We start from the raw sequence: 53,733 nt of genomic DNA, 5'->3' as shown, positions 1-53,733 counted from the left end.
GTCGCGAGTTCGAATCTCGTCTCCCGCTCCATGTATGGCCCCCACCCTACAGGTGGGGGCTTTTTCTTGCATTTTAAGAGGAAGCCGCTATCGAACTAATGGGCAGCGGCTTTCCTCTTGCAGTGCACCCTTACTTGATCTCCACTTCCAAGGGATCAAACGATACGTGCGGATACTGTGGGTTCATCCCTTTCAAAGTGTTCAGGAGGATGCGCGTGATGAGCAGGTTGCGGTACCATTTTCGGTCTGCTGGGATCACGTACCAGGGCGCGGCCGCTGTGCTGGTCGTCAGGGCTGACTCGTACGCTTCGGTGTAGGCGTCCCACTTGGCGCGGGCATCCAGATCGCCGGGATTGAATTTCCAGTGCTTGGTTGGATCCGTCAGGCGGTCCTGGAGGCGCTGTCGTTGCTCATCGGGGCTGACATGCAGGTAGAACTTCAGAATCTGCGTGCCACTGTCCGAGAGGAGGGCCTCGAAGTTCTGGATGTGCTGCAGGCGGGCCTTTGCGGTCTTGTTGTCGATGAGGCCGTCAACGCGCGTAACGAGGACGTCCTCGTAGTGGCTGCGGTTGAACACGCCGACCATGCCTGCGCGGGGGGCCTGCGCGTGAACGCGCCACAGGAAATCATGGGCGCGTTCCTCGTCCGTGGGGACCTTGAAGTTCGAGATGCGCACGCCGTTCGGGTTCAGGGCGCCCAGCACGTGTTTCACCGTGCCGTCCTTGCCGCCGGCGTCGCGGGCCTGCAGGACGATCAGGAGCGACTGCTTGCTCTCGGCGAACAGTCGCTCCTGCCATTCGGCGAGGCCCTCCAGCAGCTCGTCGGTGAGTTCCTTGCCCTCGTCCTTGTTGAGGCCGCCGTCGTCGTCGGCGTGCCAGTCCTTCAGGTGGACGCTCTTGCCGGGCTTGACGCGGTACTGGTCAGGGTTCATGCCCCGGAGCGTACCACCGGCCCCCCCGCGCTCAGCTTGAGGGCTCGTTCAGCAATCTCCTCCCACTCCACGGCCGTCTGGCGGCCCGCGTCGAACTCGGCAGTCAGGGATTCGTGCAGCGCACGCAGACCCGCGTGCTCCTTGCCCAGCTCTGTCCCGGTGTGCTGGCGGATCAGGAAGATCAGGCCTGCCACGCCGCTGTCCTTCGTCAGAGACAGGTCGAGCGGGCGGCCCAGCAGGGCGGGCACGTTGAACGGCGCGTACATCGGCCAGAACTTGTTCAGTCCGTCCGCGTGAATGCCAGCGCGGGTGCGGTGCGCGTCCCGGCCGAACAGCGGGTACTTGGCCGGGACGCCCTGCCCCAGGTCCTCATAGAGGTCGTTCAGGTCGTTTAGCACCGTGAAGTCCGCAGCTCCGGTCAGGCCCAGGCCGCTGAGATGCAGGAGCACGCCTTCCAGCGGGGCGTTGCCGGTCCGTTCCCCCTTGCCCAGCAGCGTGCCGTTGATCGCGGCGCATCCGGCCAGGACCGCCGCGAGGCTGTTCGCCACGACCAGATGCGTGTCGTTGTGCGGGTGGAACTCCAGCGCTTCGGCGCTCAGCCCGGCGGCGCGCAGTTCGCGGATCATGCGCGGTACACTGCGGGGCCATGCCGTTCCCTCCAGCGGGAGGCCGACGCCCATCGTGTCGCACACGCGGAACTTCGGCGTCTGCGAGTCGGGGAACGGCGCGGCGAGGGTCTGCACGGCCTCCACGAACGGCAGGATAAACTCGCGGGGCGCTCGGGTGGCGTCCTCCAGGTGGAGTCTGGGTCGGAGGCCCACGTCCAGCACCGCCTGCACGGCGTCCAGGTACGTGCGTGCTGCCTGGGCGCGGCCGCCGGGCGTGAACTTGTGGAAGGTGTGGTAATCGCTGGCACTGGCGAGCATGCCCGTCTCGCGAACGCCCAGCCCGGCGACCAGGTCGGCGTCCTTGCGGGTGGCGCGGATCCAGGTGGTTGGCTCGACCGGGTGCCCGCCGCGCCAGCGTTCCAGGGCGCCCTCCAGCATGGCGCGGTCGGCGGGACGGTACACGAAGAACTCCGCCTGCCGCAGGGCGCCGCTGCTCCCCGTGAAGCGGCCCATCAGGTCGTAGATGCGCAGGCCAGCTTCCGTGGTCAGGGGCAGGCCGCCCTGCTGGCCATCGCGGTGGGTGGTCTCGGTCGTCCACGCCTGCGCGGGCAGTGACGCGGGCCGTTCGTCGCCGTTCCAGATCACCCTGGGGAAAACGTCTGTGGGGAACGCATCGGGAAAGAGGTCAGGCGTCGGCACATCGCGCACGGCTGGGGTGTCGTGGGTCATGGCTGCACGCTAAACCCGTGTTGTCAATGTGGTCAATCTTGATTCTAGAATCAATGTTAGGCTGGAATGGATGACTGGTCCCCTCACCACCGCGCAGGCCTGTGAGCAATTGGGCGTGAAACCCGCCACGCTGTACGCCTACGTTTCACGCGGGCTGATCCGCAGCGTGCCGGGCCCCGCAGGCACCCGGGAGCGCCGGTACGACGCGGGCGACGTGCAGGCCTTTGCGGGACGGCAGGCCACCCGCCGCGACCCGCAGGCCAGCGTGCAGGCGGCCGTGCAGGGCAGCCTTGACGGGCTGCGCGGCGCTCAGTACGGCGGCGTGACACCCATCCTCGACAGCGCCCTGACCCGCATCGAGAACGGCACCCTGGCCTACCGGGGCGTGGACGCCCGGCACCTCGCTGAGACGGCCAGCGCGGAGGATGTCGCGGCCCTCCTGTGGACGGGTGACCTCAGCGCGCGGCCCACGCTGCCGCTGCGCGCCCGGCTGAACCTCAGCCGCCACCCCCGCGCCGACACGCCCCTGGAAGCCCTGGGCTACGCGCTGACCTACGCGGGCGCGCACGACCCGGACGCGCTTGACACCCGCCCTGAACGCGGCCCCGGGCAGACCGCGCGCATCCTGAGCCTGCTGCACGCCACCGCCGAGCGGCACGCCGGACTACCGCCCGCGCCTGACCTGCCCCTGCACGCCCGGCTGGCCCGCACCTGGGGCCGCCCGGACGGCGCGGACGTGCTGCGCCGCGCCCTGATCCTCCTGGCCGACCATGAACTGAACGTCAGCGCCTTCGCCGCCCGTGTCACCGCCAGCGGCGGCGCCAGCCTCGCCCACTGCACCCTGGCCGCGCTGGGTGCCCTCCAGGGCCCCCGGCACGGCCTGAGCGCGCTGCACGCCCACGAACTCCTGAGCGCCGCCCAGGCGGGTGATGCCCGGGCCGCGCTGCGGGACGCCACCCGCCGCGCCGGGCACACCCCGGGCTTCGGACACGCCCTCTACCCGCACGGCGACCCGCGTGCCCGCGCCCTGCTGGACGCCCTGGAAGCACAGTTCCCGGCACATCCCGTCACGCACGCCACGCACGCGGTCATCCGCGCGCACGGCGGGGACACCGCCGAGGCGCCCAACGTGGATCTGGCGCTGGCCTCGCTGACTCTCACGCTGGGCCGCCCCGCCGCGGACGCCGTGACGCTGTTCGCCCTGGCCCGCGCGGCGGGCTGGCTGGCCCACGCGCTGGAAACCCGCGCCGGGGGGCAGTTCATCCGCCCCCGCGCCCGTTACGTCGGCCCGGCCTAACGCCTGATCTGCGCCATCAGCCGGCGGGCCAGCAGCGGCCGGATGGACGGGGGAAAGCCGCTCAGGCCCGGCACATCGTTCGTTTCCAGCAGGAAGAACTGACCCGCGCGGTCCTCCAGAAAATCTAGGCCCAGGAGGTCCGCGCCCAGGTGGGCCATGGCGGCGCGGGTGTACGCGACCAGCTCGGCCGGGAGGTCCGTGAGGGTGTACTCCTGCGTGTCCCGGTTGGCCTTCCAGGACCCGCTGCGCCGCGCCATGCCCCACACGTCATCCCCCACGGCGAGGCAGCGCAGGTCACGCACGTAATCCACGAAGGGCTCCAGGGTCACGTAGTCGTCCGCGGTCCAGGCAAGATCACGTAGGTCGGGCCAGTCCTCGCGGCGGGCGACCAGCGCCTTGCCGTACCCGGCGTGGTGGTTCCCGACCTTCAGGACGGCCGGGGAGGCGGGTTCGGTGTGGTCCAGCAGGGCGCCGCCCAGCACGATCTCCTGCGGCAGCAGGGGCAGACCAATGGCCTGCATCTCGGCCCGCATGGACAGCCGGTCAAAGCCGCGTTGCAGGGCCGCAGCGGGATTGACGCAGGGCGTGCCCGTCAGGCGGATCAGATCCAGCACCACCCGGTGCCGGGGCTCCGGGCGGATCGCCCCGACGCGCCACAGCACGCCGTCCACGCGGGTGCGGCCCTGCTCGTCCAGCAGGTACAGCGCGTTCCCGCTGACCTGCCACTGCGCGGTCTGAAGTCGGCAGCGGCGAACCTCGGCCTCCGGGAAGTGGTCGGCCCAGTCGCGCTCTCCATTCACGATCACCACAGTCGGACGTGCAGTCATGCCTGAAGCCTAGAGTCTGCCGGGCGCGGTCTGGACCGCAGGTGGGTTACCGGCGGATCAGCGCAAACGCCCGCCCACCGAGCAACGTGATCAGCGCGGCGCTGCCCAGGGCGATCCCCAGCGCCCAGGTGAGGCCGACGTGGTCGGCGACGAAGCCGATGACGGGCGGCCCGAGCAGGAACCCGCCGTACCCGATGGCGGCGACAGCGGCGATGCCGCGCCCGGCCAGGGCGTGCCCGGCGGTGCCGTACATGACCGGAACGACGTTGCTGAGGCCCAGGCCGGACAGCGCGAAACCCAGCGTGGCGGGGACCGGGTCGCGCCAAAGCAGCGCCAGGGCGAGGCCCAGCGCGGTAACAAGCGAGCCGACACGCACGATCTGCTCGTCGCCGAGGCGGGCGCGGCCCAGGTCACCGAACCAGCGGCCCAGGGTCATCGTGGCGACGAATGCGGCGTAGCCCAGACCGGCGGCGCCGCCGGGAACGGTCAGGACGTCGCGGAAGTACAGGGCGGCCCAGTCGTAGTTGGCGCCCTCGGCCAGCATGCCGAGGAAGCACAGCAGGCCCAGCAGCAGCACCGGCAGGCTGAGCAGCGAGCCGGGGGCGGTGGTGGCGGGCTGCCCGTTGTCCTGCGGGTCGGTGTCGGCCGGGTCGGGGATCAGCAGGCGCAGCGTCACGGCGGCCAGGATCAGCGTGGCGGCGACCACCAGGCCCGCGTGCAGGGGGATGGAGACGCGGCCAATCAGGAGGCTGCCCAGGCCCGCGCCGATCAGGCCGCCCAGGCTGAAGTAGGCGTGCAGGCGGCTCATGATGGGGCGGCCCAGGGTGCGTTCGACCGTGACGCCCTGGGCGTTCATGGCGACGTCCATGACGCCGTTCGCGGCGCCCAGCAGGGCCAGCGCCACGATCAGGGTCAGGAGGCTGGGCGCGAAGACGGGCAGCAGCAGGCTGAGGAGGAACAGCACGGTGGAGACGCGGGTGACGGCCGCGCTGCCCCAGCGGGCGATCCAGCGGCCCACGAGGCTCATGCTGGTCACGCCGCCCAGGCCGCTGGCGAGCAGCGCCACGCCGATCTGCGCGGGCGTGAGGTCCAGGCCGTCGCGCACGCCGGGGATGTTCACGGCCCAGGTGGCGAACACGGCGCCGTTCACCATGAAGATGGTGTTCAGGGCGCGGCGGGCGGCTTCCGCGCGGGGCTGGGTGGGTGTGGTGTGGGCGGCGGTGGTGGTCATGGGCGGAACCTCGGGGGAGGGGGGTGGCGTTGAACTCGGAAACTGAAACGATTCAGTTCGGCTGGGTATACGCTACCATTCAGGCATGCCCCCCGCCAAGCCAGCCCCCACCGGGCCGCGCGCCGCCAGCCGCCCCACCCTGCGGGACGTGGCGCGCACGCTGGGCGTCAGCGTCGCCACCGTCAGCAACGCCTACAACCGCCCGGACCAGCTCAGCGAGGACCTGCGGGGGCGCATCCTGGCCGCCGCCCGCGACCTGGGCTACCAGGGCCCCGACCCGCTGGCCCGCAGCCTGCGCCGGGGCCGCACCGGCGTGCTGGGCGTCGTGTACGACGCGCCCCTGGAGTACGCCTTCGCCGACCCGGCCGCCGCGCTGTTCCTGGGCAGCGTCACCCGCGCTGTTCAGGACCGTGACCTGAACGTCCTGCTGCTGGCCGCGCCGCACGACCCGCAGGCCGACGCGACCCTGGCCGTACGCAACGCCAGTGTGGACGGCTTCATCGTGTACTGCGCCGCCGAGGACAGCCCCCTGCTGCGCGCCGTGCTGAGCCGCGCGCTGCCCACCGTGCTGGTCGATCAGGACCCCCAGCCCGGCAGCGCGCACGTGGGCATCGATGACGCCGGGGGCGCGCAGGAGGCCGCCGCGCACCTGCTCGACCTGGGCCACCGGCAGCTGGGCGCCCTGTGCCTGGAACTCGCCGGGGACCGCCACCCCGGCCCGGTGAGCGCCGCGCGCGAAGCGCAGATTGCGTACCGCACCACCGCGCAGCGCATCCGGGGCTACCGCGCCGCTGCCGCCGCCCACCCGGACGCCGCGCTGCACCTCATGGAGGCCGGGCAGAACACCCCCGCCGACGGCGAGGCCCTGACCCTGGACCTGCTGCGCGCCCACCCGGAGGTCACGGGCGTGGTGTGCATGAGTGACGTCCTCGCGCAGGGGGCGCTGCGGGCCGCCGCCACGCTGGGCCTGCGCGTGCCCGGCGACCTCAGCGTGATCGGTTACGACGACCTGCCCAGCTCCGGCGCGCTGAACCTCACCACCGTGTGGCAGCCCACCCCGGACAAGGGCGCGGCGGTCGGGGCGGCCCTCCTGGCCCTGCTGGACGGGCAGGAGGCGGCGCCCGTCACGCTGCCTACCCGGCTGGTCGTGCGCGGCACCACCGCCCCGCCCAGAGGACCGCGCGTGCCCGCCACCTGAAGCGCGCTACCCTGACCCCCATGAAGATTCTGGTCGTGGGCGGCGCGGGGTACATCGGGTCTCACACGGTGCGGCAGCTGCGCCGCGCCGGGCATGAGGTGGTCGTGTTCGACAACCTGTCGAGCGGACACCCCGAGGCCCTCCCCGCCGACGTGCCCCTGGTGCGCGGCGACCTTCTGGACGCGGACGCCGTACGCGCCGCGCTGAACGCCCACCAGCCCGACGCCGTCATCCACTTCGCGGCGCTGATCGAGGTGGGCGAGAGTATGCGCGCCCCGGCCCGCTACTACCGCAACAACGTGGTGGGCAGTCTGAACCTCCTCCAGGCCATCGTGGAGACCCGCAAGATTCCGCTGGTGTTCTCCTCCACGGCCGCCGTGTACGGCACCACCGACCTCGTGCCCATCCCCGAGAACGCCGCCATGCAGCCCGAGAGCGTGTACGGCGAGACGAAACTCATGACCGAGCACATGATCCATGCCTTCCACACCGCGCACGGCCTGCCCTACACCATCCTGCGGTACTTCAACGTGTGCGGCGCCGCGCCCGAGGGTGACATCGGCGAGGCGCACGCCGGCAAGAGCCACCTGATCGAGCTGGCCGCCCTGACCGCCCTGGGCCAGCGCGAGAAGATGCTGATCTTCGGGGACGACTACCCCACCCCGGACGGCACCTGCATCCGCGACTACGTGCACGTGCAGGACCTCGCCGACGCGCACGTCCTGGCCGTCGAAGCCCTGCTGAGCGGGAAGCGCAGCGACGGCACCTTCAACGTCGGCCTGGGCCACGGCTTCAGCGTCAAGGAAGTGCTCGACACCGTGGACGAGGTCGTCGGCACGCCCCTGAACCGCGAACTCGCCCCGCGCCGCGCCGGGGACCCGCCCCGCCTCGTGGCGGACGCCACCCGCATCCGCGAGGAACTCGGCTTCAAGCCGCAGTTCACGGACCTGAAGGACATCGTGCAGACCGCCTGGAACTGGCACAAGGGGCACCCGCACGACTTCAAACAATGAACTGATATGGACTCCGGTTGAAAGGTTTGCAAAACCTTCTAAGCCGAGCAGAGCGAGCAGGAGCGAAACGGGTTCCGGTCACGGAGTTGGCAACCCGGTGTGGTTCCGGGTTGTTGACGAAACAAACGGAATCCGTATGAAGGGTCAGGGGGAGGCGTGCGGCCTCTCCCTGTTTTATGCCTCCGGTTCGGTGCTCAGGCCGGTGATCAGGGCGGTCAGGGCGTCGGGGAGAGCGGTGTCCAGGCTGAGGTGCAGCGCGCCCAGCGGGGAGTCGCGCAGGGCCTCGCGCACGGCGGGGGAGGGGTCACTCATGGGTTGCAGGCCCGCGATGAGCGCCTGGGTGTAGGTGAGCAGGCGGGCGGGGGCGTCGCCGCGCAGGGTGGGCAGCGCGCGCTGGAGCCGGGGCGTGGTGACGGTCAGGTGGGCGGCCACGCGGGTCTTGTGGGCGTGGGCGCGTTCGGCGCTGATGTTGTGTTCCAGGATGCCCGCCAGGAGTGGGATCAGTCGCGCGAGGTCCGGGTGCGCCAGGGTGAGGCTGCTCAGGGTGTGGGCCAGCGTGGCGGGAGTATGGGTGCCGCCCAGGTCGAGGTGACGGTTCAGGTCGCGGAAGAAGTCGTCCAGCAGGTCCTCGTACAGGCTGAGGAAGAGGTCCTCCTTGCTGGGGAAGTACGCGAACAGCGCGGCCTTGGTGAGGTGGACCTGTTCGGCAATGGCGTTCAGGGTGAGGTCGGGGTAGCGGTGGGTGTGCCACAGGGTGCGGGCCGCGGTGAGGATCTGCGCGCGGCGCTCCTGTTTCGCGGCGTCACTGCGGGCGCGCACTTGGGTAACCATGGGTTAATTATAACTGAATGGCTGACGGAGGTGCTTGTGTGGGGTGACGGCTGATGACTCTTGACAGACTGACCACGGGTAACTAATCTCTAGTTACCGGCGGTTGCTTAAGTATTCCGCCAGAGGAGCCCCCATGACCCAGCCCACCTCCACGAACCGGCCTGCCCCCAGTACCGCCCTGATCACCGGCGCCAGCAGCGGCATCGGCGAACAGATCGCGCACGAACTCGCCGCGCGCGGCAGCCACCTCATCCTCGTCGCCCGCAGCGAAGGGCCCTTGAACGCCCTGGCCGACACCCTCCGCGCCCGGCACGGCGTGCAGGTCCACGTCCTCCCGCAGGACCTCACCCGGCCCCACGCCGCCCGCGACCTCCTAACGCGCACCCAGAGGCTGAACCTGAACGTGGATATCCTCGTGAACAACGCGGGCTTCGCCGACTACGGCGAATTCACTGAACTGGACGTCCAGAAGCAGCTCGACATGATCCAGGTGAACATCACCGCCCTGACCGAACTCACGCACGCGTACCTGCCCGGCATGCGCGCCCGTGGCCGGGGCCGCGTGCTGAACATCGCCAGCACCGCCGCGTTCCTCCCGGGGCCCCTGATGGCCGTGTACTACGCCACCAAGGCCTATGTCCTGAGCTTCAGCGAGGCCCTGCACGAGGAACTGCGCGGCACTGGCGTCAGCGTCACCGCCGCCTGCCCCGGCCCGGTCGAGACCGGCTTCCAGGCCGCCGCGAACATGGGCGGCAGCCGCCTGCTGCGCGATCAGCTGACCCGCGCCGCGATCCTCCCCGCCCGCGAGGTCGCCGCGCAGGCCGTGACCGCCATGCTGCGCGGCGAGGCCGTCCACGTGATCGGCACGGTCAACCGCCTCCAGACCCTGCTGCCCCGCCTGCTGCCGCGCCGCGCGCTGCCCCCCCTGATCCGCCGGGTGCAGGGCCAGCACTGACCCGCGTACAGTGAGGCCATGCCCACCCGCATCCTGCTGTTCGACGCGGCAGGTCAGGACTGCGCCGTCGAACCTGGCGACCTGCCCGGCACCCTGACCCGGCTCGGACCCCACCAGCTGCTGTGGGTGGACGTGCAGGCCGACACCGCACAGGACCGCCGCGAGCAGCTGGCCGCCCTGAACCTCGACGCGCCCACCCACGCGTGGCTGGACGCGACCGGGCCGCACCCGGCCCTGCACCGCCACGAGCAGGCCGTGCACCTGCGCGTGAACAGCCTCGAAAAGGGCGCGCACCACTACCACGCGTCCCCCGTCGTGTTCGTGGCCGGGCGGAACGTCGTGTACACCGCGCACGACGGCCCGGCCAGCTTCCTGGAGAGCTTCCGGAACCGCTTGGACGCCGACACGAAACTGGGTCAGCTGGACGCCGCCGCGTTCCTGGCCGTGGTGCTCGCGCATCACGTCGAGGGCTTCCACCAGCCCCTCTCACCCATCGAGGACAACATCGACCGGCTGGACGAACTGATCCTGCAAGAACCCCGCCGGGAACGGCGCCACCTGGAGACCCTGGTGGGCCTGCGGCGGCGCGTGAGCGAACTGCGCCGCCTGCTCACCGCGCACCGCCCGGTGTACGTGGCCCTCGCCAGTCCGGACTTCACGGTGTTCGACCACGACGAGCCCGAGGTGCGGCTGGAAAAACTCCTGCGCGCCTTCGAGCACACCCAGGAGGCCGTCAGTCACACCCGCGAGGCGGTCCTGGGCACCTTCGACCTCCTGATGAGTTCCACCGGGCAGCGCACCAACGAGGTGATGCGCGTCCTGACGGTCGTGACCGTCACGCTGGGCATCGTCGCGGCGGTGGCCGGGCTGATGGGCATGAACTTCCAGGCGGACGTCTTCAAGGCGGGCAATACGGGATTCCGGGACGTGCTGCTCGGCAGCGGCCTGCTGATCGTGCTGGTGGTTGCGCTGGGCCGCTGGCGCGGCTGGCTGTAACGAGGGTGCCGTGCGCCGCCAGCGATCACCCCGCCCCCGGACGGTGATCGGGGGCGGGGCGTGGCCCGGTCAGAGACCCTTCAGTACGTGGTGGCTTCCAGCTTGCCCAGCGTCACGCCGGCGCTGTTCGCGGTGAGGGTCACGGTCTTTGTGCCCGCGCCCACCCCGGCGAAGTCCACGGGGACCGTCTGCCCCACGCCGATGGACAGCGGGACGCTGGTGCCGTTGAAGGTCACTGTGAACGCGCTGGAACTGGCGCTGCTGGCGTTCGTGATCAGTAGGCGCACGTTCTGGGTGGCACTCAGGCTCAGGTCGTACGAACGGCTGCTGGCGATGGCGCCCACGCTGGTGGTGACCACGCCCGGCACGGCGGTCGCGCCGGACGCCGTGGTGACGCTCAGGTCGGCTGTGAACGCACCCGCGTTCCTGGCCCCGTCCCGGGCGCGCACCTTGAAGGTGTACGCCGTGCCCGCATTCAGGCCGCTGATGGTCGCGCCCGTGCCGGTCACGGTGGTCTTCAGGGCGCCGTTCTGGTACACCTCGTAGCTGCTCACGCCGCAGTTGTCGCTGGCCGCGCCCCAGGCCAGGTTCACGCTGGAGGCCGTGTTCGAGGGGCTGCTGAGCGCCCCGGGCGTGCCGGGCGCCGTCGTGTCCGCGCCGCACGGGTCGCTGGGCGCGCTGAGGTTCGTGCCGCTGATTGCCCCCAGGGTCACGCTGTCGCTCTTGGCAGTGACCGTGATGGTCTTCGCGCCGGTGCCCACGTTCGGGAAGTCCGCGATCACGGCCTTGCCGGCGTCGACCGCCAGATCGTAGTTCGTGCCGTTGAACGCCACGTTGATCAGGCGGCTGTTCAGGCTGCTGGTGCTGGTCACGGACAGGCGGTACGTGCCAGCCGAGGTGACGTTCACGGGGAACGATTTGCTGCTGCCATTCGCAATGGCGCCGCCGCTGGTCGTCACGGTGCCCGGCAGGGTTGCGGCGGTGCTGGCCGCCTGGGTCGTGACACTCAGGTCCGGCGTGAAGCTGCCCACGTTCCCGGCGGCGTCCCGGGCGCGCACCTTGAAGGTGTACGCCGTGCTGGCGTTCAGGCCGCTGATGGTGGCGCCGGTGCCACTCACGGTGGTCTTCAGGGCGCCGTTCTGGTACACCTCGTAGCTGTTCACGCCGCAGTTGTCGCTGGCCGCACCCCAGGACAGCGTGACGCTGCTGCTCGTGACGCCGCTGCTACTCAGCGTGCCGGGCACGCCGGGCGCGGTCGTGTCCGCACTGCACGTGGGCGGGGTGGTCACGCCCCCCTGCGAGGACACCACCTGCCCGGACGGGACGCCCAGGGTCTTCCCGTCCGAGAACGTGACCGTGATGGCGGCCGCCGTGGGGTTGAAGGCCACGTACGTGCGGGCGCTGCCCTTCCTGAACACCGCGTAGTTCGGCACGTTCGCCGTGACGCCCGTGTCCACCTGACCCATGGCGTTGAGGCTGTGCAGGTACTGGTATGTGTGCGCCTTCGTCTCGCCGTCCTCGGGGGTGTACGCGCCGCTGCCGAACTTCGCCAGGGCGCCCGCCGCGTCGTAGAACGCGTACGCGCTCCAGAAGATGTCCTTCCAGGAGTTCGGCTCGCGGCCCAGGAAGTCGTAGTTCGTCTTCAGGTACGCCGGGTTGCGGCCCAGGTACGCGCTGGCCGCCGTGATGGGCAGCAGGTTGATGCCCTGAATGGCTTCCTTCTCCCCGCTGAACCACGTTGAGTACGCGCCGCCTTCGCCCCAGACCATGCCCACGGCTGGTTTGCCGAAGGCCGCGGGGAACACCTGGCCGCTCTGGTTGAACCAGTACTGCTCGATGGCGGTCGTCTCCGTGGCGTACAGGTAGATGCCCAGGTCCCGCACGGCGCTGTTGCCCGTCACCGAGCCCCAGTTCACCAGCGCCGCGGCGAAGTTCATGTCCTCGCTGCTGGACTCCTGGTTGTTCCCGGCGGCGAAGCCGGCGTGCCCGGCCGCCCAGGAGTGCCCGGCGTAGGGGTCGAAGTTCCGGATGCGGGGGAACTGAGAGGTGGTGGCCGTCCAGTTCGCGGCGTCCATGACCAGGTCGTTGATGCTGGCCCCCCAGGTGCGGCCCTGCGGGGTGGTGCCGCCGACCCAGCCGGGCCGGTACTGCGCCAGGGTCGCGGCGGCCTTGATGAAGTACCCCCAGTGGAAGTGGTGGTCGTTCAGTTCCTCCTCGCTGCCGTAGCCCTGCGGGTAGCCGATCAGGGTGCCCCACGCGGCGTTGTACGCGAAGTAGTTGCTGCCCTGACCGTCCAGCCAGTCCTGCAAAGTGCGCTGAATGGCGTCCAGGAACGCCGTCTGCGCCGCGCTGTTGCCCACCTGCCCGGCCAGCGGCACGAGTTCGGCCAGTTTCCCCAGGCCCTTGCCGACCCAGTAGGAGTCCCCGGTGGGGTTCAGGGTGACGCTGGTGTTCGCCTCGTTCACGTACGCGGCCAGCTGCGCCCTGCTCAGGGTGTTTGCCGCGCCGTTGTCCGGGAAGTAGGGCAGCACGCCCTGGAACTTCTGGGTGGTCGTGAAGCTGCTGACACCTTTGGCGACCTTCATCTGGCCGCGCGGCGACACGTATGTGTAGCTGGTGTTCACGCTGCCTGAGTTCATCCACTGGTGCGGGTACAGGGCCATGACCGACCCGCTGCCCGCGCCCTCCCTGGCGGTGGTGGTCAGGGCGTACGTGCTGGTCAGGGTGGCGCTGGCGGCGTTGTACGCCCAGCTGACCTGGCTGCCGGTCACGAAGTTGTACGCGTACGTCCTGAAGTCGTTCAGGGTGGCGACCGTGTTGTCGGGCAGGGCCGCAACCGAGTAGTAGTCCTTCCCGGCCAGGCTGCTGGTCGCGACCGTGCCGCTGACCGTCCAGGTGGCGCCCGTCGGCGCGAACAGGCCGTAGTGGTGGCCGTTCACGGTGACGCCCAGCACGCTCCCCTGGTTGGACCAGACGGTGGGCGTGGCGATGAACGTCACCTGCGCGTTCCCGCCCGCCCTGGTGGCGTACACGAAGGGCAGGCCGTGCCCGAAGGTGGCTTTCAGGCTGCGGGTGCCGTCACTCCAGGCGGCGGTGGTCGTCCAGTCGCCCCAGTCGTCGGTCTTCGTGTCGGGCGAGTTCAGGCCGCTCACGCCCAGCGTGAAGTCCGGCGCGAAGGGGTACTGGTATTTCTCCAGGCCCGGCGCGCCCACGATCTGCATGGCGGTGGGGTAGCCGATCTCCAGCCCGCCTGCCGCGGCGTGCAGCGCGAGGGGGTGGGCGAACATGTTCTCGCTGTACGCGTTCCCGGCGTTACGTTTGAAGATGATGGATGACCAGAATTCGTTCGTGGGGGGCTTGCCCTTCGCGGCGGCGTTCGCGGTCCAGGCGGGGGTCAGCAGGGCGCCGCTGGTGTTCGTGGGGCCGCCCTTGCTGCCCGGAGGGGCGCTGGTGCCGTAATCCAGCGTGCCCAGGGTGGGCGGTGCAGCGGCGGCGCGGGCCGGGTCGGGTGCGCGGCCGCAGGCGCTCAGGAGGGCGGTCAGGCACAGCAGGGCGGGCAGGGGAGAACGGACGTGTGACATCGTGAACCTCCAGACGGGCGCGCGGGGCAGGCCGTCAGTAAGAAAACGTTTGCAGATCGAGTGGAGACGGATGGACACGGCGGCGCCACGCAGGCCCGTCCGGATGCGGTCAGGGGGAGCGGGCGAACCGCACGGATTCCCGCACACTCAGCGTGATGGGCAGCTGCGGCAGCGCCACCGGGGCGTCCGGGTCATTCAGGCGCGACAGCAGGTGCCCGGCCGCCCGCGCCCCCATCTCCCGCGCGGGGTGATGCACGGTCGTCAGGGGCGGCAGCGTGAACTGCGACGCAGGCAGGTCATCGAAGCCCACCAGTGACACGTCGTCCGGTACGCGCATGCCGCGCCGGTACAGGCCCAGCTGCACCCCGTACGCCATCTGATCGTTCGCCGCGAACACCGCCGAGAAGTGCGCCGCGCGGCCCAGCCAGTGCTCGACGGCCAGGATGCCGCTCGCCTCGTTGAAGTCCCCCTCGAACACCAGCGCCGGGTCGAACGGCACGCCCGCCTCGGCCAGCGCCAGCCGGTAGCCTTCCAGGCGGTCCACCGCGTCCCGCTGCGACGGAATGCCCGCCACATGAGCAATCCGCCGGTGCCCCAGCTGAAGCAGGTGCGTGGTGGCCAGGAACGCGCCCTGCACGTTGTCCACGCTCAGGCAGGCATCCTCCAGGCCCGGCACCTGCCGCCCCACCACGACCAGCGGCACCCGGGCGTGCAGGTCCCGCAGCTGCCGAGCGTCCAGGCGGCCCCCCAGCACGATCACGGCGTCCACCTGCCGTCGCGTCAGCGCGGTGATCGCGGCCGCCTCGTCCTGGATCTCCCAGTGGCCGTTCACGAAGATCGGCTGGTACCCGCTGCCCGCCAGCCCCACGTCAATCCCGCGGGAGACCTCGCTGTAGAACGGACTGGCGATGTCCTGCGTCAGGACGCCCACGGTCATGGTGCGGCCGCGCACGAGGCCCTGCGCGGCGGCGTTCGGTTCGTAGCCCAGGCGATGCGTGGCGTCCAGCACGCGCTGGCGCTTGTCCGGCGCGACGGGCACCTGTCCGTTCAGGGCGCGGGAGACCGTGCTGATCGACACGCCGGCCTCGCGCGCAATGTCTCTGATGGTGACGTTCCGGGTCATGACGTGAGGACTCCTCCGGGCAGGATACGGTGCGGGCCGCCTGAACCGCTCGGGTGCGGGGCGAACCGGCTGAACTGTGGGCTGTGCCCAGAGCGTACCTGCTTCTGAAAACGTTGTCAAATCCGGTGCCCTCCACCCCCGCCAGATGGCGCAGGCACGCCGCCCCGGATTCCCGTAGGCTGCCCCTGTGACCACACAACCCGACCTCCGCGCCCACATCGAACGCGGCCTTAGCGACCTCGCCGACCTCGTCGCCATTCCCAGCGTCTCCGCGCAGGGCCGCCACCTCCCCGACGCCGCCCACGCCGTCCAGACCCTGCTGGAGGCCGAGGGCTTCACCGTCCGCCAGTACCCCGGACAGGTCGCCCCCATCCTGCTCGCCGAGGCCGGAGAAGGCCCCTTCACGCTGCTGATCTACAACCACTACGACGTGCAGCCCGAGGACCCCGCAGACCTGTGGGACACCCCACCCTTCACCCTCACCGAACGGGACGGCCGCCTCTACGGCCGCGGCGCCAGCGACGACAAGGGCGAACTCGTCTCCCGCCTCGCCGGCCTGCGCGCCCTCAAGGAGCAGCGCGGCGGCACGCTGCCCCTGAAGGTCAAGTGGCTCATCGAGGGAGAAGAGGAGGTCGGCAGCCCCAGCCTCGAAGCCTTCATTGAGGCACACGCCGCCGAACTGAAAGCCGACGGCGTCTGGTGGGAATTCGGCAGCGTCACCCCCGAGGGCCGCCCCGTGCTGTACGCGGGCCTGAAAGGCATCGTCTGCGTGGAACTGCGCTGCCGCGTCGCCGCCAGCGACCTGCACAGCAGCAACGGCGCCGTCGTGGACAACCCCCTCTGGCGCCTGGCCGCCGCCGTCGCCTCCTTACGCGGCCCCGACGGCACCGTCCTGATCCCCGGCTTCCACGACGACGTCCGCCCCCCCAGCCAGGCCGATCTGGACGCCATCGCCGCCCTCCCCGGCACTGGCGAGGCGCTGCGGGGCACCTACGACGTGACCCGCACCCTGGGGGACAGCAGCGAGTACCACACCCGCCTGAACCTCAAACCCGTCGTGAACGTCAACGGTTTCCACGGCGGGTACGAGGGCCAGGGCAGCAAGACCGTCCTCCCCGCTTCAGGCATGGTGAAACTCGACTTCCGCCTCGTGCCCGACCAGCGCCCGGAGCGCATCGTGGAACTCCTGCGCGCCCACCTCGACACGCAGGGCTTCAGCGACATCGAGATCATCGAGCTGGAGAGCCACCAGCACCCCGCCCGCAGTGATCTGAACCACCCCTTCGTGAAAACCGCCGTACAGGTCGCCCGCGACGTCCACGGCCAGGAACCCATCCTCAACCCCAGCAGCGGCGGCAGCGGCCCCATGCACCCCTTCATGCAGCACGTCGGCGCGCCCGTCGTTGCACTGGGCATCGGCAACGTCGGCGGCCGCGTCCACGCCCCCAACGAGAACATCCTGCGGCGCGACTTCGAGAACGGCGTCCGCTACGCCGCCGCGCTCATGGCCGCCCTGGCCGACGCCTAACGGCAGGGGCGGGGCGGGCGTACAGTGCGCCATGACTCCCTCCCCGCCCGAGATCCGCACGGCCCGCCTGCACCTGAGGCCCTTCACGGACGCGGACGCCCCCGCCCTCACCACCCTGCTGAGCCACCCCCAGATCGCGGCGGGCATGCGGTCCATTCCCAGCCCCTACCCGCCGGGGCTGGCCCTCACCTGGATCCACTCCCGACCAGACGCCGCCCGGCAGGGCCGCAGCTTCTCCTGGGCCGTCACGGACCGCCAAGGCGGCCAGCTGCTGGGCAGCGTCACCCTCAGCCCCGACCCGGACCAGCCGCGCGCCGAACTCGGCTACTGGATCGGCGTGCCCCACCACGGCCGCGGGTACGCCACGGAAGCCGCGCGGCTCACGCTGGACTTCGGCTTCGGACCGCTGCACCTGCGCCGCCTCCACGCGACCGTCTTTCCCTGGAACGCCGCCTCCGCCCGCGTGCTCGACAAGCTGGGCTTCCAGTGCGAAGGCACCCTGCGCCACGCCGCCTTCAGGGACGCCCAGCCCACCGACCTCATCCTGTACAGCCGCCTGAACACCGACCCCGCCTAAAGGTTCAGGTGTCGGGGTAGACCTTGATCTCGGTGATGTGGGCGCGGTCGGGTCGGGTGAGGGCGTGGGCGACGCTCTTGGCGAGGCCGCGCGGGTCGATCATGCTGTCCCAGCTGAGGCCCGCGTCGCGGTTGCTGGGCGTGTCGATGGCGCCCATGGGGTACAGGACCATGCCGCGCACGCCCTTGTGTTTCAGTTCGTCGTGCAGGCTCAGCACGTAGGACGCCACGGCGGATTTGCTGGCGGTGTACAGCGCGGCCTTGGGGCCGCTGAGACTCGCGGCCTGCCCGGCGCTGACGCCCATGATCAGGCCGTCTTTCTGCTTGAGCATGTGCGGCAGGACGCCCTGCACGGCGTGGAAGAGGGTGCGCATGTTCGCGTCGAACATCGCGTCGTAGTCGGTTTCGGTGGCCTTGTGCGCGTCCTGCGTGTCGTACGCGCCGACCGTGTGGATCAGGGTGTCCACCTTGACCCGGCGCAGCGCCTCAATGCTGGAGGGGTCACGCAGGTCAAGGTCCAGAACCTCGGTGGCGGGGAAGCGGTCAGCGGCGCGCGCCAGGCTCTCGCCGCGTCCGACGAGGACCATCTGCGCGCCCGCATCGTCGAGTTCCTGCGCGATGGCGGTGGCCAGTGCGCCGCCCGCGCCCGTAAGCATGATCGTGGAGGAGCCGAGGTTCGCCATGCCCTCAGGGTAGCGGTTCGGACGCGGGGGGCACCGGCAAGCCTGAGCGAAGCTTTAAGGCCGCCTCATGCGCCCGCGCGCGGCGCGGCGCCAAACCGGGCCGCCCCGGTCGCGGCGTTCAGGCCAGCCGGGGGGCCCTGGCCGCGTGGCGGGCCGTGGTCGCCAGCACCTCGCCAACGACCCGCTCGGCGCTCTCCACACCGCCTTCCATGTACCCCTGGTAGTCGAGGCTGGTGTGCTCCCCGCAGAAGTGCAGGCGCCCGGACGCCTCGGCCTCCGCGCCCGCGATGGTCGTCCACTGCCCCACCCGGTAGCATGCGTACGACGCCAGCACGAACGGGTTGCCCGGCCAGTAGGCCCGCACCGGCGCCTCGGCGGACCGGGCGGCCAGCAGTCCCGGCCACAGCCCCTCCATGCTGCCCAGCCAGCAGTCCGTCTGGGCCTCCGGGGTGCCCTGGCCCACCTGAAGGCCCGCCGCGCCCCCAGGTAGTTCGTGAGGCAGCCGCCCGGGGCGCTCGCCGCGCGGCTGCTCTCCCAGGTGTTCTGCCAGCCGCGGTCGGTGTACACCTCGCCGCACGAGCCGTACGTGTCGCGCCACAGGCGGCGCGTAAACCCGGCGATCAGCTTGGCGTTCGTGCCGTACCCGAGGTCCTGAATCGCGCGGCGCTTCACGGCCGGGAGGGGGACGCCGCTGAGGTTCACGTTCCGCAGCGTCGTGAACGGCAGCGCGAACACCACGCGCGGGGCGGTCACGCGGCGCAGCGTGCCGCCCTCGTTCAGGGTCAGGGCGTAGCGCCCATCCGACCGTAGCGTCACGGCGTCCAGGCGCGAGCCGTACTGCACACGGTCCCTGAGGCGCTGCGCGAGCAGCCTGGGCACCTGATCGTTGCCACCCTCGATGCTGTAGCGCTCGTCGCTGTACCCGAACAGCTCGAACTGCCCCGGACGGTTCCCGACCAGGTACAGGAAGTTCAGGCTGCTCTGCTCGGTGGCGTCCAGTCCGTACTCGATGGTGTACGCCACGTCCAGCAGGCTCAGCAGCCAGCCGCCCGCGCCGATGCTCTCCAGGTACGCGCGCACGGACAGGGCGTCCAGGCGGCGCCCGGTGTCCGGGTTCCTGTACGTGATCGTCTCTGCCCCCAGGCTGGCAAGGTCCCGGTCGATCTGACGGGCGAGCGGCCGGAAGGCGTCCACCGCCTGCGCCTCGCTGTAGCGCTGCCCGCCGAAATCAAACCACTGCGCCGTGAGGCCCACGTCCGTCTGCGTCAGGTCCAGCAGATTCAGGCGCAGCTCGGCCGCCAGTCGCCTGAGTCGCTTGTGGCCGCTGTCGATCAGCTCGCCGCCCAGTTCCACGGGACGCGCGAACTGCCCCCGCAGCGTGTGCATGCGGCCCCCGGCGCGGCCTGACGCCTCGAACACGCGGCAGGGTACGCCCGCCTGCGTGAGGCGGTACGCGGCCACCAGCCCCGCGATGCCCCCGCCGATCACGGCGACCTCCTCCGCGCCGCCCAGCGCGCCCAGGTGAGCCGCCGGGCCGGGAGACAGGGGCCGGGCGCAGGCCGTGAGGGTCAGGCCGGCCGCTGCGGCCGAGGCGCGCAGCACCGCGCGGCGGGTCACGGCCCGCTCACGCTCCTCCAGCACGTCCCCGGTGCCGAGGCCCTGACGTTCCGCGTGACGGGCGAGGCTCAGGGCGCCCAGCAGGGAATGCAGCAGGGGCGTGCGGGTCACGCCGCGCCGCCCGGCGGGAGGTGGGGGCAGGGCAGGACGGAGGGCATCGGGATCATCAGGAGCCACCTCTTCAAGTGAGGACCGGTGAGACTGCGCGAACTGAACGGGAGGGACCCTCCGACCTTACCGCATCCGCCTATGGGACCGCGCAAGGGCGGCCGCGTCATCGGCGCGGCCGCCCTTGTCTTCAGTCTCTCCGCCCCGGCGGGCCTGCTCAGCTCTGACCGTACGCGCGGGCCCGCACCTGCGCCCAGTCCTCTGCCCCGCCCAGGATGAACGGCGCGGCCTGCGTGTCCGGCGTGACGCGCGGGCCGGTCTGCGGGTCGAGGTACACGTCGATCTCGCTGCGAATCCCGAAGCCCTGCGCAGCGGGGTACGTGCCGGGTTCGATGGTCACGGCCAAGCCGGGCGTGAGGGTGCGGGTGTCGCGCGTCTCGTAATCGTCGAGGTTCGCGCCCGCCCCGTGAATGCTCACGCCCAAGTCGTGCCCGGTGCGGTGCAGGAAATACGGCTCCCACTCGGAGCCCATGGCGTCGCGCGCGGCGCGGTCGGCCATCCAGCCCTGCACCTCGCCCCACCCGGCCTGGGCGTACCCGTCCACAATGGTGCGCAGCGCCGCGTCCCGGGCCGCCACGACGGCTGCCCAGGCGCTCTGGTACGCGGGCGTGGGCTGACCCGCGTACCCGACCCAGGTGACGTCCGCAAACGGTCGGCCCGGCTCCTGCGCCCACAGGTCAATCAGGACGCACTCGCCGGGCTTCAGCGTGGCGTGGCGTTCCGGACTAGGTTCGTAGTGGCTGTCGGCGGCGTTCACGCCGAAACTCACGTTCACGGCGTGCCCGGCCTGCATGCCCGCCGCCTCGATCTGCCGCATGATCACCGCCTGCGCGTCCAGTTCCGTCACCGGCTGAGCGGCCTGCAGGCGCTCGTGAATCAGGCGGAACGCATCATCCTTCGCCTGCATCAGAACCGCCACGGCCCGCTCATGCGCGGCCAGATCGTCGGCGCTCCAGGCCAGGAACGACTGGAGCAGATCGGCGCTGGTCTCAATCGCGGCGGCCCCGGCAGCCCGGACCCGCTCGACCGTCCCGGCATCCACGCGGCTCACGTACGGCACCGCGCCACTGGGGCTGTACTCCATGGCCAGGGTGCGCCCGGCGACCACGCCGCGCAGCGCGGCGTCCAGTTCCGCGTGAGACCCGAACGCACGCCGCTCGGCGTCCCAGGTGCGGGTGATCTCGCCCCACGTGCCGCCCTCGATGTGGTTGTGCAGCACCACCGCCTGACCGCTGCGCGGCACCCACACGAAAAACCGCCGCGTCAGGAACGCCTCTTTCGGGAGGTTCAGGACGGTGCGGGCGTGCGGGTTGAGGCCCTGAAAGTCGTACACCAGCCAGCCGTCCAGGCTGGTCGCGGCGAGGGCCTGCTGCATACGCGTGATCGGCGAGGTCATGCCGCCCAGGGTAACGCGGCGCACGCCCGGAGCAGTCGGCCAGCGCGGACACGCCACAGTCGGCACAGTCGCGCGCCGCCCCTCCGGGAACAGGAGGCGCGGCGCTGAAAGGACTGAAGAGGTCTGAAGGTGTGGCTACGGTGGGGCATCACCCACCTGCCACCTGATACGCACTGTGCGCGGGAAAGGTTTCCGGCGTGTCAGCTGTGACGCTCAGCGGTAGCGGGCGAAGGCGTCGCGGCTGGCGTAGTTCTGGCGGCCGCTGCCGTCCGTGAACTGCGTCAGCGCCTGCACGTCCAGGCGGCCCCGGGCGAAATTCATGACCAGCGTGGTCGTGGCGAAGCCCTTGGCGAACACGGCGGTCGCCGTGAAGTGGTTGCTGTCACTGACGGTCGCGCCGTACGTGATCATCTGCGCGCTGCCCCAGTCGCAGTCGCTGGGGTGGCAGCGTCCGAAGACCTGCACGGTCATCTGCCCGCCCGCTGCGCGGGTCACGTTCACGCGGGTGACGCCGCTGGTCGTGACGTTGCTGTTCAGGTGCCGGTCATGTCGGCCGGAGCGGCGTACGCGCGCTGCGGGGCGATCAGGGCGCTCAGGCTGAGGGTGGCGAGCGCCAGGGCGCTCAGAGAACGCCGGGTGGTCTGCGGGCGGGGGGCGGGCAGGGTGCGGGTGGTCATGATCAGGTCTCCTGTGGGGCGTGGGTGGGCGTGGGCCGAGGAGCTACGGACGGTGCGAATGGCCAGTCGGTCTCACCTCCTGCGGGTGGGGCTTCTGGCGTCTGGGACGCCTTCCCGTCTGGTGCCCCCACCGTACGCGCCCCCCCATGAGCGGCCCATGATCGCTGGCGGTCAGCCGGGCGTCAGGCATGATCGGCAAGAGCAACGCCCGCCTGGACGGTGCATCCAGGCGGGCGGGGTGGAGGAGGGGGTCAGGCGGGCTGCGTCTCGGGCTGCATGTCCTGCATGGCACGCAGCACCCGCGTCATGTGCTCGTCCAGATCCACGCCCAGTTCACGCGCGCCCTGCTCGACCTCGTCGCGGTTCACGCCCGCCGCGAACGCGCGGTTCTTGAAGCGCTTTTTCAGGCTGCTCAGCTCCACCTGCCGCACGTCCTTGTCCGGGCGGACGAGTGCAGCGGCCTGCACCAGCCCAGTCAGTTCATCCACCGCGAACAGGGTCTTCGACAGCTGCGACTCGCGGGGCGTGCCGGTGTACGCCGCGTGTCCCATGATCGCGTCCAGCACGGTTTCGGGGGTGTCGGTGTGCTCGCGCAGGAACGCCACGCCCCAGTTAGGGTGCTCGTCCGGGTGCGCCTCGTAATCGAAGTCATGCAGCAGGCCCGTCACCGCGTACAGGTCCTCGTCCTCGCCCCAGTGGCGGGCGTAGGCGCGCATCGCGGCCTCCACGTTCAGCATGTGCCGCTGCAACGACACGCTGGGCGTGTGCTGCACCATCAACTCGTACGCCTGATCCCGGTTCATGCCGCAGTGTACCCGCGAGTCGAAGTTCACGGACGCAGGGGGCGCTTCGCCGAGACGCTGGCCTTGCCTGCCGCAGTCAGCCGCGCGCTCTGGAGCCCGCGGATATTCTCGGTGGTGGCGTTCGATTCGTTACGCAGCGTCCAGTCCACGCCGCCCAATGCGCGCTGCAGTACGATCCCCGGACCGTCGGGGCTGGGTACCCGGCGGCCCTGCACCGCCTTCCCCGCGGATTTCCACCGGTAGGTGCCGTCGGCGGCGACGCGCAGAGCCTCTGACGCGCTCCCATATGAAAACTCGGTGGTCGCCACGTTGCCCACGACTGACGTGTTGACCGCCATGGTCTCACCCAGTCGCTAGTCGCCCAGGAAGAACGCGGTCCAGTAAGGAGCGCGGCTGAGGTGGGCGACCAGTCCCCAGTCGTACCAGTCCGGCGTCCAGTCCGGATGGGCGTCCTGCGCGATCCGGTACTGCCGCTCTGTCGGGGCGGCGCCGCGACTCGACCGCGGTCCCGCTGCGCCCACGGCGGTGATCGTCCCAGCTCGCCAGCCGGTCGCGGTCCAGAACTGCACCGCGTCCCACGGTCGGAACGCGCCGAAGCCAGGCCAAGTCGTGCCAACCGGCGCCGGGCGGGATGCGGTCGGGAGCGTGGCGGGGCGGGCGGCAGGCGCGGTTGGGGCTGGCGTGGCCTGACCGGACGCCCCTTGAAGCAGCGCGATCAGCCGGGCGTTCCCGGTGGTGCGCGCGAAGTCCAGGGCCGTCTGGCCATGCCAGTCCCGGAGATCCGGATTGGCCCCATGAGCGAGCAGGAACGCCACCACGTCCGTGCGGCCATTCTGAGCGGCCGTCATCAGGGCCGTGCTGCGCGTCTGTGGCAACTGGAAGTTCACGGGCGCGCCGCCCTGCAGATCCGCCTGCACGGCCTGCACGTTGCCGTCACTGGCGTCCCGGTAGAGTCGTCCCGCCAGTTCCTCCGGGGAAACCGACTGGGCCGAGGTGGCACTCAGCAGCAGAGTGGCGAGCATCAACGCGCGTCGAATCATCATGAACCTCCAGGCCGCGCCAGCCTCGTTGACCGCCGCTGCACCGGTGAGTGTAAGGGCCCGACACTCACAGCTGACTCACGCGCCTCCAGAGATTCCGCCCGGCTCTCTGGGCCCGCTTCAGCCGCCCAGGTAGCGGGTCCACTGAGGTTGCCAGTGGGCGAACTGTCCGTGGGCGTACACGCCGAAGGTGGGTGCGCGGGGGCGGGTGCGCAGGGGCATGGCGGCCTCCTCGGGCGTGCGGTTGCCCTTGCGCTGGTTGCAGGTGCGGCACGCGGTCACGACGTTCTCCCAGGTGTGCCGGCCGCCGCGCGAGCGGGGCAGCACGTGGTCCATGGTGAGTTCCTCCGGTGAGCCGCAGTACTGGCAGGTGAAGGTGTCGCGGCGCAGCACGTTGCGGCGGTTGAACGGGACCGGGTGCACGCGGGGGCGGCGCACGTAGCGGCGCAGGCGGATGACGCTGGGGACCGGCATAACTGTGCTGGGCGAGCGGACCACGTCCTCGCTGTCTTCGAGAATTTCCGCCACGCCGTACTGCACGAGCGTGATGGCCCGCTTGGCGCTGGTGACGTGCAGCGGTTCGTAGGACGCGTTCAGCACCAGCACCCGCGGCGCGTTCAGGTCAGCAGCGACCCGGGCTATTCGGTTGGTGTCCGGCACGTCCTTTCTGGAAGTCATGACCGGATTCTAAATCGTGGGGGTCAGAGCATTGTTGCGCTGACACGCTTAGTTTTCCCTGGGGGTTCGCTGCGGTGAATGGCGTAGGGCGCGCGCCGCGCTAGCTGAGTCCGGCGGCGCGCAGCAGCGCCGAGCCGGTCTTCAGGCCGCCGCGCAGGAGTTCGAGCGTGCCGTCCGCGACGTACTGCACCGCCAGGGCGCCCAGCAGCACGCCCAGCACGCGCGTGACCACGTGCACGCCGGTCAGGCCGATCACGCGCGCAATCTGACCGGACAGGCGCAGGGCGAGGTAACACAGCAGCAGCACCGCGCCCGTCACGAGGAAGACTGCCGTGAGCAGCAGCGGCGAGCCGTGCGCGTCCCCCGCGAGAATCATGATGCTGGCCAGCGTCCCGGGCCCCGCGATGAGCGGAATGGCCAGCGGGAAGACGCTGATGTCCTGCCGTTCCTGCGCCTCCTGCTCCTCCTCGGCGGTTTCCTTGCTGCCGCTGGGGCGGGCGAACACCATGTCCAGCGCGATCAGGAACAGCAGGATGCCCCCCGCGATGCGGAACGAGCTGAGGCTGATGCCCAGGTGGTCCAGCAGGCCCCGCCCGAACAGCCCGAACAGCAGGATGATCACGCCCGCGACCAGGCTGGCGCGCACGGCCATACGCCGCCGCTCGAAGCTGGGGCGGTTCCCGGCCAGCCCGATGAAGATCGGCGCTAGGCCGATGGGGTCCATCACCACGAGCATGGTCAGGAACGTCTGTAAAGCAATGCTGGAGAGTTCCGCCACGTTCACCGTCCGAGCGTACCACCCGGTTTCCACAGGTCGCAGAGGCCCCCGCTGGACGGGCGGCGCCCTGGCCGCGCGCTCAGGGCTGGCGGGGGCGGACGTTCAGTTCCAGCACGCCGCTCGCCTCGATCTGCTGTCCATCCTGGGTGATCACGGCGTTCACGCCCGCCGTGTACGAGTTCACGGGGGTGTTCGGCAGCACCCGCACCGTGACCGGGAAGTCCTCACCGGCGTGCACCTGCGTGCGGGCGGGCGTGACGACCACGCCGGGCGTGCTGGCCGCGCCGCGCACGGTGAACAGCCCCGGGTGCGTCTGGCGGGTGTAGCCGCCCACGCGGGCCGTCAGGGTGCGCTCGGTGCCTGCCGGGAGGGCCAGTGAGCTGATGCTCTCGCCCCGCTGGCCGTTCACCACCTCGGAGATCACCACGTACCCGCCCGCGCAGCCGGTGCGGCGCAGCCCGCCGATGTCCTGCGCGCCCACGAACAGCGCGGGCATGAGGGACGCCACGACCAGGCCCAGGCCCAGCGCCGCCCGGGCGGGCTGCCGCCAGTGCCGGGCGGTGAATGCCAGCCCGCCCGGGCCGAGCAGCAGCGGCACCAGCAGCGCCAGGATGGTGTGGCCCTCGCAGGGGTTCGTCAGCAGCGCGCCGCCCAGGGCACGCACCGCGAAGGTCAGTGCCGCGCCCAGCCCCCAGCCCAGCAGGAACGTGGGCAGGAACGAGCGGGCGGTGTACACCGGGAATTCCGGAGCGTCAGGCTGCGCGGGGGACGGGGTGGGCGGCACGGTCACCCGCGCAGCGTACTGCCCCCGCCCCAGGCAAGGCGTCCCGCACCCCACGGCATGGCCCCCTCGACCTGCACGCGGCAGGCGAGGGGACCTGAACGACTTGCTTCAGTGCTGCGTCTGGCAGGTGGGGCACACGCCCATGAATTCCAGGCGCACGTCGGTGACCTGAAACCCGGCGGGCAGGGCCGAGGCGGGCACGGCGGGCACGTCTCCGGCGTCCACGTCGAAGATCGCGCCGCAACTGCGGCATACGGCGTGGTGGTGGGCGTCGCCCTCGTGCTTGTAGTCGTAGCGGGTGGCCTGCCCGGCGCGTTCCAGCGTGACCACCACGCCGTCGCGGACCAGGGCGTCCAGGGTGCGGTACACGGTGCCCAGGCTGACGCTGGGCAGCTGCTCGCGGACCTGCGCGTGAATCCAGGCGGCGTCCGGGTGGGACCGGGCCGCGCGCAGCACCTCGATCACCGCTGCCCGCTGCTTGGTCTGGCGCACCATCGTCATGCGCGCAGTCTATCAAAGGCCGCCTGACGCGCCGATGACGCGGTGCACACAGTTGCGTGTGCCGTGCGTCCGGGTATGCGGGCCGCGCCTTTGCACCCGGTTCATTGCTTTCGTTCAGTCCGGCGCGTACAACACTGAACGACCATGCCCGAGCGCCTCCTGCCTCTCCTGAGCGCCCAGCCCCAGACCGGGGACGCGCTGGGCGCGCGGCTCGGCGTGAACCGCGTCACCGTGAACACGCTGGCCCGCCGCCTTCAGGAGGACGGGGTGCCCGTGCAGGTCAGCCGCGCCGGGTACGCCCTGCCCCCAGACGCGCCCGCCCCGGCGCTCGTGACCCCCACGGGCGACCTGGGCGCCGCGCACCGCTACCACGGCACCGTGACCAGCACCCAGGACGCCCTGCGCGCCTGGGCGGACGACGCGGCCAACCCCGCCCCGCACGGCGCGGTGCTGACCGCCGAACGGCAGACCGCCGGGCGCGGCCGGCGCGGCCGCACCTGGGACACCACGCACGGCACCCTGGTCTTCAGCGTGCTGCTGCGGCACGGCCCTGGTGGCGGCCCCCTGAGTCTCCCGCACCTGGCGCTGCTGCCCCTGGCGGGGGGCGTCGCGCTGGCCCGCGCGGCGGGCGTGGGCGGCCTGAAATGGCCGAACGACCTGCTCGCCCCGGACCGCCGCAAACTGGCGGGCATTCTGCTCGAAGCCGACCTGCGCGGCGAGGAAGCGCGCCGGGCGGTGCTGGGCATCGGCGTGAACGTCAGCGCCGCGCCGGAGGGGGCCGCGCACCTGCGTGAGTTCCGCCCGGACTTGACCCGCGCGCAGCTCCTGACGGACGTGCTGCGGGAACTGCACACGTGGCTGGCCGCCCCACCGGACGAGGTCCTGCACGCGTGGCGCGCGGCCAGCGTCACGCTGGGCCAGCCCGTGCGCGTGCAGACCCCGCAGGGCCCCGTGGATGGCACCGCCCTCGACCTCGACCCCAGCGGCAGCCTGATCGTGCAGACGCCCGCCGGACCCCTCACCGTCGGCGCGGGCGACGTGCAGCTCATCGGCACCCTCACCTGACGCCCCCACCCCCACACCGGAGGACACCACCATGACCCTGACCCACCCCACCCTCGCCCGTCAGCTCGCCCCCACCCCCAGCCTCCTGCGCGACGTGCTGCTCGTCGTGGGCGGCGCCGCCTTCGTCGCCCTGCTCGCCCAGGCAGAGGTGCCGCTGAAGCCCGTCCCGATGACCCTCCAGACGCTCGGCGTGCTGCTCGTGGGCGCCGCGCTCGGCTGGAAACGCGCCCTGGCCGCCCTGGCCGTGTACGTCGCGGCCGGAGCGGCCGGACTGCACGTCCTCTCCGGCGGCTCCGCTGGCCTGATGAACGCCGCCGGCACGGGAATGCGCGCCAGCGTCGGCTACCTGTTCAGCTACCCGCTGGCCGCCGCCCTCGTCGGCTTCCTCGTGGAACGCTACGCGCTGGACCGCAAGTTCCTGGGCACCTGCCTCGCCATGCTCGCGGGCAGCGCCCTCATCTACGCCGTGGGCCTCCCCGTGCTGGGCGCCCTGACCGGCCTGAAGGGCGGCGCGCTCCTAACCGCCGGCCTGACCCCCTTCATCATCGGGGACACCATCAAGCTGCTTCTGGCTGCGCTGCTGCTGCCCACCGCCTGGAAGATCATCCGCAAATAACCGGCAATCCGGACACGGCCCCCACCTTCACCCGGGTGGGGGCCGTCACCATGCCGCGCGGTGGCGCGTGGCGTGTCTCCCGTGCGGAGACCCGTGAGGCTGGCGTGCCCTCACTCTGCCGGGTGCGCGGCTGGGTGGGCATCCGCCGAAAGTGGCATCCCCGCGTAGGCCGGGCGACGTACGCTGGGGCCGTGCGAAGGACAACGGTGGCGGTGGGGGCGGCCCTCCTGGGCGGCGTGGTGGGGGCGCAGGCGGACACGCCGGTGCTGCGCGGCACGCTGCCCGGCTGGGAGGGCGGTGCGGGTTCCGTGGGGGTGCTGCTGCCTTTCCCCGGCGGGGACGACCGCCGCATCCAGGCGGCGCGTGGGACGCTCGGCGCGGCGGGTGACCTGACGTTGCCGCTGCCCACCCCGGAGCGGCTGGCGGGCGCCCTGATGCCGCTGACGGAGTGGCTGAACCTGGACCCGCTGGGCTGCGCGACCCGCAGCGGGAAGATCACGCTGGGCGACCCGGCGGCGCAGGTGTTCCCGCTGGACGAACTGCGCGTGGCCGCGGCCGGGCGCACGTTCCCCAGCGTGGGCAGCATCGTGGGTGAGGACCTGTGGCAGCCCGCGACGGTCCTGAACACCGAGGCGAACCTGCTGGAGGGGCAGCCGGACATGGACGGCCGCGTGCGTTTCCAGCGGCTGGTATTCAGCGCGGCGGACGTGACTGTCAGTGGCGAGGCCCGCTGCGTGCCGGAGCAGGCCATGCCCGAGCGGCTGAACGTGAACTTGCCCCTGCGCGCCGGGTGGAACGTCGTGCAGGAGGACGTGGACTACACCGGGGAGGAGGCCACGCGCACCCTGACCCTCGCCCCGCTGGACACCGTGACCGTCTGGCAGGCCCGCTGACGACGGAAGAGGGGAGATCCGCAGGCCTCCCCCTCCATCATCTATCAACCTTGAACCATCACCCTCACTCGGCGACGGTGGGCACGGCGGCGAGCGGGTCGCGGCCTTCCTTGATTGCGCCGAGGACGCGGGTGCGGATCTCGGCTTCCATTTCGGGCCGCTCGGCGATGTACGCGATGGCCTTTTCCTTGCCCTGGCCGATGCGCTCGTCTCCATAGGAGTAGAAGCTGCCGGCCTTCTTGATGATGTCCATGTCGCTGGCGAGCGTCACGAGGTCACTGAGCTGGTCGAAGCCCTTGCCGTACATCAGGGTCAGTTCGACTTCCTTGAAGGGCGGCGCGACCTTGTTCTTCACGGTCTTGACCTTCACGGTGTTGCCGATGGCGTCGTTGCCCATCTTGACGGGCTGGCCGATCTTGCGGACGTCCAGGCGCACGCTGGAGTAGAACTTCAGGGCGCGGCCGCCGGTGGTGGTTTCGGGGTTGCCGTACATCACACCGATCTTCTCGCGCACCTGGTTGATGAAGATGGCGGCGGTGCCGGTCTTGCTGAGGATCGCGGTGAGTTTGCGCAGCGCCTGGCTCATCAGGCGGGCCTGGAGGCCGGGGAGGCTGTCGCCCATCTCGCCCTCGATTTCCGCGCGGGGCGTCAGAGCAGCCACGGAGTCCACGACGACGACGTCCACGGCGCCGCTGCGGACGAGGAGTTCCATGATCTCCAGCGCCTGCTCGCCGTTGTCGGGCTGCGAGACGAGCAGTTCGTCGGTGTTCACGCCCAGGCTGCGGGCGTACACGGGGTCCAGGGCGTGCTCGGCGTCAATGAACGCGCAGGTGCCGCCGGCCTTCTGGGACTGTGCGACGATGCTCAGCGCCAGGGTGGTCTTGCCGCCGGATTCCGGGCCGTAGATCTCGGTGATGCGGCCCTTGGGCACGCCGCCCACGCCCAGCGCGAGGTCCAGTGACAGGCTGCCGGTGCTGACGGCCTGCACGTCGAGTTTGCTCTCGGCGCCGAGCTTCATGATGCTGCCCTTGCCGAACGCCTTCTCGATCTGGCTCATGGCCGTCTCGATGGCCTTGGCGCGTTCCTTGGCGTCGGTGGGGGTGGCGGCGATGTCTTTTTCTTTGCTCATGGCGTCTCCTGAAGAGCCTCGTCCGGGGCCGGTTCGGTCGCGGGGGCGGGGGTGGCGGGGGTGCCGCGCAGGCGGAAGGTGCTGACGGTTTCATGAATGGGACCGGTCTTGCGCAGGATGCTGCGGTGCAGCCCGGCGCTGCCGGCCGTCCAGTGGTGGGGGAAGAGGAGGGGAGGCACGCGCGGCGCCGGGCCCTTCTTGCGGGCCAGCGTGACGTGCGCCTTGAAGGGCAGGTCTTCGGTGCTTAGGCCGAGCGCCTGGATGCCCTCGCGCAGCGCGGCGGCCAGTTCGTTCAGGCCCTCGGCTTCGACCTTCACGAACCACACGCGGGGGCTGCCCTCGTTGGGGAAGTACCCGGTGCCGCGCAGCTTCAGGTCCAGCGGCGCGGCGTCCGTGAAGAGGCGCGTGCCGAGCTTCTTCAGGTCGTCCACCCGGTCGTGCGGGACGGCCGGGAGGTACGCCAGCGTGACGTGCATCTGGTCTGCGGTTACCGAGCGCCAGTTGCCCCGTAGCTTGCTCTGCGCCGCGACGAGCGCGGGCGTGACGTCGGCCGGGACGGCCAGTGCGAAGAAGAGGCGCTGGGTGGTGGGCGTGTGGGTGTCCGGCGCGCCGCGTCCCTTCCCGGCGGCTTTCGGACCGGGTCTGCCTCCAGATTTGGGTCCGGTTTTATTTGCGGGCTTGCTGGTGGGACGGGCAGGGCGTTTCGGGCGGGGGTCGGTCATGGGGTCCATCCTGGCAGGGTGCGGGCCGCGAGGGCCAGCGCTGCCACTGCGGCCCGTTCGCGCAGCTGCGCCGGATCGCCCGGCCAGTTCACGCCCGCCACGGCCACCCGCGCGCCGTCACTCAGGGCGACGTGCGCGCGCCCGGCCTGCTCGCCCTGCGTGCTCACGACCACCGCGAGGCCCAGGTCGGCCCCCAGGTGCTCGCGCGCCCCGGCGGCCAGCTCGCGGGCGCCCGCCTCGCTGACCAGCCCGCCTTCCTGCAAGGTCACGGGGGTCAGGCCCAGCGTGATCAGGCGGCGGTGATCCTGCGTGACCGCCGCGTCCAGGAAGCCCGGCTGCTCGGCCAGCAGGGTGCACAGCACACCCGCGCTGCCCGCCTCGATGACGCCCAGCGTGCGCCCGGCCAGCGCGGCCTGCACGGTGCCCGCCAGAGTCTGGTCGTTCGCGCCCCAGGTCCACTCGCGCAACAGGTCCCGGACTTCGCTCAGCACGGGCGTCAGCTGCGCGCGGGCCTCGTCGGGGGTGGGGGCGCTGGCCGCCACGCGGACGTCCACGCCGGTCAGGCGGGCGTACGTGGCGACGCTGGGGTTCGCCTGCCGGGTCAGGTGACCCAGCCGCTCGGCGATTAGGCTCTCGCCGATGCCGTGCGTGTGGAGGGTGACGTGCTCCAGCGCGGCGCTGGGCAGCGGCAGGCGCGGCAGCACCTGCTCGGCCCACATGCGCCGCATCTCGCGGGGCGGCCCCGGCAGCGCCGCGATCAGCTTCGGCTGCCCATTCCATGTGGTGCGGACAAACCAGCCGGGCGCGGTCCCGACCGGGTTGGCCAGCGCCTCGGCGGACGGGATCAGCCAGGCCTGCTTGCGGTTCGTGTCGGGCATGGCCCGGCCGCGCGCCTCGAACAGGCCGCGCAGGTGGGTCAGCTGCGCCTCGTCCTCCTGCGGCGTTTCGTTCAGGGCGGCGGCGATGGCCTCGCGGGTCAGGTCGTCGTCGGTGGGACCCAGGCCGCCGCCCAGCAGCAGCAGGTCGGCGCGGCCCAGCGCCAGTTCGATGGCGGCCCGCAGGCGATCCAGGTTGTCCCCGACGACGGTTTTGCGGTGCAGGGTCACGCCGCGCGCGCCCAGTTCACGGGCGAGGAACGCGGCGTTGCTGTCGACGATCTCGCCGAACAGCAACTCGGTACCTACACTGATGATTTCTGCTATGGGCATAACAACCTCACCGAAGTATAGGCCAAAGCGAAACTCGCGTCCACCCCTGCACCTTCACTGACCGCCACTCGCTGACCGGCACGGAACCCAGAATCTGGCCCTGACCCTCACGGCGAAACAGACCCGCTCACCGCACATGAGCGCAGCCTGAACGCTTCTTCACGCGCGGCACTGTCTTCCGGCAGTGGGCGCCCGGCGCGCCTGACCGTACGCTCAGTTCAGCACCACCGCAGCCCACCAGCGTCCCGCCCGCGCCCCAGACCGGGGGCTCACTCTTTCAGGAGGTCCATCATGAACCGCACCGTCCTCAGCCTGCTGATCCTCGCGCCCCTCGCCCTCGCCGCCTGCGGACAGACCACACCGGCCCCCGCTGCCCAGACCCCGGCCGCCCAGACCCCGGCCGCCCAGGCGCCGGACGCTCAGGCCCCGGCACCCTCCGGCAGCACCCAGGCCCAGATCGCCGCGTACGCCGCCCGACCCGAACTTCAGGATGAGGACAGCCAGGCCATCCTGCGCGAGTACGCCAGCGACCCCCTGCTCCTCCAGAGCCTCCAGCGCGCCTACGGCGACACCAGCGCGCCCCTGAACGTCGAGGCCCTGGCCGCCGAGAAGGTCGGCGGCGCGCCCCTGCAGAGCCAGGCGACCGGCCGCGCCGGGTACGCACAGTCCGTCGCGTGGGGCAGCGTCAGCCACTACCGCGCCGAGAAGGCCAGCCCCAACTACAGCGGCCTGCGCTGGGGCAGCGACGGCTGCAGCGCCCCCGACGGCTTCGGCCTGGGCTACCGCGACGACTTCCGCCCCGCCTGCGACGTGCACGACTTCGGGTACGGCAACCTGCCCTGGCTGATCTCCAAACCCTACTGGCCCTACAACAAGGCCCGCACCGACCTGGCCTTCCTGAACAACATGGAAACCATCTGCGCCGCCAAGAGCTGGTACGCCCGCCCCGCCTGCTACGCCGCCGCGAACGCGTACTACCACGCCGTGGACATCGGCGGCTGGGCCGCCTGGATCCGCAACAGCTGACCCTATCGCGCAGCCGGAACGGCGCCCTGAGCGGCAGTCGTTCCGGCCGTCCACCCCCTGCACCCCCACCCAGGAGTCACCCATGCCGCACCTGACCCGCGCGCTCGCCCCCGCCCTGCTCGGCCTCACCCTCGCCCTGGCCTCCTGCGGTCAGACGCCCGGCGCCCAGCCCACCCCCGAGGCCGCCCAGCCCGCCGCGCCGGGCGCCGCCGACACGCAGACGAACGCCGCGCTGGAACGCTTCGCGCAGGACCTCGCCCGGCAACTGCCCAACCCGGACCTGCGCCGCGCCGTGCAGGAACAGGTGGCGTTGCGCTTCGACGGGGATCAGGAAACCCTGTTCAGCACGCTGGCCGTCCGCCCGGCCGGGCAGAGCACCGTGCAGGGCCTCCTGACCCGCGGCGGCCTGAGCGTCAGCGCCCTGAACGACGTGACCCGCGCGGTGCCGCACCTGCAAGTCGCCGTGCGCGGCCCGCAGTGGAACCCCGACACGTACACCCCGCTGGTGGCCGTGGCCGCGCAGGGCGGTGACGAGTTCGCGCCCGTCGTGGCCTTCGACGCGCAGGGCCGCCGTCACGTCCTGGACGGCCGCACCCCACCCAGCCAGCCGGTCGTGGTGGTCGGCGTGGCCGAACGCGTGGACGACCAGGGGAACGTCATGATCCCCGCCGCCACCCAGGCCGGCGCCGCGACCCTGAGTGAACCCGGCGCGGGTATCGGCGCGCAGGCCTGCGACAGCTGGGAGCGCCTGATCTCCCTGTACGTCCGCGACGACCACGAACCCTGGTCGCGTGGCGACCCAGAAATCTACGTGCAGCTCGGCTCGAACTCACATGACGGTCTGTACCTGGGGTCCCTGACGGACGTGAACGACGAGAACAAGTGGTACACGCCCAACCGCGACCTGATCCGCTGGACCAGCGCCACCATGGGCAACTGGATGATGTACCTCTGGTACGAACGCGACGGCGGCAGCAGCATCACCCTGACCTTCGGCGCGGACGTCAAGGGGGTCAACGGCAGCGTGTCCTACACCGTCGCGGACGGCGACGACCAGATGGGCCACGCCACGCTGGCCTTCGGGGACCGCCTGCAACGCTTCGCCCTGGACACTGGCGACGTCCGCTGGTGGCGCGGCGGCTGCGAGTAGGACCAGCGCAGAGGCGGGGGAGACCGACCCGCGGCCCAGCGGTCCACCGTCCGGGCGCCGGCGGCCCCGGCACCTGATTCATCCCGTGACCGCGGGAGCGCGCCGGCAGGGCGGGCCCTCACCAGCCGGTGGGGGCCCGCCCCGTACACTGACCCCACCCCAGCTCACGGCACTGCTCACACGGGTTCCTTTCCTTCGTCCTGCGCGTCCCCCCGAGGCACCGACATGACCGTGTACTCCCCGCTGCGCCCACCCCAGCCCGTCTCACCTGCGGCCGCCCCCACTGAATCCGCGTGGCCTGACCCGCGCGGCGAGGTGCAGCGCACCCTGCACGCCACCAGCCTGATCACCTGGGCCGTGCTGTCCCTGCATTCCCTGCTGGTCGAGCCGGGCCGCGACCACCTGCCCCTCCCGGACGTGCAGTGGTGGGGCGCGGTGAACCTCACGTTCCTGGCGGTGCTGCTGCTGACCCTGCGCGGCCTGACCCGCCGCCCCCGCACGCTGGCCCTGCTGCTCACGCAGGCGCTGCTGACCCTGACCGGCAACGCCCTGCTGAACGGCAGCAGCGTGCAGGCCGGACTGCTGATCACCATCGCCGCGCAGGTCGCGCTGATCCTGCCGCTGCGCCCCACGCTGCTGTGGGTGGCCGCGCAGAGCGGCGCGCTGCTGTGGGTGCTGCTCAGCCACTGGCACAACCAGGACGCCTGGGCGTTCACGACCGGGTACGTGTGCTTCCAGGGGCTGGCCGCCATGACCGTCCGCACCGCCATGCGCGAGATCCGCGCCCGGCAGGCCCTGGCGGCCGTGGTGGACGAACTGCGCGCCACCCGCGCCCTGCTGGCCGACGCCAGCCGCCAGGCCGAGCGGCTCCAGATCTCCCGGGACCTGCACGACCTGATGGGCCACCACCTGACCGCGCTGGGCATGCACCTCCAGGTGGCCGAGCACCTGCTGCCCCAGGACGCGCCCGCCGGACCGCACGTGCAGACCGCCCGGCGCGTCACGCGGGACCTGCTGAGCGACGTGCGGGACACCGTGCGTGGCCTGCGTGACACCGCGCAGTGCGACCTGCCCGCCGAACTGCGCGCCCTGAGCGCCGCGACGCCCCTGCACGTGCACCTGGACTGGCCCCCAGACCTGCGCCTGCCCTGCCCCATCGGCGCGCAGGTCCTGCTGCGCAGCGTGCAGGAGATCCTGACGAACGCCGCGCGGCACGCCCAGGCCCGGCAGGTGTGGCTGACCTTCCGCGCCGAGGATGGCCGCCTGCACCTGCACGCCCACGACGACGGCCCCCGCCGCCCCGGCGGCCCGCTGCGCTTCGGTTGCGGCCTGAGCGGCATGCGTGAACGCCTTGAGGGAGCGGGCGGCACCCTGCACGTGCAGGCCAGCGCCGAGCGGGGCGTCACGCTGCACGCCACGCTGCCCCTGCGGAGGAGCGCGTGATTCGCGTGATGCTCGTCGAGGACCAGACCCTGGTCCGTCAGGGGCTGCGCAGCATGCTGGGCCTGTGCGCGGACCTGCTCGTGGTCGCGGAGGCAGAAGACGGCCTCCAGGCCCTGCGGCTGGTGCCGGAGCACCGGCCGGACGTCATGCTGCTCGACTACCGCATGCCGCACCTGGACGGTCTGGGCGTCCTGCGGGGCCTGAATGCGCTGAACGCCCTGCCGCCCACGCTGATCCTCACGACCTTTGATGACGACGACCTGCTCATCCAGGGCGCTCAGGCGGGCGCGCGCGGCTACCTGCTCAAGGACGTCTCGCTGGACGTGCTGCTTCAGGCGGTGCGGACCGTGGCCGGGGGTGGCCGCTGGCTTCAGCCGGTCACGCCCTCCCGCGTCCTGAGCCCTGAATCCGCCCCGCCCGAGGAGGCCATCAGCCTCACCTGCCGCGAGCAGGAGGTGCTGCGTCTCATGGCCGGCGGGTACAGCAACCGCGAGATCGCCGGGCTGATCACCACCACCGAGGGCACCATCAAGAGTTACGTGTCGAACATCCTGTCCAAACTGGGCGTCCGGGACCGCACGCGCGCCGTCCTGAAAGCCCTGGAATACCGACTGATCTGACGGGCTGACTTCAGGCGGCCATCTCCCGGCACACCTGCGCGCAGCGGCGGCAGGCTTCGGCGCAGCGCTGGCAGTGGTCATGGTGGTGCTGCCCGCACTCGGCGGCGCAGGCTTCACACGCCGCGGCACACAGGGCGCAGGCCTGCGCGTGCAGGTCACTGCCCCGCATCAGCAGGCGCGCCGTCAGGGCGCACACGTCCGCGCAGTCCCGGTCCAGGCGGATGCAACCACGCATCATGTCGATGTCCGGCTCGGACAGGCACGCCGTCGCGCAGGTCTCACAGGCCTGCACGCAGGCCAGACACGCGTCGATGCACTCCTGGATCATGGCTTCCGTCATGCCTCACCGTGCCACCCCGCGCCCGGAGCGGGATGGGAGCGGAATTCAGGCCCCCTTCACCCTGCCCCGTCCAGCCCAGCGGCACGAGGTCCGGCTGGCCCACCCCGATCAGCCGGTCCCCGCCTGCGGGAGGGCCGTCAGTGATGGACGAGTTCCGCTTCCCACTCGGTGGCGGGCGTGCGGTCATCGCGGGACTCTCCGGCGTGACTGGCATGCTGCGTGAACCGCGACAGGGTCCAGGTGTGGTCGCCAGAGCGTAGCGTGTACGTGCCGTGCTCACCGGGGCCGGTGACGCGGCGCCCGCTGTCGCGGTACGTGACCTCCACCGCTGCCCCGACTGGGAGCGCTTCCAGTGTGGACACGACAACGTCACCATGAAAGGACCGCTGCGGATCCGTGGCCTCCCCACGCCACGCCCCGCTCAGACACACCACGACATTCCCCGAACCGTTGGCTTTCGTCATGCCTCATCACGACACACCCGCCCCCACGCTGGGGTGAGGGTCCCCCCACCCCCCCTTCATGAGACGAGACGCCCGGTCAGGTCAGGAACAACCGGTACGCCGGATTCGCCGTCACCTCCACCGCCGGGTACCCCACCCCCGCCAGGAACGCCGCGAACTCCGGCGCGTCCGCGGGCGGCACCTGCACCCCCGCCAGCACCCGGCCGTGCGCCGACCCATGATTGCGGTAATGGAACAGGCTGATGTTCCACCGGCCATGCAGGTGCGTCAGGAACTCCAGCAGCGCCCCCGGCCGCTCCGGGAACGTGAACGAGTACACCCGCTCGTCCGTCGCCTCCGGCGCGCGCCCCCCCACCATGTGCCGCACATGCACCTTCGCCAGCTCGTCGTCCGTCAGGTCCAGCACCGCGTACCCCCGCGACATCAGCTCGTCGCGCAGCTCGGCCCGCTGCCCGGGGGCCGCCAGCTGCACTCCCACGAAAATCTGCGCCTGCGCGCGCGGCGCGAAGCGGTAGTTGAACTCCGTGATCGCTCGCGCCCCCACCACCTCGATGAACTCCCGGAACGCCCCGGGCCGCTCCGGGATCGTCACCGCGAAGATCGCCTCGCGCCGCTCCCCGATCTCCGCCCGCTCCGCCACGTGCCTGAGCCGGTCAAAGTTCACGTTCGCGCCGCACGTCAGGGCCACCAGCGTCTCGCCCTGCACGCCCCGCTCCTGCACGAACCGCTTCAGGCCCGCCACCGCCAGCGCCCCCGCCGGCTCCATCACCGCGCGCGTGTCGTCGAACACATCCTTGATCGCCGCGCACACCTCATCCGTATTCACCCGCACCCAGTCATCCACGTACCGGCGCGTCAGGTCGAACGTGAACGCCCCCACCTGCTTCACCGCCACGCCATCCACGAAGATGCCCACCGACTCCAGCCGCACCCGCTCCCCGGCCTGCACCGACTGGAACATCGCGTCACTGTCCTCCGGCTCCACCCCCACCACCCGGATGTCCGGCCGCAGCGCCTTCAGGACCCCCGCCACGCCCGCGATCAGGCCCCCGCCCCCCACCGGCACGAACACCGTCAGCGGACCCGGGGTCTCCACCTGCCGCAGCACCTCCAGCGCCACCGTCCCCTGCCCAGCCAGCACCAGCGGATCATCGTACGGATGCACAAACGTCAGGCCCAGCTCGCGCTGCAACGCGAACGCATGAGCCTCCGCGTCACTGAAGCTGTCCCCGAACAGCACCACCTCCGCCCCCCGTGCCCGGCACGCCCCCACCTTGATCTCCGGCGTCGTCGCCGGCATCACAATCACCGCCCGCACACCCAACCGCTCCGCCGCGAACGCCACCCCCTGCGCGTGATTCCCCGCCGACGCGCAGATCACCCCCCGCGCCCGCTCCTCCGCGGTCAGCTGCGCCATCTTGTTGTACGCCCCACGCAACTTGAACGAAAAGATCGGCTGCTGATCCTCCCGCTTGAGCAGCACCCGGTTCCCCACCCGCGCACTCAGACGCGGCGTCTCACTCACCGGCGTCTCCACCGCCGCCCCATACACCTTGCTCGTCAACGCCAACCGCAGCACATCCATCGCGTCCAGCTCACCCGGCTTGAATTCCCGAACCTGCGTCACACCCGATCACCCCTTCCTGAACGTCAGCGAATAAAAAACCCCCACCGGACGGCGGGGGACGAATGGCAGCGCGCAGGCCGTCAGGCGTTCACCCCTGACCAGCGAATAATTCGCGCCGCGCTCATGACCGACAGCTTAGGCGTGGGGGTCGTCGCGCGGTGGGGAAGGGGTAGACAAGGGAGCTGCTGGGGCGGCCCCGCCCCCCAGCCCCCTACCCCAGCGGGGCAGGGGGAGCCGTCGTTGGCACTGGGCAAGAGTTTCTACTCCTGCGGCGTGTTTGTGTTGGGCGGTGGGATGTCCGGCTTCGACGCCATCCTCCGCCCCCCGCAAGGCCCGCGCGCTGCGCGCACGACGGCCGGTGGCAATCGGCGGTCATCTGCTGTGGCAGGACGCTTCGGACCGCTGATCTACTGTTTCAGTCCTGACATCAGCGAAGAGCCAAGCTGCACTCTGAAGGGAGCGGTCAGTGAAGCTGATAGAGGGGCGTGCTGTCCCCGCTTTGCCGCAGTCTCCGGTCCTCCCCTCTACTGACCACGCTCCGTTTCCCGCGCAATCTTCTGGGCCAGCTGGTCCGCGGTCCACAAACCGAGGGTGTCGGCGTGGGGCCCGCCGAGGAGCAGGTGGGCGTGGTCGTCGAGGCGTTCGTGGGTGGGGGCGGCGTCGGGGCGGCCGCCGGGGAGGGCGAGCCACGCGCCGGGGATGTCGGCGAGGCTGCGGCCCAGGTGCAGGTCAGGCGTGGCCAGGGCGGGGAGGGCGTCCATGAGGCCCACGAGGTCTTCCAGGGTCTCGCGGCGCAGGCCGGTGGGCACGCCGGTCAGCTGTCCGCCCTGGGGGACGTACCCGTGGGGGTCGCGGTGGTGAATGGGCGGGATCAGGGTGTACGCGCCGTGCTGAGGCCGCAGCGTCAGGCCGTGGACGTGCAGGATGGGTGCGCCTTCGGTGCTGGGCGTGGCGAGGTGCGGGGTCTGCCGGTACGCGCGGGCGTGGCGGGTGTGCACGCCCAGGTGGTGTTCGGCCTGCGCGGGGGCGTGCGCGCCGGTGGCGAGGACCACCAGGGGCGCGCGGAGGTTGTGGGTTTCGTGCGTGACGATCTGGTGGGTGTTCGTGACGGTCAGGCGCTCCAGCGTGACGTGCCCGCCGGGGTGGGGGGTGGCGCGGGTGTTCAGCAGCAGGTCCGTGCCGCGGCGGATGGCCGCCTGCGCGGCGGTCTGGGCCAGGGTGCCGGGCCGGTACGTGTGCGCCTCGTACGCGGTGGCGTAGGAAAGCAGGTCCGGGTCGAGCAGGGCGAGGCTGGCGGGCTGCGCGGCCAGCAGGTCACGCGTGGGCTGGCGCCCGGGGGCGGGCTGACCGTGCAGGGTCAGGTACGCCCTGGCCTGGATGTCATCGCCCAGCAGCGTCCGCAGCCGTTCCAGAGTCCAGCGTGCGGCCTCGCGCTGCGTGTCGGGCAGGTGCGCCAGCGTCCAGATGCCCGGCGCGAGGATGGTCGCGCCGTCCTCGTTCGGGAGGCCGCCCTCCTCGATCAGCAGGGTGCGCAGGTGCGGGGCGTGTTCCGTGAGGGCCAGGGCCAGGGCGCTGCCCATGCGGCCCGCGCCGACGATCAGCACGTCGTGCAGCGGCTCGGGTGACGTGCCGGGCGTGAAGGGCTGGCCGACGTGGGCCCACACGCGGCCAGGGGGGCGGGCGGAGGTCATGCGGGCATGATGGGCTGTTCTCACGCGCCTGTCAGGCGGCCGGGCGTGGGGGTGCGTATACTCGATCTTGATCATGCGTTCATTTCTGCGTGTTGGCGCTGCGGTGTGCGGCGGGCTGCTGCTGGGGTCTGGCGCGTCGGCGCTGAACGTGCGCGTGCTGGTGGCGTCGGCGCCGCAACTGACCGTGCGGGTCGCGGCGCCCGCCCCGGCCCCCGGTGGGCTGAGCGTGCCGGGCGCCCCCGCGGCGGCGCCCCTGCCCGCGCAGGCGTGGACGGTGGGCGTGACGGGCGCGCAGCTGACCCTGAACGGCCAGACGACCGGCAGCGCCACCCTGTATCTGCCGCCCAGCGCGGGCAGCGTCGTGGACATCGCCGGGAAGACCTACCGGGGTGGGGTGCAGCTGCGGGCCGAGGGCGGCGCGGTGCAGGGCATCAACGTGGTGGACCTGGAGGACTACCTGCGGGGCGTGGTGCCGGCCGAGATGCCCGCGTCGTGGCCCGCCGCGGCGGTGCAGGCGCAGGCGGTGATCGCGCGGACGTACGTGACGGCCCGCATCAACCCGGCCACGCCCTTTGACACGTGCGCCACGGACGCCTGTCAGGTGTACGGCGGGGTGGCGGCCGAGAAACCGCAGTCGGACGCGGCGGTCGCGGCGACGCGCGCGCAGGTCGTGGCGTTCGGCGGGAAGGCCGCCAGCACGTTCTTCAGCAGTGACAACGGGGGCTTCACGGCGTCCAGCGCCGAGGTGTGGGGCAAGGACCTGCCCTACCTGACCGCGAAGGCCGATCCGTTCTCTGCCGGGGGGCCGCGCGCCCGCTGGCAGCTGGAGGTGCCGCTGGGCCGCGTGCAGGAGGCCGCCGGGAACGCCGGGGTGCGCGTGGGCGCCCTGAAAAGCGTGACGGTCACGCGCGTCAGTGAGTCGGGCCGTCCGTTGGAGATCACGTTCGTGGGCGCCACGGGCAGCGGGAAGCTGACGGGCGCCAGTGCGGGGGGCTTCGTGCGGGCGCTGGGCGCGCCGGCCACGCGCGTGACCCTGGCGGGCCTGAATCCGCTGGTGCTGTCGGGCAGCGGCAGCGGGCACGGCGTGGGCCTGTCGCAGTACGGCGCGCTGGGCCTGGCGAACGCCGGGTACAGTCACCTGCACGTGCTGGGTTTCTACTACCCGGGCACACAGCTGGCCACCCTGACCGGCCGCGCTGGGGCGGGCGACGCCCTGATGGCGGTCGCGGCGCTGCCGGTGCTGCCGCTGGAGCAGGTGTGGGCCGCGGCGCAGCTGGCCGCCCGGCCTGGGTCGGTCCAGTGAGGGGCCGGGCGAGCCGCCCCGCCCGGCGCCGGTCCGGGCGCCTGAAGGCCGCGCTGCTGGCGCTGGGCCTGCTGGCGCTGGGGGGCGCGCAGGCGCGCACGGTGAAGATCGTCTCGGCGGACACGCTGGAGCTGCGGCAGGTGGACGGGCAGGAGCTCGTGATCATCAGCGGCGAGAACGTGGAACTGCGCGTGGATGACGACGTGGTGCGCGCCAAGCGTGTGGAGTTCAACCGCACGCGCCGCACCCTGACGCTGATCGGGTCGGCCACGTACCACAGTGCCAAGGACAACGAGGATCTGCGCGGTGAGAACCTCGTCGTGGAACTGGGCAAGGAACAGGTCAGCGGCGAGGACGTCCTGATCAGCGACGCCCGCCTCCAGATTCGCGGCCAGGAGGTGGACCGCATTCCGGGGCAGCTGCGCGCCACGGGCGGGTACTTCACGACCTGCGCCCGCTGCGGCCGCACCCCGAACGACTACGCGTTCCGCGCGGACCGGCTGATCGTGTACCCCGGTGACCGGCTGGTCGCGTACAACGCGCAGCTGCTGCTGGCGGACGTGCCCGTGCTGTTCCTGCCGGTGCTGGTGCTGCCCCTGAATGACAAAGACCGCCAGCCGCGCCTGGAAGTCGGGCGGGACGCCGTGGACGGCCTGACCGTGCTCGCGGACCTGCCGTTCAGCGTGGGCGGCAACACGCTGGGCACCACGCGGCTGCGCTACTACGAGAACCGCAACCCCAGCGTGGGGCTGGGCGTGAACCTGCGCTCGTACGCGCCGGTGCCGTTCGTGGACCGCGTGGATCTGGACGCGCTGGCCGAGCCGCGCCCGGTGGGGCAGACCGGGCGGGACGTGAACCTGGATTTCCGCGTGCGGGGTCGCGTGCCGCTGACCCTGGCCGTGCGGGACCTGGATTACAGCCTGAGTGTCACGCAGCGCGATATCGGGCGCAGCAGCACCGACGCCGAGCGGGGCGTGACGAACGTGCAGTTCAGCGCGAACGTGGAGTACCCGCTGTTCAGCGCGGCGCTGGAGTACGTGGACCGCTTCGGACCCAAACCCACCACGGCCCTGTCCCCGCCGCTCAAGCGTCCGGAGGTGACGGTGGATCCCAAGCCGTACACCAACGGGCCCCTCAGCGCGGACGTGCGGGTCACGGCGGGCAGCTACACGGCCGCCAGCAATCCCCGCTCGCCCAGCGCGACGGCTCAGGGCGTGAACATCACCACCAGCCGCCTGGAGGAGCAGCACGCCCTCGCGTACACCGTGAAACCCTGGACGGACGCTGACCTGAGCCTCAGCAACACCTTCACCGGGCGGTACTACGGCACCGGGGCGAGGACCGTGCAGCTGAACGTCACCGGAACCCTCACGCAGCGCTGGGCCGGGTCGAACTCGGTCAGCCTGACCGCCAAGTACCTGCGCACCGAGGGCACCAGCCCCTTCGCGTTCGACGCGCTGAGCGGGCGGGTGCTGTCCGCGCCCATCACCCTGAACCTCACGACGGTGCCCGCGCGGGACGTCACGTTCGGCGTGTCGTATACCCGTGACCTGTTCCTCAGGAGCGACCAGCAGGGGAACGCCACGTTCAGCCTGGGCGTGAACCGCAAACCCCTGAGCCTCAGCGCCAGCGCGCAGGTGAACCCGGACAAGCGCACCCTGGAGGACGTGACGTTCAGCGCCACCCTGGCCGACCCGGACAGCGCCAAGGTCACGGTCACGCCCGCGCAGCCCGCCACGGCCACCGCGCCCGCCCGCCCCGCCACCGCCACCCGGTCCAGCGCGTGGCCCGCCCCGAACCTCAGCCTGAGCGCGTCGGGCGGGTACGCCCTGTCCACCGGGCCGAAACCCCTGACCGTCACGGCCGCCGTGACCGGGGACGTGCGCAGCAACACCTTCAGCGTGTCGGTCACGCACGCCCTGCGCGAGCCGGGCATCACGTCGGTGGGTTTCCGCTACAACCTGACCCGCACGCAGGACACCGTCGTGAACGCCCTGAGCGCCACCGGCGACGAGACCCTGAACCCCGCCACGGGGCAGCTGAGCGGCAGTCACCGCGTCCTGTGGCGCGGGCAGTACGAGTTCCGCACCGCGCACAACCTGCTCCTGACCCGCGCCGACAACGCCCGCAGCAGCGGCACGCTGGAATTCAGCGTGGGCACCACCAGCGGCAGCCTGAACAGCTGGTCCGTGAAGTACGGCGGCCCGTACGACCTGCGCCGTGGCGGCTTCACGGCGCCGCAGCTGACCGGCAGCCTGAACCTGACCCGCCCGGGGCAGAACCTGGCGGTGGCCGCCGCCGTGAACCTGCCGGGCCTGGATCAGCGGCGTACGGAACTGGTCCGCGCGGAACTCAGCGGCGCCGCGCAGTTCGGCAGTCGCTTCTGGATTTCCGGCCGGGCGCTGTACACCCGCACGCGCAGCGGCACGTACCCGAACGACCGCGCCACCGACACCCTCCAGCTGGACCCGCTGCGCGTCAGCCTCGGCCTGGGCCGCGCCGACGAGCGGCCCGGCGCGTACCTGACCGGCACGCTGCGCCAGAGTTTCACGTGGCTGGACGGCGTGCGCCAGTCCCCCGGTCCCCTGACGCCCGTGCTGGGCCTCACCATTGACCGCTGCTGCTGGGCGCTCCAGGCGGAAGCCGACCTCGTGAACCGCCGCTACCGCGTGGCGGTGGGTCTGCCCGGCCAGACCGGCTTCCCGCTGTTTGAACTCACGCCCGACAGCGTCAAGGTCCCCCTGATTCCCGCCCTGCCCTGACCCCCCGCTGACTCCCGGAGGTGCCCTCATGCGCCGATTCATTGTTCCTGCCCTGACCACCGCCCTCCTGACGGCCTGTACCGGCACCGAGGAGGTGCAGTACGCCGTGCAGCTGGGCGTCCTGACCGATACCGCGGTGGGCGTGGCCACGCAGCTGCGCGCGCTGAACACCGACGGCGGCAGCGTGAACACCACGCCCGTCACGGGCGGCGTGGACGTGCTGCCCCTGTCGGGTGCCCGGCGCCTGATCACGGTCCGCACGGGCGGCGCGGAGACCCGCGCCCCGAACGGCACGGACCCTCAGCCCTTCGCGGATCCCGGGTTCACGCCCTGCTACACGCGCGCCGCGCAGGACGCCACGCGCACGCGGCTGCTGCTGCTCAGCGAGTGCAGCGGCGTGCAGCGTGCCGCGCTCTTCAACGCCGATACCCGCGCGCTGCTCTGGACGGCGCTGCTGCCCACGTACCTGCCGCCCGTGGCGACCAGTGACACGCCCCCCACCCGGCTGGCCGTGCAGGGCGACGTGGGCCTGATCACCCGCGCCCGCCTGAACGGCGGCAGCGAGGTCATCCGCGTGGCGATTCCCAGCGGCGCGGCCACGCCCGAGGTCAGCGCGCCCCTGGCGATCCCGTCGGTGTTCGACCTCGCGCCGTACGCGGGGCGCATCCTGGCCGCCACCGCGACCGGCATTCAGGCCCTGAAGTCCAGCGGGGAGCCCGACAGCGCCACGACCCTCACCGCGTTCGGGACGAACCGCTTTGACCGGCTGTGGGTGGGCGGCGCGAACGACACCCTGCTCGCCGCGTGGCGCAGCAACGTCCTGGCGGGCACCGCCGACAGCCCACTGCGCCTATGGGATGGAAATGCGTCCTCGGCAGCGACAGTTGCCAACCTGGCCGACATCCGTGACCTGACCCTGCCCAGTGATGGGAAGGCGTACGTGCTGGCCGGGCAGAACCTGAACCGCTACGACGTGACGCTGGGCCTGACCACCGGGAACTGGGCCCCGAAAACCCTGACCACCCTGACCGCGCCCCTGAGCATCGCCTGGACGGTACCGGTGCCCACGCCCTGAACTCGACGCGCGGCCACAGCGGAGCCGCAGCCGATGAGCGTCAGTCGGCCGCGGCCGGGAGCTTCAGCGCAGCCTGACGGGCCCGGGCGTACGCGAGGGTCCAGCCGCGCGGGTCGCGTGCGTGGGCGTACCGTTCACGCAGGGAGGCCACAAGAGCAGCGTGGCTGAGGCACTCGGGCACGCCGCTCGCCCCAGGATTGGGGGCGCAGTCGGTCAGGACGTCCAGGTGCGCGGCGAGGACCGGCACGGCGCCCGGGCCCAGGTTCAGCAGCTCGGCGGCGTTCACCCGCTGCGGCTCGGTGCGCTGCGCGTTCGTGACGCCCGACAGGTCGCGTGCGATGTTCACCCGCGCGATCAGGCCCGCCGGGTTCAGCGCGGTCGTGACGAGCAGGGTGCCCAAGCCCAGCAGCAGCGTCGGGTACGCGAAGCGGCTCGCCTGATCCCGCCAGAGGGTCACGGCCAGCCACGCCAGCGTGAGGGTCACCCACATCAGGAACGCGGCGCCCAGCACGCGCGTCTCGCTCAGGCCGTACGCCTGCGTGTACAGCACCCAGCGCTGCGCGGCGGACGCGAGGATCACGGTCAGCGGCAGCAGCACCGCGGCGTTCAGCGCGTGGAAGCCCGGCCGGCGGCGGGACTCCGGGGTGCTCAGGGCGTACGCGACGCGCAGCACGGCGGCCGTCAGGAGCGCCACGGTCATCAGCTGCCCGAAGCCCTCGCGGATGAACGCCGCGTACGTTTGCCCCTCAGGCAGCGCGCCACCCAGCAGCAGCGGCAGCTGCCGCGCCGCGAACGCCGTGAACAGCACGGCCAGCGCGCCCAGCGGCACGCCCGTCTCGATTAGGCCCAGCCGCCCCTCGCGCGGCGCAGGCGGGAAGAGGCTGGGCCGCGCGGCCAGCAGCGCCCCGTACACCAGTCCACCCGTCAGGATCAGCCAGCCGATCAGGTGCCCCAGCGTGCGGATGGGCCGGTCGAGGTTCACGTCGAAGTGCAGCAGGGCGTCCAGCGCCCGTGCAAACGACTCGTCCGCCCCGGCCAGCAGCGGCGCGAACACCGCGAGGAGAGGCACGCTCAACAGCGCGCCCACACCCACCCGGCCCCAGGTGCGCGGCGCCGCAGGGGCCGGTTTCAGGTGCGTCCAGGGGAAGCGGTCGAGCAGCATGGCCAGTCCGTAGATGACGTGCAGGCCGCTGCTCAGGGCCGCGCCCAGACCGTCCAGCACGCCCGCCCGCTCCAGTCCGGGGAAACGCAGCGCGGCTGAGCCCAGTCCCAGGCAAAGGATCAGCGCCAGCGTGTTCAGGAACGTCAGATCGGGGGTGGGGGCCCACAGCGTGAACGTCACGCCGAACAGGGCGGCTAGCGCCAGAAGCGTCACGCCCTCGCGGCTGGGCGGCTGGCCCTCCCGCGTGGCCCGCCACGTCACCACGCCCAGATACAGGGCCGTCCACGCCGCCAGATTCAGACCCAACGCGCCGCGCGTTCCTTCGGTCAGCAGCAGCGTGGCCAGGGCCAGTCCGGCGGCAGTCAGCAGCGGCCACGTGACCTTCGGCGCGGTGGGCGAGGGGACCTGGGGGACTTCGGCGGGTGCACCGGGGAGGGTCATGCCCGCACCGTACTCACCGGGTCCTCACGCGGCGTCCACCAGAGGGTCTACAGCGAAAGGAGGAGAACGACCCCTCTTCCTGGCGGGGGAGAGGGGTCGCAAGGGAAGGAGGGCTCTATCCTCCGCGTGCGAATCGGCGTTCCAGCAGGCGCTGCACGACCTCCAGCAGGCTGCTGACTGCCCAGTAGATCAGCGCGGCCGCCAGGTACGGCCCGAACGGCTCGAAGGTCCGCGCGATGACCAGCTGCGCGCTGCGCAGCAGTTCCACGACCGTGATCACGCTGACCAGGGACGTGTCCTTCACGAGGCCGATCAGGGTGTTGCTCAGGCTGGGCAGCGCCACCCGGGCCGCCTGCGGCAGGATGATCAGCTGCATGGTCTGCGCCCCACTCAGGCCCAGGCTGGTCGCGGCCTCCCGCTGTCCTTTCGGGATGCTGAGGATCGCGGCGCGCATCGTCTCCGAGAGGTACGCGGCGGCGTTCAGCGTCAGGGCGATCACGCCGCCCGCCACGGGGTTCAGTGTGACGCCCAGGCTGGGCAGGCCGTAGTAGATGACGAAGATCTGCACGAGCAGCGGCGTGCCGCGCATGAACGACACGTACAGGCTGCTCAGGCCCCGCACCCATCCCAGCCGGGACAGCCGCGCCAGCGCGACCAGGAACCCCAGCGGGAGGCCCAGTACCATCGCGCCCAGCGCGAAGCCCAGCGTGACAGGCAGCGCGCCCAGCAGGGTGGGCAGTGAGGTCCAGGCGCTCTGGAGGACAAGTTGCAGCTGTTCGGTGTTCATGGGCCTCCCCGGCACAGCGCTGGGCCACGGGCGGTGGTGACCGCGTCCATGGCCCAGCGCTCACAGCTCTGAGCTTAAGGCTTGCTGACGTCCTGCCCGAACCACTTGCGGCTGATCTTGGCGTATGTGCCGTCGGCCTTGAGTTGCAGTAGGGCCTTGTCCACCGCCGTCTTCAGGCTGGTGTTGGTCTTCTTCATGGCGATGCCGACCGCTTCCGGGTCACCGATGACGCCCGCGCCGCGCACGGGGAGGTTCTGGGACTTGATGAGGTACCCGACGAGCAGGCGGTCGTTGAACGCGGCGTCCAGGCGGCCCGCGGCGAGGTCGGCGAGGTACTCGGGCGCGCCGGGGTACGTGACGACGTTGATGCCGCCCGCGTCCCGCAGCTGCTTCTCGAAGTTGCTGCCCAGGCCCACGCCCACGCGCTTGCCTTTCAGGTCCGCGAGGGTCTTGGGGGAGAAGCTACCGGTCTTCTTCACGATGATCTGCGGGCTGGAGTACGCGTAGGGGGCGCTGAAGCCGATGGTCTTCTGGCGCTCGGCGGTGATGCCGACCTGGTTGACGATCACGTCGTACTTGTTCGCCTGGAGGCCGGCGAGGATGCCGCTCCACTCGGTCAGGACGAACTCGGCCTTCAGGCCCAGCTTGGCAGCCACGGCCCGGGCGATGTCCACGTCGAAGCCGGTCAGGTTGCCCTTGTCATCCTTGTAGGTGAAGGGGGCGTAGGTGCCTTCCATACCGATTTTCAGCACGCCTTTTTGCAGGGTGCTGGGGGTGGCGGCGTGGGCGCTGCCGAGGCCGAGGGTCAGGGCGAGCAGGATCAGGGTGGGGTGCTTCATGGGGCTCCTTGGAAGGCGGTCTGGGCCGCCGGATGAGTGGGGTTGAACAGGCGTGCAGTGCGCGCCGTTCGCCGTAATGACAATAGTCTACAACTTCGGTCAATTTTTAGAAAGTGTCCCGTCTACACTATCTGGCCAATTGGTCGCGGCAACCGCGACCAGCGGACCGCGCAACCCCGTGCGCGGGTACGGTTGCCCCGCCCCTGCACCTCTACACTCGGCGCATGGCCTTTCCGGACATCCAGAGCTTCATGCGCCTCCTTGAGCAGCGCGGTGAACTGATCCGCGTCACGACCCCGGTCAGCCGCGAGCTGGAAATCACCGAGATCGCCGACCGAATGGTCAAGCAGGGCGGCCCCGCTCTGCTGTTCGAGAACGTCGTTGGCAGCGACTACCCGGTCGCCATCGGCCTGCTGGGCACCAAGGAGCGCGTGGCGCTGGCCCTCGGCGTGGACGACCTTGACGGGCTGGCCGAGAAGGTCCGGAATCTCATCGACCTATCCGGCGGCGGCAGCAAGCTGGGCCTGCTGAGCAACGTCACGAAACTCCGCGACGCCATGAATCTCCCCCCGCGCCGCGTCCGCTCGGCCCCCGCGCAGGAGGTCGTGTGGCGCGGCGACGAGGTGGATCTCTCGAAGATCCCGATCCTCAAATGCTGGCCGCTCGACGGTGGGCCGTTCGTCACGCTGCCCCTCGTGATCACGAAGGACCCGGAAACCGGCGAGCGCAACATGGGCATGTACCGCGTGCAGGTCATGAGCCGGAACACGACCGGCATGCACTGGCAGCGGCACAAGACCGGCACGAAACATCTGGAGAAGGCGAAGAAGCTCGGGCAAAAACTGGAGGTCGCGGTTGCCATCGGCGGCGACCCGGCGCTGATCTACGCCGCCACCGCGCCCCTGCCGCCCGTCCCGGGCCTGGACGAGTTCGCCCTGGCCGGGTACCTGCGCGGCCAGCGCTACCCGGTCGCCAGGGGTATCACGGTCGATCTGGACGTGCCCGCCAACGCCGAGTTCGTCCTCGAAGGCTACGTGGACCCCAGCGAGGACTGGGTCATGGAGGGGCCGTTCGGGGACCACACCGGCTTCTACACCCTCCCCGACCTGTACCCGCACTTCCACGTCACGGCCGTCACCATGCGGCGCAACCCCGTGTACCCGGCGACCATCGTAGGCCGCCCCCCCATGGAGGACGCGTACCTGATCGAGGCGTCCGAACGGCTGTTCCTGCCCGCCGCGCAGCTCATCATCCCGGAGATCGTCGATTACCACATGCCGCCCGCCGGGGTTGCGCACAACCTCGTGTTCGTCAGCATCAAAAAGAGCTACCCGGGGCAGGCGTACAAGGTCGCCAACGGCCTGTTCGGCCTGGGGCAGATGATGTTCGCCAAGGTCATCGTCGTCCTCGACGAACACGTGAAGGTCACCGACTTCGACGCCGTGTGGCGCGAGGTCACGCAGAAGGCCGTGCCGGGCCGCGACACCCTCACCACGCGCGGCCCCATCGACGTGCTCGACCACTCCAGCCGGGGCTGGGGCTACGGCGGGAAACTCATCATCGACGCCACCACCAAACGCCCCGAGGAGGTCGGCAGCGCCGCCAGCAGCCGCCCCGACCAGGCCGGGGACACCGTGGCGCCCCAGACCTTCACGCCCCGCGCCGCGCACGACCTCCCCACCGTCGGCGGCGTCCTCGCCCAGCGGCAGACCCCGGACGGGTACTGGCTGGTCGCGCTGCACAAGACCCACGCCGGACAGGCCCGTGATCTCGCCGCTGCGTTCGCCGCGCACCCCGCCGCACACGGCATCCGCCACCTCCTGATCTGCGACGACCAGACCGACGTGACCGACCTTCAGGACGTCTGGTGGACCATCCTGAACAACATCGACGCCGAACGCGACGTCTGGGTGCAGGGGGAGCTCCTCGCCTGGGACGGCGCGAAGAAACTCCCCGAGGAAGGCTTCGTCCGCGAGTGGCCGCCCAAGATCGTCATGGACGAAGACATCGTGGACCGCGTCGAACGCCTCTGGAACGTGTACGGCCTGCCGGAGAAGTGGCGCTGAGGTAAATGCGGCGGTGTCACTAGAAACGGTTCGGTACCCTCAGGACATGCTGTACGTCGCCGTCGCTCTCAGATACGTCCTGCCGGGTGTCCTGCTTCTGTTCATTCCGGTCTCGACTCTCCTGCGTGCGCCATCCCCGGAACCGTGGCAGTGGGTCGTGACTGTTGCCGCCGGGGCGTATGCCAGCTAGCTGCTGTGGCAGGCCTGCCTCATCCTGACCGGACGCATCCCGCTCCTGAGTGCCGGTCGCTCCTCACGCCACACATCTGAGGGCCTCACGCCGCTTCTGCTGCTCGGATTCGGTCTGATGCTGTTCGGGTTCATCGGATGGGTGATTCCCGGGCAGGGTGTGCTGGCCGCGCTCCGCTCGCAATCCTGGCCGAGAGTGTCGGCGCTCGTCACGCAGGCCCAGTACGGAAATCGCTGTGCCCTCCTGTACACCTACACCGTCGACGACATGAAGTACACGGGAAAACGTACAGGCTGGGAGACCATTTCGCCCGGCCGCTATGGCGACGCCGATTGCGAGGCGCTTCGCGGACAGCCTCACCTCAGGGTCGGAGAAGTAATTCAGGTGGCGTACAACCCGGACGATCCAGCACAGTCGGTTGTCAGGACAGCCGTTCCGTCTTCCTCCATTCAACTGATGCTGTTGACGTCGCCTTTCTTGACCATGCTGGCCTGGGGGCTGCGCAGGGCATGGCGAGAAGCGACGAGGCCTCAGGGGGCGTGAAGGCGATGGTGAGGGTCTGAGGAAGGGGCGTTCACGCGGCTACAGCCGCACCAGCGCCGGGGTCAGGTCCTCGATCCGTGTGGCGCCGCACAGGGCCATGGCGAGGCGGAATTCGTCTTCCAGCAGTTCCAGGGTGCGTTCCACACCGTGCTCCCCGGCGGCGGCGAGGCCCCACAGGGCGGCGCGGCCCAGGAACACGGCGCGGGCGCCGAGCGCGACAGCTTTCAGGACGTCCGTGCCGCGCGTCACGCCGCCGTCGAGGTAGATCTCGCTGCGGCCCGCGACGGCGTCCGCGATCTCAGGCAGAGCCTCGAAGCTGCTGATGGCGGTGTCGAGCTGCCGTCCGCCATGGTTGCTGACCCAGACGTGGCAGCCGTGCTCGGCGGCCAGATGGGCGTCCTCGGCGGTCAGGATGCCTTTCAGGATGATGGGGAGGGGCGTCTGGCCGCGCAGCCAGTCGAGGTCGCGCCAGGTGAAGGTCTTGTCCACGAGGTTCTGGAAGTAGTTGGCGAGTTGAGAGCCGCTGTCGGTTTCGACCTGCGCGAGTTCGTCGCGGCTGGCGACGTTCGGGGCGCTCAGGTGTGCGGGCAGGGCGAAGCGATGGCGTTCGTTCGCCTCGCGGCGGCCCAGGAAGGGTGCGTCCACGGTAAAGACCAGGGCGCGCGCTCCGGCCGCGTGCGCGCGGTCCAGGATGCTGCGGCTCAGGGCGCGGTCGCGCAGTAGGTACAGCTGGAACCAGAAGCGGCCCTGGGCTTCCGCGCCGACCGTCTCGATGGGCGTGTTGCTGAAGGTGCTCAGCGTCATGACGCTGCCACGCGTGTAGGCGGCGCGGGCGGTGGCGCGCTCGGCGTCCGCGTGCGCGAGCCCGTGGAAGGCGCTGGGCGCGATCCCGATGGGACTGCTCAACGGGAGGCCCAGCACGCTGGTGCCCGTGTTCACGCTGGAGACGTCCACCAGGACACGGGGGCGCAGGCGGGCGCGGCTGAACGCAGCGCGGTTCTCCCGCAGGGTATGCTCGTCATTCGCGCCGCTGGCGTAGTACTCCAGGGCGTTGCGGTCCAGCGCGGCGCGGCCCAGGCGTTCCAGATCCGCCAGGTTGAAGGCCGTGTTCAGGTCTGCCGGAGTGCGGGGCGTCATGACGCAGCGTACCGTGCCCTGAACTGGTCAGAAGGCCCACAGCCAAGACCGGCTGGGGAAGGGGAGACTGGGGGCATGTCTCAGCGTGCCCGTCCGCAGCCCGTGCCGCCTGCTCCTGGTCAGGAGAGCGTCTGGGCGTACCCGCGCCCACCCCGGCTGGAGCGCACGTCCGCCCCGATAGAGATCTGGCTGGGGGGTCAGCGGATCGCCCAGACGACCGCGGCGTTCCGGGTGCTGGAAACCAGTCATCCGCCCACCTATTACCTGCCGAAAGAGGACTTCGCGCCGGGGGTACTGTCGCGCGCGCCGGGCGGTAGCGTCTGCGAGTGGAAGGGCGAGGCGACCTATTGGACGGTGCAGGCGGGTGGGCGGGTCGAGGAGGGTGCCGGCTGGAGTTACGAACATCCGGCGGCGCCGTTCGCGCTGATGGCCGGGCATGTGGCGGTTTATGCGGGGCGCATGGATGAGTGCCGGGTCAATGACGTGCGGGTCACGCCGCAGCCTGGTGGGTTCTATGGCGGCTGGATCACGCCGAATGTGGTGGGTCCCTTCAAGGGTGAGCCGGGCAGCTGGGGCTGGTAGGCCGCTTCAGGTGTGGTGGGTGCTGTGGCGTGGGCTTGAGTTTGGCTTCATTCGTCAACAGCACCTGAGGCAGGGCACATCCGCGGGACTGGCCGTGGGGTGTTGACAGTTTGGACGCGTAGGCATATAGTTCTCTTCGCCCGAGAAGAAGGGCGAGAGCGGGAAAGCCGAAAGGTGCCGCTGGGACGCATGAAAATCTGGTGATGATGACGATGACAGGCCGATCCGACAGGGTCGGGTGAGCGGACCGCCCCCCGGTGGTCTCCAGACTCACGAAACGGACGACGCCTTTCGGGGTGAAGT

General features: G+C 71.0%; 51 protein-coding genes and 1 pseudogene. 21 read left to right on the top strand and 31 right to left on the bottom strand.

The window, feature by feature from the left end; genetic code table 11:
- Window positions 1-130: 130 nt before the first annotated feature.
- The gene (locus IEY63_RS18865; protein WP_189070544.1) at window positions 131-931 is read right to left on the bottom strand and encodes a polyphosphate kinase 2 family protein; all 801 of its coding nucleotides are present in this window, start codon (window positions 929-931) and stop codon (window positions 131-133) included.
- On the bottom strand, window positions 928-2,268 hold the full coding sequence (locus tag IEY63_RS18860; protein WP_189070543.1) for a hydroxymethylglutaryl-CoA lyase-like TIM-barrel protein: 1,341 nt from the start codon (window positions 2,266-2,268) through the stop codon (window positions 928-930). Before IEY63_RS18860 ends, IEY63_RS18865 begins: the two co-directional genes overlap by 4 nt.
- 70 nt (window positions 2,269-2,338) lie before the next feature.
- Here IEY63_RS18860 and IEY63_RS18855 point away from each other — a divergent pair, with 70 nt between their 5' ends.
- Complete coding sequence (locus IEY63_RS18855) at window positions 2,339-3,565, top strand: citrate/2-methylcitrate synthase (protein ID WP_189070542.1); 1,227 nt, start codon at window positions 2,339-2,341, stop codon at window positions 3,563-3,565.
- On the opposite strand, the gene IEY63_RS18850 is transcribed toward IEY63_RS18855, so the two are convergent.
- Both IEY63_RS18850 and IEY63_RS18845 read right to left on the bottom strand, forming a co-directional pair.
- Window positions 3,562-4,392 (bottom strand): ATP-grasp domain-containing protein, encoded by an 831-nt coding sequence (locus IEY63_RS18850; RefSeq protein ID WP_189070541.1) that lies wholly within the window; start codon window positions 4,390-4,392, stop codon window positions 3,562-3,564. The two genes, IEY63_RS18855 and IEY63_RS18850, sit on opposite strands and share 4 nt — an antisense overlap.
- A 46-nt stretch (window positions 4,393-4,438) precedes the next feature.
- A complete protein-coding gene (locus tag IEY63_RS18845; protein WP_189070540.1) occupies window positions 4,439-5,623 on the bottom strand; it encodes an MFS transporter in 1,185 nt (394 codons plus the stop codon).
- An 85-nt stretch (window positions 5,624-5,708) separates the two neighbouring features.
- Here IEY63_RS18845 and IEY63_RS18840 point away from each other — a divergent pair, with 85 nt between their 5' ends.
- Both IEY63_RS18840 and galE read left to right on the top strand, forming a co-directional pair.
- A complete protein-coding gene (locus tag IEY63_RS18840) occupies window positions 5,709-6,821 on the top strand; it encodes a LacI family DNA-binding transcriptional regulator (RefSeq protein ID WP_189070539.1) in 1,113 nt (370 codons plus the stop codon).
- A 20-nt stretch (window positions 6,822-6,841) separates the two neighbouring features.
- Window positions 6,842-7,834 (top strand): UDP-glucose 4-epimerase GalE, encoded by a 993-nt coding sequence (gene galE, locus IEY63_RS18835; RefSeq protein ID WP_189070538.1) that lies wholly within the window; start codon window positions 6,842-6,844, stop codon window positions 7,832-7,834.
- Between the two features lie 174 nt (window positions 7,835-8,008).
- Here galE and IEY63_RS18830 read toward each other — a convergent pair whose 3' ends face one another.
- The gene (locus IEY63_RS18830) at window positions 8,009-8,665 is read right to left on the bottom strand and encodes a TetR/AcrR family transcriptional regulator (protein WP_189070537.1); all 657 of its coding nucleotides are present in this window, start codon (window positions 8,663-8,665) and stop codon (window positions 8,009-8,011) included.
- A 133-nt stretch (window positions 8,666-8,798) separates the two neighbouring features.
- On the opposite strand from IEY63_RS18830, the gene IEY63_RS18825 reads away from it, so the two are divergent.
- Window positions 8,799-9,620, top strand: coding sequence for an SDR family NAD(P)-dependent oxidoreductase (locus tag IEY63_RS18825; protein ID WP_189070536.1), 822 nt, complete (start codon window positions 8,799-8,801; stop codon window positions 9,618-9,620).
- Window positions 9,621-9,638: 18 nt separating this feature from the next.
- Complete coding sequence (locus IEY63_RS18820) at window positions 9,639-10,616, top strand: magnesium transporter CorA family protein (RefSeq protein WP_189070535.1); 978 nt, start codon at window positions 9,639-9,641, stop codon at window positions 10,614-10,616.
- 80 nt (window positions 10,617-10,696) lie between these two features.
- Here the strand turns inward: IEY63_RS18820 and IEY63_RS18815 are convergent, their stop codons facing one another.
- Window positions 10,697-14,197, bottom strand: a complete 3,501-nt coding sequence (locus tag IEY63_RS18815; protein WP_189070534.1) for a glycosyl hydrolase — start codon at window positions 14,195-14,197, stop codon at window positions 10,697-10,699.
- 109 nt (window positions 14,198-14,306) lie between these two features.
- Complete coding sequence (locus IEY63_RS18810) at window positions 14,307-15,320, bottom strand: LacI family DNA-binding transcriptional regulator (protein WP_189070533.1); 1,014 nt, start codon at window positions 15,318-15,320, stop codon at window positions 14,307-14,309.
- Window positions 15,321-15,507: 187 nt separating this feature from the next.
- Between IEY63_RS18810 and IEY63_RS18805 the strand changes: the two genes are divergently transcribed.
- Both IEY63_RS18805 and IEY63_RS18800 read left to right on the top strand, forming a co-directional pair.
- Window positions 15,508-16,848, top strand: coding sequence for a M20/M25/M40 family metallo-hydrolase (locus IEY63_RS18805; RefSeq protein ID WP_189070532.1), 1,341 nt, complete (start codon window positions 15,508-15,510; stop codon window positions 16,846-16,848).
- 31 nt (window positions 16,849-16,879) lie between these two features.
- The gene (locus tag IEY63_RS18800; protein WP_189070531.1) at window positions 16,880-17,425 is read left to right on the top strand and encodes a GNAT family N-acetyltransferase; all 546 of its coding nucleotides are present in this window, start codon (window positions 16,880-16,882) and stop codon (window positions 17,423-17,425) included.
- 4 nt (window positions 17,426-17,429) lie between these two features.
- Here IEY63_RS18800 and IEY63_RS18795 read toward each other — a convergent pair whose 3' ends face one another.
- From IEY63_RS18795 to IEY63_RS18740, 13 genes and pseudogenes are all read right to left on the bottom strand, one after another.
- Complete coding sequence (locus IEY63_RS18795; RefSeq protein ID WP_189070530.1) at window positions 17,430-18,107, bottom strand: SDR family oxidoreductase; 678 nt, start codon at window positions 18,105-18,107, stop codon at window positions 17,430-17,432.
- A 118-nt stretch (window positions 18,108-18,225) separates the two neighbouring features.
- Window positions 18,226-18,522 (bottom strand): FAD-dependent oxidoreductase, encoded by a 297-nt coding sequence (locus tag IEY63_RS22635; protein ID WP_373290938.1) that lies wholly within the window; start codon window positions 18,520-18,522, stop codon window positions 18,226-18,228.
- Window positions 18,523-18,539: 17 nt separating this feature from the next.
- A pseudogene (locus tag IEY63_RS22630) lies at window positions 18,540-19,595 on the bottom strand (flavin monoamine oxidase family protein); the annotation flags it as partial.
- A gap of 454 nt (window positions 19,596-20,049) precedes the next feature.
- Entirely contained in the window at window positions 20,050-21,288 is a 1,239-nt protein-coding gene (locus IEY63_RS18785; RefSeq protein WP_189070528.1) for a M24 family metallopeptidase, read from the bottom strand.
- Between the two features lie 213 nt (window positions 21,289-21,501).
- Window positions 21,502-21,783, bottom strand: a complete 282-nt coding sequence (locus IEY63_RS18780) for a hypothetical protein (protein ID WP_189070527.1) — start codon at window positions 21,781-21,783, stop codon at window positions 21,502-21,504.
- A gap of 38 nt (window positions 21,784-21,821) precedes the next feature.
- Window positions 21,822-21,965, bottom strand: a complete 144-nt coding sequence (locus IEY63_RS18775) for a hypothetical protein (RefSeq protein ID WP_189070526.1) — start codon at window positions 21,963-21,965, stop codon at window positions 21,822-21,824.
- A 251-nt stretch (window positions 21,966-22,216) separates the two neighbouring features.
- The gene (locus IEY63_RS18770) at window positions 22,217-22,768 is read right to left on the bottom strand and encodes an HD domain-containing protein (RefSeq protein WP_189070525.1); all 552 of its coding nucleotides are present in this window, start codon (window positions 22,766-22,768) and stop codon (window positions 22,217-22,219) included.
- A 26-nt stretch (window positions 22,769-22,794) separates the two neighbouring features.
- Complete coding sequence (locus IEY63_RS18765) at window positions 22,795-23,106, bottom strand: hypothetical protein (protein WP_189070524.1); 312 nt, start codon at window positions 23,104-23,106, stop codon at window positions 22,795-22,797.
- A gap of 15 nt (window positions 23,107-23,121) precedes the next feature.
- A complete protein-coding gene (locus tag IEY63_RS18760; protein ID WP_189070523.1) occupies window positions 23,122-23,811 on the bottom strand; it encodes an ankyrin repeat domain-containing protein in 690 nt (229 codons plus the stop codon).
- A 117-nt stretch (window positions 23,812-23,928) separates the two neighbouring features.
- The gene (locus IEY63_RS18755) at window positions 23,929-24,486 is read right to left on the bottom strand and encodes an HNH endonuclease (RefSeq protein ID WP_189070522.1); all 558 of its coding nucleotides are present in this window, start codon (window positions 24,484-24,486) and stop codon (window positions 23,929-23,931) included.
- A 100-nt stretch (window positions 24,487-24,586) separates the two neighbouring features.
- Window positions 24,587-25,270: a MarC family protein gene (locus tag IEY63_RS18750; protein WP_189070521.1), complete on the bottom strand. Its 684-nt coding sequence runs from the start codon at window positions 25,268-25,270 to the stop codon at window positions 24,587-24,589.
- Window positions 25,271-25,343: 73 nt separating this feature from the next.
- Window positions 25,344-26,054, bottom strand: a complete 711-nt coding sequence (locus IEY63_RS18745) for a hypothetical protein (RefSeq protein WP_229784810.1) — start codon at window positions 26,052-26,054, stop codon at window positions 25,344-25,346.
- A 102-nt stretch (window positions 26,055-26,156) separates the two neighbouring features.
- On the bottom strand, window positions 26,157-26,549 hold the full coding sequence (locus IEY63_RS18740) for a Fur family transcriptional regulator (protein ID WP_189070520.1): 393 nt from the start codon (window positions 26,547-26,549) through the stop codon (window positions 26,157-26,159).
- A 144-nt stretch (window positions 26,550-26,693) separates the two neighbouring features.
- Here IEY63_RS18740 and IEY63_RS18735 point away from each other — a divergent pair, with 144 nt between their 5' ends.
- The 3 genes from IEY63_RS18735 to IEY63_RS18725 all read left to right on the top strand — a co-directional run bounded on the left by IEY63_RS18735 (window position 26,694) and on the right by IEY63_RS18725 (window position 29,123).
- A complete protein-coding gene (locus IEY63_RS18735; protein ID WP_189070519.1) occupies window positions 26,694-27,614 on the top strand; it encodes a biotin--[acetyl-CoA-carboxylase] ligase in 921 nt (306 codons plus the stop codon).
- Between the two features lie 31 nt (window positions 27,615-27,645).
- Window positions 27,646-28,230 carry a biotin transporter BioY gene (locus tag IEY63_RS18730; protein WP_189070518.1) on the top strand — a complete coding sequence of 195 codons (585 nt, stop codon included), beginning with the start codon at window positions 27,646-27,648 and terminating at the stop codon, window positions 28,228-28,230.
- Between the two features lie 191 nt (window positions 28,231-28,421).
- Window positions 28,422-29,123: a hypothetical protein gene (locus IEY63_RS18725; protein ID WP_189070517.1), complete on the top strand. Its 702-nt coding sequence runs from the start codon at window positions 28,422-28,424 to the stop codon at window positions 29,121-29,123.
- A gap of 64 nt (window positions 29,124-29,187) precedes the next feature.
- On the opposite strand, the gene recA is transcribed toward IEY63_RS18725, so the two are convergent.
- The 3 genes from recA to IEY63_RS18710 are packed head-to-tail and all read right to left on the bottom strand — an operon-like array spanning window position 29,188 to window position 32,182.
- Complete coding sequence (gene recA / locus IEY63_RS18720) at window positions 29,188-30,252, bottom strand: recombinase RecA (protein ID WP_189070516.1); 1,065 nt, start codon at window positions 30,250-30,252, stop codon at window positions 29,188-29,190.
- Entirely contained in the window at window positions 30,249-30,974 is a 726-nt protein-coding gene (thpR, locus tag IEY63_RS18715; protein WP_189070515.1) for an RNA 2',3'-cyclic phosphodiesterase, read from the bottom strand. The genes recA and thpR overlap by 4 nt, the downstream gene beginning before the upstream one ends.
- The gene (locus IEY63_RS18710) at window positions 30,971-32,182 is read right to left on the bottom strand and encodes a CinA family nicotinamide mononucleotide deamidase-related protein (RefSeq protein ID WP_189070514.1); all 1,212 of its coding nucleotides are present in this window, start codon (window positions 32,180-32,182) and stop codon (window positions 30,971-30,973) included. The genes thpR and IEY63_RS18710 overlap by 4 nt, the downstream gene beginning before the upstream one ends.
- A 291-nt stretch (window positions 32,183-32,473) precedes the next feature.
- On the opposite strand from IEY63_RS18710, the gene IEY63_RS18705 reads away from it, so the two are divergent.
- The 4 genes from IEY63_RS18705 (at window position 32,474) to IEY63_RS18690 (ending at window position 36,421) form a co-directional block, all read left to right on the top strand.
- Window positions 32,474-33,208: a phospholipase A2 gene (locus IEY63_RS18705; RefSeq protein WP_189070513.1), complete on the top strand. Its 735-nt coding sequence runs from the start codon at window positions 32,474-32,476 to the stop codon at window positions 33,206-33,208.
- Window positions 33,209-33,290: 82 nt separating this feature from the next.
- Window positions 33,291-34,358, top strand: a complete 1,068-nt coding sequence (locus IEY63_RS18700; protein WP_189070512.1) for a DUF3103 family protein — start codon at window positions 33,291-33,293, stop codon at window positions 34,356-34,358.
- A 225-nt stretch (window positions 34,359-34,583) separates the two neighbouring features.
- On the top strand, window positions 34,584-35,801 hold the full coding sequence (locus IEY63_RS18695; protein WP_189070511.1) for a sensor histidine kinase: 1,218 nt from the start codon (window positions 34,584-34,586) through the stop codon (window positions 35,799-35,801).
- Window positions 35,798-36,421 carry a response regulator gene (locus IEY63_RS18690; RefSeq protein WP_189070510.1) on the top strand — a complete coding sequence of 208 codons (624 nt, stop codon included), beginning with the start codon at window positions 35,798-35,800 and terminating at the stop codon, window positions 36,419-36,421. The genes IEY63_RS18695 and IEY63_RS18690 overlap by 4 nt, the downstream gene beginning before the upstream one ends.
- A 10-nt stretch (window positions 36,422-36,431) precedes the next feature.
- On the opposite strand, the gene IEY63_RS18685 is transcribed toward IEY63_RS18690, so the two are convergent.
- The 4 genes from IEY63_RS18685 to IEY63_RS18670 form a co-directional block, all read right to left on the bottom strand.
- Window positions 36,432-36,761 carry a four-helix bundle copper-binding protein gene (locus IEY63_RS18685; protein WP_189070509.1) on the bottom strand — a complete coding sequence of 110 codons (330 nt, stop codon included), beginning with the start codon at window positions 36,759-36,761 and terminating at the stop codon, window positions 36,432-36,434.
- Window positions 36,762-36,898: 137 nt separating this feature from the next.
- Entirely contained in the window at window positions 36,899-37,225 is a 327-nt protein-coding gene (locus IEY63_RS18680; RefSeq protein WP_189070508.1) for a hypothetical protein, read from the bottom strand.
- 76 nt (window positions 37,226-37,301) lie between these two features.
- Window positions 37,302-38,810 (bottom strand): threonine ammonia-lyase, biosynthetic, encoded by a 1,509-nt coding sequence (gene ilvA / locus IEY63_RS18675; protein ID WP_189070545.1) that lies wholly within the window; start codon window positions 38,808-38,810, stop codon window positions 37,302-37,304.
- A gap of 566 nt (window positions 38,811-39,376) precedes the next feature.
- Window positions 39,377-40,543 (bottom strand): FAD-dependent oxidoreductase, encoded by a 1,167-nt coding sequence (locus IEY63_RS18670; protein ID WP_189070507.1) that lies wholly within the window; start codon window positions 40,541-40,543, stop codon window positions 39,377-39,379.
- A gap of 73 nt (window positions 40,544-40,616) precedes the next feature.
- Here IEY63_RS18670 and IEY63_RS18665 point away from each other — a divergent pair, with 73 nt between their 5' ends.
- From IEY63_RS18665 to IEY63_RS18655, 3 genes are read left to right on the top strand one after another with little or no spacing between them, the layout of a single operon-like run.
- Window positions 40,617-41,846 carry a SpoIID/LytB domain-containing protein gene (locus IEY63_RS18665; RefSeq protein WP_189070506.1) on the top strand — a complete coding sequence of 410 codons (1,230 nt, stop codon included), beginning with the start codon at window positions 40,617-40,619 and terminating at the stop codon, window positions 41,844-41,846.
- Window positions 41,843-44,608 carry an LPS-assembly protein LptD gene (locus IEY63_RS18660; RefSeq protein ID WP_189070505.1) on the top strand — a complete coding sequence of 922 codons (2,766 nt, stop codon included), beginning with the start codon at window positions 41,843-41,845 and terminating at the stop codon, window positions 44,606-44,608. Before IEY63_RS18665 ends, IEY63_RS18660 begins: the two co-directional genes overlap by 4 nt.
- Window positions 44,609-44,636: 28 nt before the next feature.
- A complete protein-coding gene (locus IEY63_RS18655) occupies window positions 44,637-45,683 on the top strand; it encodes a hypothetical protein (RefSeq protein WP_189070504.1) in 1,047 nt (348 codons plus the stop codon).
- 40 nt (window positions 45,684-45,723) lie between these two features.
- Here IEY63_RS18655 and IEY63_RS18650 read toward each other — a convergent pair whose 3' ends face one another.
- The 3 genes from IEY63_RS18650 to IEY63_RS18640 all read right to left on the bottom strand — a co-directional run bounded on the left by IEY63_RS18650 (window position 45,724) and on the right by IEY63_RS18640 (window position 48,912).
- Window positions 45,724-47,286 carry a DUF4153 domain-containing protein gene (locus IEY63_RS18650; RefSeq protein WP_189070503.1) on the bottom strand — a complete coding sequence of 521 codons (1,563 nt, stop codon included), beginning with the start codon at window positions 47,284-47,286 and terminating at the stop codon, window positions 45,724-45,726.
- A 115-nt stretch (window positions 47,287-47,401) separates the two neighbouring features.
- A complete protein-coding gene (locus IEY63_RS18645) occupies window positions 47,402-48,073 on the bottom strand; it encodes an amino acid ABC transporter permease (RefSeq protein ID WP_189070502.1) in 672 nt (223 codons plus the stop codon).
- A 74-nt stretch (window positions 48,074-48,147) separates the two neighbouring features.
- Complete coding sequence (locus IEY63_RS18640) at window positions 48,148-48,912, bottom strand: transporter substrate-binding domain-containing protein (protein ID WP_189070501.1); 765 nt, start codon at window positions 48,910-48,912, stop codon at window positions 48,148-48,150.
- Window positions 48,913-49,136: 224 nt separating this feature from the next.
- On the opposite strand from IEY63_RS18640, the gene IEY63_RS18635 reads away from it, so the two are divergent.
- The 3 genes from IEY63_RS18635 to IEY63_RS18625 all read left to right on the top strand — a co-directional run bounded on the left by IEY63_RS18635 (window position 49,137) and on the right by IEY63_RS18625 (window position 51,711).
- Complete coding sequence (locus tag IEY63_RS18635) at window positions 49,137-50,978, top strand: menaquinone biosynthesis decarboxylase (protein WP_189070500.1); 1,842 nt, start codon at window positions 49,137-49,139, stop codon at window positions 50,976-50,978.
- Window positions 50,979-51,024: 46 nt separating this feature from the next.
- Entirely contained in the window at window positions 51,025-51,168 is a 144-nt protein-coding gene (locus IEY63_RS18630) for a hypothetical protein (protein WP_189070499.1), read from the top strand.
- Between the two features lie 117 nt (window positions 51,169-51,285).
- Complete coding sequence (locus tag IEY63_RS18625) at window positions 51,286-51,711, top strand: DUF3592 domain-containing protein (protein WP_189070498.1); 426 nt, start codon at window positions 51,286-51,288, stop codon at window positions 51,709-51,711.
- A 39-nt stretch (window positions 51,712-51,750) separates the two neighbouring features.
- Here IEY63_RS18625 and IEY63_RS18620 read toward each other — a convergent pair whose 3' ends face one another.
- Window positions 51,751-52,848 carry an alpha-hydroxy acid oxidase gene (locus tag IEY63_RS18620; protein ID WP_189070497.1) on the bottom strand — a complete coding sequence of 366 codons (1,098 nt, stop codon included), beginning with the start codon at window positions 52,846-52,848 and terminating at the stop codon, window positions 51,751-51,753.
- A gap of 75 nt (window positions 52,849-52,923) precedes the next feature.
- On the opposite strand from IEY63_RS18620, the gene IEY63_RS18615 reads away from it, so the two are divergent.
- Window positions 52,924-53,430 carry a DUF427 domain-containing protein gene (locus IEY63_RS18615; RefSeq protein WP_189070496.1) on the top strand — a complete coding sequence of 169 codons (507 nt, stop codon included), beginning with the start codon at window positions 52,924-52,926 and terminating at the stop codon, window positions 53,428-53,430.
- Window positions 53,431-53,733: the final 303 nt, after the last annotated feature.

This window comes from Deinococcus radiotolerans, from assembly GCF_014647435.1.
GTDB classification, from domain to species: Bacteria; Deinococcota; Deinococci; order Deinococcales; family Deinococcaceae; genus Deinococcus; species Deinococcus radiotolerans.
This window is presented reverse-complemented; position numbering and strand designations above follow the sequence as displayed.

Bases quoted from the DNA above. Each gene is read 5' to 3' on its own strand.
- IEY63_RS18635 (WP_189070500.1), top strand. From the start codon at position 49,137: ATGGCCTTTCCGGACATCCAGAGCTTCATGCGCCTCCTTGAGCAGCGC.
- IEY63_RS18770 (WP_189070525.1), bottom strand. From the start codon at position 22,768: ATGAACCGGGATCAGGCGTACGAGTTGATGGTGCAGCACACGCCCAGC.
- IEY63_RS18860 (WP_189070543.1), bottom strand. From the start codon at position 2,268: ATGACCCACGACACCCCAGCCGTGCGCGATGTGCCGACGCCTGACCTC.
- IEY63_RS22635 (WP_373290938.1), bottom strand. From the start codon at position 18,522: ATGGAGGGGCTGTGGCCGGGACTGCTGGCCGCCCGGTCCGCCGAGGCG.
- IEY63_RS18820 (WP_189070535.1), top strand. From the start codon at position 9,639: ATGCCCACCCGCATCCTGCTGTTCGACGCGGCAGGTCAGGACTGCGCC.
- ilvA (WP_189070545.1), bottom strand. From the start codon at position 38,810: ATGGATGTGCTGCGGTTGGCGTTGACGAGCAAGGTGTATGGGGCGGCG.
- IEY63_RS18825 (WP_189070536.1), top strand. From the start codon at position 8,799: ATGACCCAGCCCACCTCCACGAACCGGCCTGCCCCCAGTACCGCCCTG.
- IEY63_RS18620 (WP_189070497.1), bottom strand. From the start codon at position 52,848: ATGACGCCCCGCACTCCGGCAGACCTGAACACGGCCTTCAACCTGGCG.
- IEY63_RS18685 (WP_189070509.1), bottom strand. From the start codon at position 36,761: ATGACGGAAGCCATGATCCAGGAGTGCATCGACGCGTGTCTGGCCTGC.
- IEY63_RS18710 (WP_189070514.1), bottom strand. From the start codon at position 32,182: ATGCCCATAGCAGAAATCATCAGTGTAGGTACCGAGTTGCTGTTCGGC.
- IEY63_RS18645 (WP_189070502.1), bottom strand. From the start codon at position 48,073: ATGAACACCGAACAGCTGCAACTTGTCCTCCAGAGCGCCTGGACCTCA.
- IEY63_RS18700 (WP_189070512.1), top strand. From the start codon at position 33,291: ATGCCGCACCTGACCCGCGCGCTCGCCCCCGCCCTGCTCGGCCTCACC.
- IEY63_RS18755 (WP_189070522.1), bottom strand. From the start codon at position 24,486: ATGACTTCCAGAAAGGACGTGCCGGACACCAACCGAATAGCCCGGGTC.
- IEY63_RS18680 (WP_189070508.1), bottom strand. From the start codon at position 37,225: ATGACGAAAGCCAACGGTTCGGGGAATGTCGTGGTGTGTCTGAGCGGG.
- IEY63_RS18615 (WP_189070496.1), top strand. From the start codon at position 52,924: ATGTCTCAGCGTGCCCGTCCGCAGCCCGTGCCGCCTGCTCCTGGTCAG.
- IEY63_RS18640 (WP_189070501.1), bottom strand. From the start codon at position 48,912: ATGAAGCACCCCACCCTGATCCTGCTCGCCCTGACCCTCGGCCTCGGC.
- IEY63_RS18865 (WP_189070544.1), bottom strand. From the start codon at position 931: ATGAACCCTGACCAGTACCGCGTCAAGCCCGGCAAGAGCGTCCACCTG.
- IEY63_RS18730 (WP_189070518.1), top strand. From the start codon at position 27,646: ATGACCCTGACCCACCCCACCCTCGCCCGTCAGCTCGCCCCCACCCCC.
- IEY63_RS18650 (WP_189070503.1), bottom strand. From the start codon at position 47,286: ATGACCCTCCCCGGTGCACCCGCCGAAGTCCCCCAGGTCCCCTCGCCC.
- IEY63_RS18760 (WP_189070523.1), bottom strand. From the start codon at position 23,811: ATGATGATTCGACGCGCGTTGATGCTCGCCACTCTGCTGCTGAGTGCC.
- IEY63_RS18855 (WP_189070542.1), top strand. From the start codon at position 2,339: ATGACTGGTCCCCTCACCACCGCGCAGGCCTGTGAGCAATTGGGCGTG.
- IEY63_RS18795 (WP_189070530.1), bottom strand. From the start codon at position 18,107: ATGGCGAACCTCGGCTCCTCCACGATCATGCTTACGGGCGCGGGCGGC.
- IEY63_RS18705 (WP_189070513.1), top strand. From the start codon at position 32,474: ATGAACCGCACCGTCCTCAGCCTGCTGATCCTCGCGCCCCTCGCCCTC.
- IEY63_RS18695 (WP_189070511.1), top strand. From the start codon at position 34,584: ATGACCGTGTACTCCCCGCTGCGCCCACCCCAGCCCGTCTCACCTGCG.
- IEY63_RS18830 (WP_189070537.1), bottom strand. From the start codon at position 8,665: ATGGTTACCCAAGTGCGCGCCCGCAGTGACGCCGCGAAACAGGAGCGC.
- IEY63_RS18800 (WP_189070531.1), top strand. From the start codon at position 16,880: ATGACTCCCTCCCCGCCCGAGATCCGCACGGCCCGCCTGCACCTGAGG.
- IEY63_RS18810 (WP_189070533.1), bottom strand. From the start codon at position 15,320: ATGACCCGGAACGTCACCATCAGAGACATTGCGCGCGAGGCCGGCGTG.
- IEY63_RS18625 (WP_189070498.1), top strand. From the start codon at position 51,286: ATGCTGTTCGGGTTCATCGGATGGGTGATTCCCGGGCAGGGTGTGCTG.
- thpR (WP_189070515.1), bottom strand. From the start codon at position 30,974: ATGACCGACCCCCGCCCGAAACGCCCTGCCCGTCCCACCAGCAAGCCC.
- IEY63_RS18665 (WP_189070506.1), top strand. From the start codon at position 40,617: ATGCGTTCATTTCTGCGTGTTGGCGCTGCGGTGTGCGGCGGGCTGCTG.
- IEY63_RS18845 (WP_189070540.1), bottom strand. From the start codon at position 5,623: ATGACCACCACCGCCGCCCACACCACACCCACCCAGCCCCGCGCGGAA.
- IEY63_RS18815 (WP_189070534.1), bottom strand. From the start codon at position 14,197: ATGTCACACGTCCGTTCTCCCCTGCCCGCCCTGCTGTGCCTGACCGCC.
- IEY63_RS18735 (WP_189070519.1), top strand. From the start codon at position 26,694: ATGCCCGAGCGCCTCCTGCCTCTCCTGAGCGCCCAGCCCCAGACCGGG.
- IEY63_RS18775 (WP_189070526.1), bottom strand. From the start codon at position 21,965: ATGACCACCCGCACCCTGCCCGCCCCCCGCCCGCAGACCACCCGGCGT.
- IEY63_RS18765 (WP_189070524.1), bottom strand. From the start codon at position 23,106: ATGGCGGTCAACACGTCAGTCGTGGGCAACGTGGCGACCACCGAGTTT.
- galE (WP_189070538.1), top strand. From the start codon at position 6,842: ATGAAGATTCTGGTCGTGGGCGGCGCGGGGTACATCGGGTCTCACACG.
- recA (WP_189070516.1), bottom strand. From the start codon at position 30,252: ATGAGCAAAGAAAAAGACATCGCCGCCACCCCCACCGACGCCAAGGAA.
- IEY63_RS18840 (WP_189070539.1), top strand. From the start codon at position 5,709: ATGCCCCCCGCCAAGCCAGCCCCCACCGGGCCGCGCGCCGCCAGCCGC.
- IEY63_RS18785 (WP_189070528.1), bottom strand. From the start codon at position 21,288: ATGACCTCGCCGATCACGCGTATGCAGCAGGCCCTCGCCGCGACCAGC.
- IEY63_RS18740 (WP_189070520.1), bottom strand. From the start codon at position 26,549: ATGACGATGGTGCGCCAGACCAAGCAGCGGGCAGCGGTGATCGAGGTG.
- IEY63_RS18655 (WP_189070504.1), top strand. From the start codon at position 44,637: ATGCGCCGATTCATTGTTCCTGCCCTGACCACCGCCCTCCTGACGGCC.
- IEY63_RS18850 (WP_189070541.1), bottom strand. From the start codon at position 4,392: ATGACTGCACGTCCGACTGTGGTGATCGTGAATGGAGAGCGCGACTGG.
- IEY63_RS18630 (WP_189070499.1), top strand. From the start codon at position 51,025: ATGCTGTACGTCGCCGTCGCTCTCAGATACGTCCTGCCGGGTGTCCTG.
- IEY63_RS18670 (WP_189070507.1), bottom strand. From the start codon at position 40,543: ATGACCTCCGCCCGCCCCCCTGGCCGCGTGTGGGCCCACGTCGGCCAG.